Genomic DNA, 55,993 nt, shown 5'->3' with positions numbered 1-55,993 from the left:
AACTCATTTATTCGCAATGCAGATGCTAATAGCGTGTTACAAATGACCTTAAAACGTCTATTTGCTCTGGTATTGGGCAAGGTATCAAGGTAAGATAACCAATGTTTCAGGTCATCATCATGGAGTACCATAATACGCTCTTTGTTTGCTTTTGGTTTAGGTGGAATCTTGATTGATTTGGCTGGATTAGTGGTCAGCCCACAGTTTGTAATGCCAAAATCGAAAATATCACTAACCTTGTGAGCCATTGCACCAAAATCTTTTGCACTGCCTTTCGGGGCACGTTTTGTTCCAGATTCAATTGTTTTTTTGGCTTTTTTTGCTAATTGATTTAGCCACAATTGGATATCTGATGCTTCGATCCGCTCAGGTCTATAATCGCCAAATTGAGGAATGATGTATGTATCCAAGTACCCTCGAACTCGGTTTATTGTATTTTGCGAAGATACCCAAGTTTTGAAGTTGCTAAACCATACCTCAGCTAGACTTTCAAAGTTATCAATTTGGATAGTTTCTTTAATAGTAGAGCCAGCCTTTTCAAACTCAATTTTAGCTTCAACAATTTTTCTATCCAAAGATTTTAATGTTTTAGCAGTGATAGTTTTTGTGATTCGTTTACCTGTTTTTATGTCAGTTCCAATATAAACACCTTTGATGGAATAGCTGACATCACCATTTTGTTTGGTAACTTTTGTTATCTTTTTATTATTGTGTTGAATGATTTCTTTATTCATAGAGCCTCTTTCTTCGGACGATAAAAAAGGCTAGAATAGAACCCTCACATTCTTTGTTTGATAATTCCATTCTAGCACTTTTTGGAGTTAAATAGTTAAAAATTCAATGACATCTTCCATCTTGTAATAAACAGTACGTGTTCCCTCTATTGGAGGTTCAAGACGTTTTAAACCTTTATTTTCCCAAGATTTCAAAGTGTTCGGAGAAATTTGTAACAGTTTTAGAAGTTCTTTTTGCGTGATGATTCCATAAGAATTCTTTGTTTGTAATTCTTTCTGGATGATAGTAATAATTGTATTCAGCAATTCTTCAATTCGGTTTAATTTAATTGTCTCCATCAAAATTTGCTCCTTGTTCTTTGATTGCTTTTTGTAGTCGCTTAGGATTATGCCGACGTGAGTCCAGATAGCGAGAGAAAAAGTAGGTTCGTTCAATGATTAGTCCCAATAGAGCGGTGTCATTATCTCGCGCATACCATACAAGTTCCTCAAATTCTGTAATGTCATTTTGTTCAATGGTATCAATCACTTCTGTGATGAAGTCATCAGAGTTTTGCTGAACTAAAAATTGGGCAAGGTTAAACCCGCAGCCACATTCAATGTCTTTAATATCGTAAGGGCTTTTCTCAGGATTCTCTGCATGAGTAAAATAGTCATACATTCCTTTCGGTGATATGACAGGTTCAACGTGAGCCGGACCGTTGAGTTTGTCTTTGATAAGTTCGGATACTTGCGCGTAACTTTTGAGAGAATCAAAATAGAATGCTCCATGCTTATGTGCTTTCTTAAACTCTCCTGTTTTTTTGTTTACGTCCTTATCATGCCATGGTGACAGAACAAATGGAACATGAATTTCTTCGAGAATTTCTAAATAGTTTTCGGGCGCACTTTCCTGATAGAATAGAAAAGCCCATTTATTTGAACGTTGTTCTTTTGCCATAGGTAAAATTCCTCGCTTTCAATTTTTTATTATTTCTATCTATTAGGAGATTGGAAGGGCATAAATCGGAGTTTTTGAGAAAATTTAATTTTTTTCTGATTATTGATTATTGGATTAAGTGGGGGTCGTAGTCACCCCACTTAATCCTAAACTTTGCAATTAAAAAACGGCGCTGTTTGGCTTCCACTACGTGGGCCACAGCGCCATTAAGCTATTCTCTCTTATTACCAATAAGATAAGTCCATTTTTTTGCTGGTTTCTGAGGTGAAAAGAAATAGTCAGGGTTATATCTTGCCATTTCTTCTATAATCATCGTATCCATATCATTTAGGATCTTCTTGGCTTGTTGTGTCTTTGGGAGTCTAATCATCAAAATAACGTTATCTTCTCTAACATCTACAATAGATTGTCGTACTGCTCTATTGAAGTGTTTGTTAACGGGATTATATTGTTTCATTTTTGTTTGCTCAGTTGTAGCTAAGACTTCTGAGTGTTCACTTTGATGCAAAAAAATGCGGATAGCCAAAGTTTGCTTGATAGATTCCCATAGATTTGATAGATTATCTTCTTTTTGTCGCTTCTTAATTTCATAGCTAACGAGCAAGATGAAAATAATTGAACTGATAATTGAAATTGTTAAGCTAAGCCAGAAAATCATGCTAATAAAGCTAGTAACCACGGATAGATAGGTAAATTTTTGTAAGAAATCCACCATAAATCCTAAGAATACCGTACATAATGTACAGAGGATTACTGTAAGAAATACTGAAAAGCAGAAGTCGAAAAACTTCTGGAAATATGTTGTTTTCATAAGTTACAAGATTCCTTTCTTGGTATAGTATGTTGGACACAGCAAGGGTAAGACCTGATAAGGATGCTCGTTATCAATGATTTGAATAAGCCCTGTTCCTTTTCCGATCGGAATAACAATACCTTCTGGATCGAGGTCTGGAAATAAGAACTGTACTGTTTTCTGATTGATGTTACCAACCTGAATCAATACATTAAATTGTTCACGGACTGATACAGGAATTGTACTATGATCAAAACGCTGACTTACAAGAAGCAAGTGAACCTTGGTTGATCGCCCTAATAAAGCAATTTGAGATAACAGAGAAAAGAAGGAATCTTTGATATTTTTGTTGATTCCTTCTGATAAAGCAAGCACCTCATCGATAACGATAGTTAGATGTTGAAATTCATGATGTGGATCATCAAATAAAATCCTTTGTCGTTTATGAATTATTGTCAAACACTGACTCAAACTTTCGTTAATTTCTGATACGAAGTCGGATTTGGAACGATTCTCTTGAGGGTGAATGACACTAATTTGATTCTGCTTTGCCCACCGTGATGGAGTATCATATTTAGGATCAACGATAATCAGGTCGGAAATGTTTTTCAGTATACTTAACAGATAAGTTAATGCATAGCTTTTACCACTACCTGAGTTCCCAGCAATAGCCATAGAAGTTACTTTATCATAGTTAATCATTAGATTTGCCATAATAGGGATATCATTACCTTTTAGCGATAATGTGAATTTTTCTAGGTCTGGAATGATTAGCCGCTCAGAAATACCTTTCTGCCAAGGAAAAAACAGCCCACGTTGAATATGAATATCGTTTGTTTTCAGTGCAATAAAGTAGGCAGAATTTTGTTTTAGTAGCGTGTATTGTGGGTAGAGAGACGCATTAGCGATTAAGAAAATCTTTCGATACAGTTCGTCATCAATGACAAATCCTGATGGAAGACGAGGAATGAAGATAAATCCGTTTTCTTTGACAGAAATGTCAAAAGAGTTGGTATAAGAAGTTTCCCCTTGTAATACAGAGCCCAAAGCCATGTTCAGACTCTGTAATAGGTATTGTTCCAACTCTTTTTGTGTGATAGCTGGAACCATTATTTCACCTCTTTAAATCCATTAGCTCTAAAGTAAACGTTATAGTTGACCTCACATGCTTGCAAGTTGTCAAAGGTGATAAGGGAAAGATATTCAGGGAGTTCAGGTTCTTCAAGGAATTTTACTTGAAATGGTGGTAATCCCTTTTGCCCAAACCAAGCCTTATATGCGACAATTTCACCCGTCGGTTTTCCATCTTCATACTTTTGTTGTGCTTCAAGCTCATCACAAAGCAAGTAGATTGGATCTTGAAGGCTAACGTATTGTTCTGCTATTTGACTTGAATAACCGCCTTTACGGTATTGTGGTTTCATTTTCATAGATTAGATACCTCGTATATTCTATTTTGTGATAAAAAGTATTGGTGACATGCTCGGTTTGAGGTCATGAGCTGGACTTGTTGATTTTTTCCTTTCTATCTTATAGGAGATTCAGGAGGTGAATTTCGGAGAATTTTTTAAAAAAATTGAATTTTTTATTATTTTGACTCATACATAATGTCTAATGGAATTTAGAACATACAATTTAGGGAGCTTTTTTTAAAAAAACTGGCAATCATTGATTGCCAGTTTCGGAGACTACCTGTAGTCTTTTAACATATCTTGTAACACTTCTTGGTGTTTTTTGAAGCGACTTGTCACAGTTTTGTCACTACATTCTACAATTTTAGATAGTGCAGACGATGAGATTGGCCTATCTCTTAATTTTCCAACCATAATAATTTGGTCATTCGTAGAGAGGGCAGATATGTAATCATGCACAGTTCCTAATAGTTCGTTATAGATATAAGCTTGTTCAGCATCTAACGAATCACTAGCAATTAAATCATATCTATCTGTTTGACGGCCTTCGTTTGAGATATTTTCATCTAAACTTCCAAGTTTATGGTATCTATCTCTTCGTTTAGCATTTGCGAAAGACTTATCTTCATCTTTCAGTATCTTGTCCCATTTTTGGATATCTGTATAATCCTCTGGAGTGAGACGGTCTTCAAATGTTCTTCTTGGCATAAGAGCTTCTTTCTAAGTCCTGATTTTGGACAGAAAGAAACTGGTATGAGCCGTACTGAATAACCGAAGAGGTGCAAAAAAAGCACATCAAATAAACGGATAGACAGATATGTGCAGAACTCGACTGTTATTGTCTGAGTTGTCATATTTGTTTCAATCCGTCCATTTGATGGCCATCAATTAGGACTGTAATTTTATTTTTTATAAGGTTTCCCTTACAATATGATTTTATCTCGAAATAGAAGTGATTTTTTATTATGCTCTTTGTAAGAAAATGTTAGAATATAGATAGTAAATAGGAGGAGCTATGGTATTATCGGAACAAGAAAAACTTGAGATAAAAAAAATTATTAAATCAAATAAATGGTATACATTTGAAGAGGCTGAATCTGAATTGAGAAAGCACTGGCAGCCTGAGAATGACAAAAATGGTGATTATCTAACCATGAAACGTAGCCAAATTCAGAAAGTTTTACGTTCAGATATTATTGGTACTTATTTAGAAATTCATAAACGAAAAAAAGACCAATCAGATGATGAATGGTTTATGAAAACTCTTTATGGTTGGTCTCAAAAAGAGAAATTCTTTTTGGATTATAGCGATGATACAGAAAAAGAATATAATGAAGAACTTCATGTATTTCCAAAATATGATAGATTATTTACGGACTCTGAACTAGAGCAAAGTATCATTCTATCTTCTTTTGATGAATTATTAGGTGACATGGATAAGGTAGAGATGAGGGAAATTTATGAAGAATTGTATGGTGGGAGTGGTAAAGGGAAAACTCTTTATTTAATGACCGAACCCTATCTTTTTGCGTTAAAACATGAGATAGAAAGGCGACAATATCCGACAAGGACGCTTTACCTTTCTCCACACTCTCCTAAAGAAATACTTTCAAGAATGTCAGAGAAAAATTTATCCGACCATCTTCAAATGATTGTGTTTACTTTAATTGATGAATTTGTTCAGTCAATCAATGATAAGGTATTAACACACCAAGAGGCAAGAAATGAAGAAAAACAACGTTTTCAAGAAATTGCTAATTTCTTAGAAAAATGGAAATTTATCTATTCTACAGAAATCCAGATGTTAGAAACAGCTCTGTCAAACGAGGAACTTCTTGAAAAATTTTATACCATATTGCATAAATTTAATCAGCCCTTTGAATATATTATTGATGAGAAACTTATTCAAAATAAATTTAACGAGAAATATTTGCAAGAAAATAGACAAATTACTAACGATGAGTTAAAAAATAAAGTGAAACGAACTATTTATTCAGTAGAAAAATATAATTTGGATAAACTTGAGAGTGCTTTGTCAGAAGATACAGACTTTATAAGTAAATCAGCTATATTTAGGCATCAAATATCTAGTCGTATACATGAAATATTGCGAAATTTAAACGCAGATTCTCTTTTGTTTTCTTCACTTAGAAATGCAGGCATTGAATAAAGAAAAAATGCAGGCTTGTTAAGTCTGCATTTTAGATTCTGAAAATTTTAGAAAAGTAAGATAAAGAATAAACATTAGTTTTTGAACAGGCCTAATGTTTAATACATAGTCATGAAATCTCCAAGATTTTTGATTTGTTGTTTAATAATATGGTATTGTTCGGTTGAACTTTTGGGGAGAACATATCTTGTAGAGCGTCCCTTACCTTCTATCTCAATATACTTTTTATTTTGTAGAGATTTCAGGTTTTCTCTAAATTTATATTCGGTCATTAGAGAATTTTCGAGGACATCATTTTTAGTAATGCTACCATTTTTAATGATATATTCAAGTATTATCTTTTCATTATCTGATATGTCTGAATAAGAAGATAATAAATCTACTTTCCAAATTGTAACAACAGTACTATCAAAGGTAGTATTTACTTCAGGAATTTTTAGCTTATATTTTTCGGAAATATCAAAAATTTTCGGTCCGCCTGACCCAGCTTTTTCTGACATCCCAATTCTACGGAATAAAGAAGAGATTGTACTGTTTCGCGTTTTGGAAGTTCCGCCATGTATAAATTCAGGAATAGAAATTTTCATCTTACCTGGATTTTTAAATTCATAGAAGTCTTGATAAGCCGTAATAACTATAGGAGAATCAAAATCATAGTAAGCATGCATTAAGCAATTTACCAAAGCTTCACGTATAGATTCAGATAGGTCTTTCTTGAATGGCAAACGATGAGCAGATTCGTTATTAAACTCAAATCTATCATTTGTTGTAGTAGTTAATTTTTTATATGCTAAATTGAAAAAGTCGAACATGTTTAAATCAGGGTACATCATATCACCTGTTGAAATTCTATCGTTCCACCTAGTTGAAAGAGAGGTATCTTTTTCAAAATAGTCTAGTTGAAATTTTGGATAACGAGAAATGATAGAGTTATACTTTCCAAAGAATATCAGTCCTCCTGCGGTTAATTTATATGTATTATCTGTCCTATCTTTTTTAAATACACCAATTTCGATTAGAAAATCTCTCAAAGAAATGCTACTATATTTTGTGTTACCAGTGAGTTCAATTAATAACTTTTTGTAATATTCTATTGTATCTAAATTTAAGTCATTTTCGTCAAAATTATTAAGCAACTCACTATCAATATCATCATGAGAACTAGTCATCAGATACTTGAACTCTTCTTTATCAAGTCGAACATCGCCCTCACCTAATCTTTTATATGATTCACGATAGTCATTTTTTAGATGAACAGGTTTTTGGTCAGGATTAGCTTCTCTTATAGTGACTACTATGAGTTGTTTATCTTTGTTTGGAATGTCAATGTATTCAATGTCATTATCAGTAAGTAGGTTACAACTAACTTTTTGTTTGTTTGCAACCAAAGCAAATAAATTGTCTCGTATTTTTTGAGGATTATTGACTCCTTGGTAGGGGTCGATATTTTTTTCGTCTATCCCGAGAATTATTTTTCCGCCATTGGTATTTGCAAATGCTGAGTAGGTTTCCCAGAAAGATTTTGGTAGACTATTTTCAGCTTTTTTGTATTCTAAATCAACCCCTTCAAAATTTAAGTTCATTTTTTTCCTTTCCTAAAATATAATGTAGCTTAAAGTTTTTTACGATTATCACGCGAAAAAATAAATTTGATAGACAACTACAATCCTTGATTTCATCGTCTTTCTAAGATGTCATCTTAAACAGTCATGCGAAAATCACGCGAAAACCACGCGAATATTTTCCATCAAAATTCGATTTAAAAGCTTGTAGGACTTTTAATTGTGAAAGATAAAACAAGTAGATTTAATTGGAACTTTTTGATGGAATTTTTAAAGCACTATTGCGTGAATATATAATTCACTCTATTATAACACAATGATAAGAATAAATAGATGTCGGAGTAAGTATAGAAAAAAGAGAAACCTCATCGTGAAGTTTCTCTTGCTTTTGATTGTCCGAATCAGTATCGTATTTCAAAAAAGTAGTGATTCAGCTGATTTTTATTGCAATACATTAAAATTTTAAAATTCAAGAATCGCGTTAGATCAAGTTTTTTTCGTTTCTATTGAAACGTAATTATCCTCTATTTCACCTCAGTAATAATCAATTTGTGAATCGTTTTGATAAGGGTTAATTAGAAGAATAGATAACCATCTTATTTTATTAGCTATATTTAATTGGCGATAGATGTTGAATCTCTTTACTTTGTTTCTTGAAATAAAGAGATTCAACAGAAAAATGATCTATCGAGACATGTATGTTTTGTAAAGGACGTAGATGGGAAAGAGAACATTGTGTTCCTTGTAATAAATCTCTTTCAAGTAATGTTTCACAACTCTACTATAACGTGTTTATTCCTTTTTGTGTTTACACAACTTATTTTACACTACCGTCATGTTTGATTGGACTTAAATGATTATTTAACGGAGTACTTATCAATTCAATAAACTGTTTTGAAAAGACTTCTGGCGGAGTGGGAAAAGGTTCTGTGATCCAAGTTTCTATAATACTTAATACACAATTTACAATATAATTTGATAAAGTATCATTTTGTAGGAACGAATGGTTTAAGTTAATAGGTGCGTTTAGTAGCCAGTTTGAATATTTTTCTCGTAAATAATTTCGCCAATTAGGGATAGCCGACGTAGAGTAGACACAGCGAAGCCAATCTCTATATTTATATAATTCTGGAATAATAATTTCTGAGAAAAAAACTTCAATTGAGAGATTGTGTTTTTCAAATAGTAAAAATTGTTCATTTATAGTAGTATCAATAGAATCCATGATGAAATCTACTATTTCTTCATAACTTTTAAAATGCTTTTGGTATATTGCTTGCCTCGAAATTTTTGCCTCGTTAGCTATTTCAGTTATACTGAAAGTTGAGCGTTCTGGATATCGTTCTGCTAGTTTAAAAAACGAATTAATAATCTTTTCTTGAGTTCCTTTTACCATATTAAATCCTAAAAAAATTTACAAACTGTCAAAATATTTATATATACGATATATTCTAAAGAGAATTTGTTTAATTTTCAAGTTTAAAAAGTTGATAATGTGTAAATTTTTTTGATATGAAGATATAAAACAACGATGGGTATTATCATGTATAATAGGATATACAGCATATTAATCAAAACTGGTTACCATTTTAAAAATTATCCAGTAGTGATTCAGAAAGGAAAATATGAATACAGTTGCAGTAGGAGTAAAAAATTTATCAAAGAAATTTCATATTGATAAAAATAAAGAGATTACGGTACTTAGAGATATCTCTTTCAGTGCTGGTTATGGTGAGTTTGTCTCTATACTAGGAGTAAGTGGATCTGGTAAATCAACCTTGTTAAATTGCATATCGAGTTTATCAGGGCCAACCGAGGGAGTTGTCACAGTTAATGGTTGCAATCCATATCAATTAAAGAATAATAGATTGTCACAATTTAGAAGAGAAGATATTAGTTTTATTTTTCAATCTTATAACCTACTTCCAGCTCTCCCAGCTTTAGAGAATGTTGCTTTGCCTCTGAGATTGTCCCACAAAAAAATAAGTAAAAACGACATTCAGGCCCTGTTAGATAAAATGAACTTTAAAGCTGAATTGATGTCCCCCGTTTCTTCATTATCTGGCGGAGAAAAACAAAAATTAGCTATCGCAAGAGCAATTCTTTCAAATACTCGTATTATATTTGCAGATGAGCCGACAGGTGCTTTGGATAGTACATCAAGGAAGATTATTTTTAAAATGTTAGCTGATTTAGCACATGAGGGAAGATGTGTCATTATGGTAACCCATGATATTGAATTAGCAAGTCAAACGGACAGAGCCCTAATCTTAAAAGATGGCAAAATCTATCAGGAATTGTTTACCCCCACTGTTGAAGCTCTTTATAAGGCGTTAGAAATGAAAGATAGTGGGGATTAACTTAAAATGTTTAAATTAATTTATTATCAATTTAAGTATTCAAAAAAACAGTGGCTAGGGATGTTTCCTCTATTTTTTGCTTCGAGTTTATTAGTTGGAATGTGTCTCTCTGTTGCGTTTAGTACTATAAAGTATCAGCAAGTATTTCGAGATGTTGGGAGTCCTACCTTATTATTTGTAGGGCCAGTTCTTTTTGGTGGATTTACTTTATTATTTCTAGTTTCTGGTCTAATTCGACTATTTTTGAATTTAGCAAAAGAGGACTATCGACAATGGTCAATAAATGGCGGAAGTAGAGTTCAATTGTCATTATTGATTAGTGGACAGCTCACTATTTTTGCATTTTTAGTAAGTATAATAGGAAGTTTTTGCTCAATCTTTTGTGCAAGATTTTATTATAGTTATGCGCAATACTTGGGGGGAGAAAAATTATTACCAACTATACCGGTTGATTTCAGTATGTCAGCATTTCTCTTGACCATCCTGATTATTTGCTTACTTGCCTTCATAGGTAGCTTTCTCTATTTATATAAGATCCTAGGTAATACAGTCTTGCTTGGAGATAGATTTGATTCCAAAAACTACTTTTTTATTAAGTTAATTAAAGTTTTAGGCTTTGCTCTAAGTTTAGTCTTCTGGCTAAAATTGATTATTCCATTCTTCACTGTGTCTGTGAGCAAACCTAATGAAAAATTATTATTCAGATTGGATGACTCAATCTTACTAATTTTAGTTATGCATTTGTTCTTGTTAGCCTTCATTTCGCCACATATTCAAACTTTTCTAACTAAAATTTTATTAGGTTGGCGTTCGTCTTATGATTTTGTTATGGCAAAATGGATTATTCTGAAGGATCGAGAGTATTTGAAGTCATTAACGGTTTCTATTTCCATAATAGCAATCTTAATTTCAGAATTAATGATTTATTCTGATGTTGCCTACTCAAATTTAGCAAAAAAAACAGCATCAGTTGAAATAAATGCTGTTCTACTGTTTTTTGTAGTAGGGCCACTAATAGTTGTGATAGCTAATCTTATTTCTATCACAGTTCTTTCTTCAGTTAAAGAAAAAGAAGAGAAATCGCAATGGGAGAGAATTGGAATATCACATAAGCAGGCCGTGACCATAAGATCTGTACAAGCATTAACATATGCTGTTATAATGCTTACTTGCACAGTCTTTTTCAATATTATTTTCTTCGTATTAATGCATAAAGAAGCTCTGTTGTTAGGGATTAAACAGATGAATTATGGAACTATTATTTATTATCCAATAGCTATTTCTATAGTTATGTATTTGTTTATTTTTATTACCAAAATTTGGTTTGATATTAGAAATAAAACAAATTTATAGATTATAGAGGTGTCAAATTATTTCGTATGTATTGCACATAAAAAATTGTTCTATTAATCTTCATATTCATTCTTACACATTTTAATTTTATTTGACTAATAATGATTTAATTGCCTATTTATGAGATCTTTATTGCACTATATTTTACAATTTATCTATTTATAAATTACTTGAAACCAAACCGTTTCAACCCAGGTCTTACGATTTGTAAATAAAAGAACAATAACAAAAAGAGGAGCTTCATACTAAAGTTCCTCTGCTTTTTATCGTCCGAATCAATATTCTTATTTCAAAAAAGGTAGTGAAAAAGGTAGTGATTCGGTTGATTTTTATTGCAATGTAATGAAATTTTAAATTTCAAGAATCGCTTTAAATCAAGGCTTCTACCGTCTATTGACGTGTAGTGAATCCCTATTTCACCTCTGTAAACACTACGTGTTTGCGGAGTTTTGGTGAGTATTTCTTCAATTGAAGACGGTCTGGAGTGTTACGTTTGTTTTTAGAAGTAAGGTACAAGCGTTCACCAGATTCTTTATGTTCAAGTGTAATATTTACGCGCATGGTATCTCCCTTCTATTATTCAGCTGATGCAGCTTTAGCGATCTTACGTCCTTTGTAGTATCCTTTAAGTGATACACGGTGTGAACGTGAGTAATCTCCAGTTGCTTCGTCAAAGTTTACAGATGGTGCTGTTACTTTGTAGTGCGTACGACGTTTGTTTTTCTTCGCTTTTGATGTGCGACGTGCAGGTACTGCCATTTCGTTTTTCTCCTTTTAAGATATAAATTCAATTAGGTTTGATTTTCATCAACTGTAACAGTATAACAAAACTTTTTTGTAAAGTAAAGTTACTTGACAAAAAAATTGAAATTTTTGGGAAAACTTGCTTCTTCACAGTTAATCTCAAAGTTTGGATCTGCCTTTGGGCCTTCTTTTATGCTATAATGGTAAAAAATGGAACGAGAGGAATGACATGACAGAATTAGACAAACGCCATCGTAGTAGTGTCTACGATAGCATGGTAAAATCTCCCAACCGTGCCATGCTTCGCGCGACGGGAATGACCGATGAAAGTTTTGAGAAACCGATTGTTGGAGTGATTTCGACATGGGCGGAAAATACCCCTTGTAACATCCACCTTCACGATTTTGGAAAATTGGCCAAAGAAGGTGTGAAAGATGCAGGTGCTTGGCCGGTTCAATTTGGGACCATTACGGTTGCGGACGGGATTGCTATGGGGACTCCTGGTATGCGCTTCTCCCTAACATCTCGCGATATCATTGCGGATTCTATCGAAGCAGCTATGGGTGGTCACAACGTTGATGCTTTTGTAGCCATCGGGGGCTGTGATAAGAACATGCCTGGTTCGATGATTGCCATTGCCAATATGGATATCCCAGCGATCTTTGCTTATGGTGGGACTATTGCCCCAGGGAATCTTGATGGAAAAGATATCGACCTGGTTTCGGTTTTCGAAGGAATTGGGAAATGGAATCACGGTGATATGACGGCTGAAGAAGTGAAGCAACTGGAATGTAACGCCTGCCCTGGCCCTGGTGGCTGTGGTGGGATGTATACGGCCAACACCATGGCGACAGCGATCGAGGTCCTTGGGATGAGCTTGCCAGGTTCCTCTTCTCACCCTGCTGAATCAGCGGATAAGAAGGCCGATATCGAAGAAGCAGGTCGTGCTGTTGTCAAGATGCTGGAAATGGGACTCAAGCCATCTGACATCTTGACCCGTGAAGCCTTTGAAGATGCTATTACCGTGACCATGGCGCTAGGTGGTTCCACCAATGCCACTCTTCACTTGCTCGCGATTGCTCACGCAGCCAATGTGGACTTGACCCTTGAAGACTTCAATGATTTCCAAGAGCGCGTGCCTCACTTGGCAGACTTGAAACCTTCTGGTCAATACGTCTTCCAAGACCTTTACAATGTCGGTGGTGTGCCTGCCGTCATGAAATATCTTCTTAAGAATGGGTTCCTTCATGGAGATCGCATCACATGTACTGGTAAAACAGTAGCTGAGAACTTGGAAGCCTTCGCTGATTTGACACCGGGTCAAAAAGTCATCATGCCACTTGAAAATCCGAAACGTGCGGATGGTCCATTGATCATCTTGAAAGGGAACTTGGCTCCTGAAGGAGCAGTTGCCAAAGTATCAGGTGTGAAGGTCCGCAACATCACGGGCCCTGCTAAGGTCTTTGACTCCGAAGAAGCTGCCATTGAAGCCGTTCTTTCGGATGAAATTGTGGATGGCGACGTTGTCGTTGTTCGTTTCGTAGGTCCTAAGGGTGGTCCTGGTATGCCGGAAATGCTATCCTTGTCATCCATGATTGTTGGGAAAGGCCAAGGAGACAAGGTAGCCCTCTTGACAGACGGACGCTTCTCTGGTGGTACGTATGGTCTCGTTGTTGGTCACATTGCGCCTGAAGCTCAGGTTGGTGGCCCGATCGCCTACCTCCACACAGGGGATTTGGTAACGGTTGACCAAGATACCAAAGAAATCACCATGCACGTTTCAGACGAAGAGTTAGCGAAACGCAAGGCAGAAACAACCTTGCCGCCACTGTATAGCCGTGGGGTTCTGGGTAAATACGCCCACATCGTTTCTTCAGCATCACGTGGTGCCGTAACCGACTTCTGGAATATGGAACAGTCTGGTAAACAGTAATTACAAGGACGACTTTGTCCAAAGAGAGAGTGGGACAGAAATCGGTCATTCGTTAGAATTCGATTTCGTCGTCCCACCTCCGCACAGTTGAGTAGGGCTGTAAAAGCTGATGAAATCAGTGTAGTAGAGCCCACTCAACCACTGCGTCTTGCTCGACAATCCAAAAATAATTGAGAGGCTAGGACTTTTGTCCCAGCCTCTTTTTTGGCTCAAAGTCGCTATTTTTAACCCTGTCGCTGAAGCGTATGAATATTACTTTTTGGGAGATTTGAGTGTATTATCTGTCATTTTTCTTGTAAATCCGTCTATAATTTGCTATAATTGTGACTAATCGAATCAATCCTTTAATACTGTCCAGAGAGGCAGGCAAGGAGCTATGGAAATGAAAGGCCTGGGAAGACCAGCCTATATTTTGTGTATCTCCTTGTTGTGGGGGATTTTTTTGTATAGTTGAAAAGTGGTTTGATGAAAAAGAGAAATCGTCGATGATGGAGCATGAAGTACTCCTTTACGATTTGGTCATCGAAGGTAGACGTTTTTGTTCAGCCATAGCTTGTCGCATCTTAATTTTAGGAGGTTTTTACGATCGTGAATGACGTTAAATATGATGTGAATGATATGCCAAAACCTGGTTTATTGGTTGGTTTATCTTTCCAGCATTTGTTTGCCATGTTTGGGGCGACAGTGCTGGTGCCGATTTTGGTTGGGATTGATCCTGCCATTGCTTTGTTCTCATCTGGTTTGGGGACCTTGGCTCACTTAACCGTGACCAAGTATAAGATTCCTGCTTATATGGGGTCTAGTTTTGCTTATATTGCTGCTATGCAGATGCTGATGAAGTCAGATGGAATCGCAGCAGTTGCGCAAGGTGCTATGGCGGGTGGCTTGGTCTACTTGTTTGTAGCTCTGATTGTTAAGCATGCGGGTAAAGATTGGATTAATAAGGTCCTTCCACCAATCGTGGTTGGTCCCATTATCATGGTAATTGGTTTGAGTCTTGCGGCGAATGCAGTCACTGATGCGACAACCTTAAATAAAAGCTATAGTGGTTATGCTCTATTGATTTCGATGGTGACCCTCTTTGCGGTTATCCTCTTTAACATGTATGGCAAGAAGATTGTCGGTGTCGTCCCAATTTTACTTGGATTAATTGTGGGCTATATTTTCTCATTGGCTCTTGGTTTGATGACAGGACATAGTTTTGTTAATTTCTCAGAGGTAAGTGCGGCGCATTGGATTCAAGTTCCAAACTTTGACATTCCATTTGTAGATTATAGCTTTAAACTCTATCCAAGTGCGATTTTGACCATGGCTCCGATTGCCTTTGTGACCATGACGGAACATTTTGGTCACCTCATGGTTTTAAATAGTTTGACTGAGCGTGATTACTTCAAGGATCCAGGGCTTGATCATACGCTTACTGGTGATGGCTTGGCACAGATTATTGCTGGATTCTTTGGAGCTCCTCCAGTAACTTCTTATGGGGAAAACATTGGGGTTATGGCCCTTAGTAAGGTCTACTCAGTTTACGTTATTTCAGGCGCAGCAGTGATTGCGGTTGTCATGAGCTTTATTGGGAAGCTATCAGCACTCTTGCACTCTATTCCAACTCCTGTATTGGGAGGTTTGTCTATTGCCCTCTTTGGGGTTATCGCTGCTAGCGGTTTGAAAATTTTAGTTGAACATAAGATTGATTTTGATAATAAAAAGAATCTCTTGATTGCTAGTGTGATCTTGGTATCAGGGATCGGTGGTTTGATGATTGACCTTGGTGGTCTTCAAATTACAGGTGTGGCAACTTCAACGATTCTAGGAATCGTGTTGTACCAAATCCTTCCAGAACCAAAAGCTGACGAGGCTTAGTCCATTCTGGTAGTGAAAAAGTTTGAATGGATTTAAACATTATAAAAAACGAGGAACAAACTCTGATGGCAGAGCTGGTGTTCCTCGTTTTTTATTGTGGATCGGATTTCCAAAGAGGCATTCCTTCATTAGTTGACTACATTTTTAAAAAGGCAATGCTTATTATCGTGGCGGAAGGCCAAGGGCGATGCGCCCGTATCGGCTGATTCGTGTAATTTTCCAAGCGGGTAACCAAGTTACTTCAACCTTGACATCTTCGATCCCCTCAATTTCTTTTAGGCGAGCGACGATTTCGATCGGAAGGCTCTCAGCACAGTTACAAGCCGTATCGGTGAAGGTCATGACCACCTTGCAAGTACCGGCTTCATCTAGATGGATCTCGTAGATCAGTCCTAGGTTATAGACATCTAACTCAACATCGGTATCAAATACAAGCTCCAATTTTTCGATTAACGACTTCTCTAGTGCGAGGGCGCGGTCATTGATTTTGATATCCTCTCTCATCGCAAGATCCTTTCAGTGTAGTATGGCTTCCATTTTCTCATAATTCGGCTGATAAGGCAAGAAGAGAAAGAGGTTTTGAACGTGTCGAACGAAGGAAATTCTGTCCAGTCTCCATTTCTCTTCGAATTTGTGGTAAAATAGAGGCAAAAGTAAGACAAAGGATGAAGGCTATGAAATTACAAAAACCAAAAGGGACCCAGGATATCCTTCCTGGTGATTCAGCGAAATGGCAATATGTAGAAGGCTTTGCACGCAAGGTCTTTGCGCGATACAATTATGATGAAATCCGCACACCGATCTTCGAACATTATGAAGTCATCAGCCGTTCAGTAGGGGATACGACGGATATCGTTACCAAAGAAATGTATGACTTCTATGACAAGGGAGACCGTCATATCACGCTTCGTCCAGAAGGAACAGCTCCTGTTGTCCGCTCCTATGTAGAAAATAAACTCTTTGCGCCTGAGGTACAAAAACCAAGTAAGTTCTATTACATAGGCCCAATGTTCCGCTATGAACGTCCTCAAGCAGGTCGTTTGCGTCAATTCCACCAAATTGGGGTAGAATGCTTTGGATCGAGCAATCCTGCAACGGATGTCGAAACCATTGCCATGGCAGCGCAATTCCTGAAAGAACTAGGAATTGACAATGTAACCTTGCACTTGAACACCTTGGGAAGCCCTGCTAGTCGTCAGGCTTATCGTCAAGCCTTGATTGATTACCTCTTGCCAATGAAGGATCAATTGTCTAAGGACAGCCAACGTCGCTTAGAAGAAAATCCGCTTCGTGTCTTGGATTCAAAAGAAAAAGAAGACAAGGCGGCGGTTGAACAGGCTCCTTCCATCCTAGACTATCTTGATGAAGAAAGCCAAGCGCATTTTGATGCGGTTCGTCGGATGTTAGAAGACTTGGGGGTAGCCTATGTCATCGATACCAATATGGTGCGTGGCTTGGATTACTACAACCACACGATTTTTGAGTTCATTACAGAAATTGAAGGCAATGAATTGACAGTCTGTGCAGGTGGTCGCTATGATGGGTTGGTTGAATACTTCGGTGGCCCTGCGACAGCTGGTTTTGGATTTGGTATCGGTGTGGAACGGATCCTTCTCGTTCTTGAAAAGAAAGGCATTGAATTACCGATCGAAAAAGGATTAGATGCTTATATTGCCGTTCTAGGAGATGAGGCCAATGAAGCAGCACTTAGCTTGGTTCAAGCCCTTCGAATCCAAGGTTTCAAGGCAGAACGTGACTATCTTGGACGTAAGCTCAAGGCACAATTTAAGTCAGCAGATGTCTTTGCGGCCAAAACCTTGATTACCTTAGGAAGCAGTGAGGTTGAAAGTGGTCAAGTCACTGTGAAAAACAACCAAACTCGTCAAGAAGTAACGGTAGCTCTTGAAAGCTTGAAGAAAGACTTCCCATCTGTTTTAGCAGAGTTGGGATTGGCTTGATCGAACGGAAAAGACAAGGGTAGACAAGATTTATCTGGGAGTAGGGGCAAAATGGTTGCTCCTGCTCTCTTTTATCTTGATTCTGTTTGCCGACCTTTGCCAAGATTTGGCGAAAACCGTTAAATTTTCTGACATTTATGATATAATGAGAAGACTACTAGTAAAGGAATGAAACTGTCATGACATTAGTTTACCAATCAACACGAGACGAAAAAAATACTGTAACAGCTAGTCAAGCCATCCTTCAAGGTTTGGCAACAGATGGCGGCTTGTTTACTCCGGTATCTTATCCTCAAGTGGAGCTAGATTTTAACACCCTCAAAGACGCTTCTTACCAAGAAGTGGCTAAGCTTGTATTGTCAGCCTTTTTGGATGACTTCACAGCAGAAGAGTTGGACTACTGTATCACCAATGCCTATGACAGCAAGTTTGATACGCCAGCCATTGCTCCGCTTGTCAAACTCGATGGCCAATACAACTTGGAACTTTTCCACGGTTCAACCATAGCCTTTAAAGATATGGCTTTGTCGATCTTGCCTTACTTCATGACAACAGCAGCTAAAAAGCACGGTCTGGAAAATAAAATCGTCATCTTGACAGCGACATCCGGGGACACTGGTAAAGCTGCCATGGCAGGTTTTGCCGATGTTCCAGGTACTGAAATTATTGTCTTTTATCCAAAAGACGGTGTCAGCAAGGTACAAGAGTTGCAAATGACCACTCAAACTGGGGACAATACTCATGTAATCGCGATCGATGGAAACTTTGACGATGCTCAAACGAATGTCAAACATATGTTCAACGATGTTGAACTACGTGAAAAATTGGCAGCCAACAAGATGCAATTCTCATCAGCCAACTCCATGAACATTGGCCGTTTGGTGCCTCAGGTTGTCTATTACGTATACGCCTATGCTCAATTGGTCAAGACAGGCCAAATCACAGCGGGAGAAAAAGTCAACTTTACCGTCCCAACAGGGAACTTTGGAAATATCTTGGCAGCTTTCTATGCCAAACAAATCGGTCTTCCAGTTGGAAAATTGATCTGTGCATCAAACGAGAACAATGTCTTGACAGACTTCTTCAAAACACGTGTCTATGATAAGAAACGTGAGTTCAAGGTGACCACCAGTCCATCGATGGATATCTTAGTGTCTTCCAACTTGGAACGCTTGATCTTCCACTTGGTAGGCAATGATGCCACAAAGACCAAAGAGTTGATGGAAAGCCTCCTTGCAACAGGTCAATACCAATTGTCCGACTTTGATGCAGATATCTTAGATTTGTTTGCGGCTGCATACGCAGATGAAGCAGAAACTGCTGCAGAGATCAAGCGGGTCTATGAAGCGTCTGATTACATCGAAGATCCTCATACAGCTGTAGCATCAGCCGTTTATCAAAAATACCGGGCCCAAACAGGGGATGCTGCTAAAACAGTCATTGCCTCTACAGCAAGTCCTTATAAATTCCCAGTTGTGGCAGTAGAAGCGGTGACGGGCGAGACAGGTCTAGGCGATTTCGAAGCCTTGGCCAAATTGCACACCCTCTCAGGTGTTCCTGTGCCACCGGCTGTAGACGGTCTTGAAACTGCGCCGGTTCGCCATCGTACAAGCGTAGCTGCTAAAGACATGCAAGCAGCCGTAGAAGAGTACTTGGGACTGTAATTCTCCCTATTAGAAAGATCAAAAGAGCCGTTTGGCTCTTTTATATACTCATGAATTCATACAAAAAAATCTTAAACATTGCCCTTCCTGCCATGGGTGAAAATTTCTTACAAATGCTGATGGGCATGGTGGACTCTTATTTAGTGGCTCACCTGGGCTTGGTTGCCATTTCAGGTGTTTCCGTCGCAGGAAACATCATCACCATCTATCAAGCCATCTTTTTGGCACTGGGTGCAGCAGTTGCCAGTGTCATGTCTAAAAGCTTGGGTGAAAAAAATCAAGACCACATTGCCTACCATGCGACAGAGTCCCTAAAGGTGACCTTGTTGGTGAGTGCTCTCTTAGGAGGGGCTTCGCTGTTGTTTGGACGCCAGATGATTTCGCTGTTGGGAACGGAAGCTGCAGTCGCCGAAAGTGGGGGGATTTACCTTTCCTTGGTCGGCGGGACCATTGTTCTCTTAGGATTGATGACGACCTTGGGCTCCTTGGTTCGGGTAGCCAACAATCCACGGCTTCCCATGTATGTCAGCTTGTTGACCAATGTTTTAAATGCTCTATTCTCCTCTGTGGCTATTTTCCTTTTTGGTTGGGGAATTGTCGGAGCAGCTTTGGGGACTGTGCTAGCCCGTCTGGTTGGTGTTATCCTCTTGTGGCAAAAGGTCCAGCTGCCCTTTGCTTCCCTTCGTTGGGGATTGGATCGTAAGCTCTTGAACTTAGCACTGCCAGCTGCTGGAGAACGGCTGATGATGCGAGCTGGAGATGTGGTGATCATTGCGATCGTGGTTGCTTTTGGGACTGAGGCAGTCGCCGGAAATGCCATCGGAGAGACCTTGACCCAGTTTAACTACATGCCGGTGTTTGGAGTGGCCACAGCGACGGTCATGCTCGTAGCACGAAGCCTCGGTGAAGGGGATTTTGAGCAGATTGACCGCCTTCGAAAGCAGTCTTACTGGCTGTCCTTTGTATTGATGTTGCCCATTGCTCTGGGTATCTTTTTCGGGGGCACCCTTCTGACCCATCTCTACACACAAGATGCGAAAGCGGTAGAAGCTAGCCTATCAGTTGTCCTCTTTTCTTTGTTAGGAACACCCTTTACAGCAGGAACAGTCATCTATACTGCTGTTTGGCAAGGCTTGGGAAATGGGAAACTTCCATTTTATGCCACAACCATTGGCATGTGGGTCATTCGAATTGGAGCCGGTTATCTGCTTGGAGTAACCCTTGGCTTGGGTCTTCCAGGTGTCTGGACGGGGACGCTGCTGGACAATGGTTTCCGTTGGCTGTTTTTGAGTCAACTTTATAGACGAAAAATAGGAGAGAGAAAATGACAAAACGAGCTTTTATTTGGGATTTGGATGGGACCTTGCTGGATTCCTATGATGCTATTCTGGCGGGTCTTGAGGAGACCTATGCATCTTATCAGCTTCCGTTTGACCGAGCGAGTATTAAAGACTATATCTTGAAGCATTCGGTTCAAGATCTTTTAGTAGCGGTGGCAGCAGAGTATCAACTGGATGTGACGGACTTAAATCATCGCCGAGCAGAAAGTCTAGCAGAGAAAAATGCCCAGGTCCTTCTGATGGAGGGGGCGCGTGATGTCCTGTCCTGGGCGAAGGATGCTGGGATAGAACAATTTGTCTATACCCATAAGGGAGAGAATGCCTTGGTCATCCTACGGGACTTGGGCTTAGAATCCTTTTTTTCAGAGATTTTGACCAGTCAAAGTGGTTTTGCCCGCAAGCCTAACCCAGAAGCAGCCAAGCATCTGATAGAGAAGTACGGGTTGCATCCGGGAAAGACCTACTATATTGGGGATCGGAGCCTGGATATTGACTTTGCAAGGAATAGCCAGATTCAGAGTATCAATTTCTTGACGTCTGACTATGAAGGTAATTATCAGGTGGAAAGTTTACTAGATATTCCAGCTATTTTAAACGCTGAAAAGAATCTGTAAAGAGATTGTTTTCATTTTGAAATAAAGTCGTAAGCTTTCTTTAAGAAATGTCCGCTATAATAGAACCATAAACAAAGACCTCCTAACTTTGTTTAGAAAAATCCTAAAACTTTTCTTTTTCATAATAATCTCCCTAAGAGTCGCCCAATCAGGCGGCTTTTTTTGTGCGAAAAAACAGTGCCAGCTTTTTTTCTTGCCAGGATAGAAGAAAAAGTTTATGATTGACTAATCAATTATTGATTTATCAAAAACGATTCGGAGAAGGAATATGGCAGAAATAAATGATTTACTCTACCAACTACGTTTGGCAGATCAATCGACCACACAACTCTTTGAAAAGCGACTAGGGATTAGCTTAACGCGTTACCAAATCTTGCAGTATCTATTAGAACAAGCACCTTGCAATCAGATCGCGGTTCAGGAACGCTTACAGATTGATCCAGCGGCTTTAACCCGGCATTTCAAAATTTTAGAAAAGGAAGGATTTGTCCATCGGAGTCGAAATCCAAAAAACCAGCGAGAAATCTTAATTCATTTGACGGATATGGCCTATAATCGTTTGGTCAAACATCCCCCTCGCTATCATGTGGCTGTGAAAGATCAGATGAGTCGCATTTTGACCACTCAAGAACAAGAGCAATTTTCATACTTGCTGGATAAATTAGTATCTGGTATTGAACAAATAACGATTGAATAAAAAGGAGAATCTACGATGTCATTACTGACGATTATTTTAGCGAGTCTTGCTGCACTGGAGCATTTATGTATTTTTTATTTGGAGAGCATCAGAACCACATCTGATACCACAAGTCGGGTTTTCAACATGGATAAAGAAGAACTCGCTCGCCCATCTGTGACCTCTTTATTTAAGAATCAAGGGATATACAATGCCTTGATTGGTGTCTTCCTCTTGTATGGATTGTTTGTCTCTAAAAATAGTGAAGTTGTTACAATTTTTGTGCTCTTTATTATTGGAGCTGCGGCCTACGGTGCGATGACAGCCAATAAAAAGATTATCTTGACCCAAGGTGGTCCTGCAATTTTGGCTTTGTTGAGTATCCTATTTTTAGGATAAAAAGGACGGGCCGCTAGGGCTCTTTGAGCTGATTTTATTAAATTAGTGTAGAAAAAAGTATAAAAAAAGACTAAAAATTTTATTGACTTTCTAAGAAAAAGGGTTATAATGGTAGCAACAGAAAAGTAATGAGTCAGCTATTTTCAGGGAGCTTGTGGGAATTGTGAACAAGCAATAGCGACTGATGAAAATTGGACTGTTATGATTAATGAATTCTAACCCATGTGAATTCGGTTGGCACCCCTTACCGTGCAACTCCTTGATAGAGGAGATAGAGATGTAGGGAAAGACCAGCTATTTTTCCCTATAAAAGAGGTGGCACCGCGGACACTACGCCCTCACACAGTTTTTGTGTGAGGGCTTTTCTATGTGCCTTAGCAAGCGAAGCGAGCTTAGGCACATTGATCCCAAAGCGAGAATTGAGCGATGGGATACCCTTGATCGCCTTAGCAAGCGAAGTAGGGTGCGGTTGAATTCCTTAGAATAAAAGAGTTCTAGAAGAGAGGTTTCTGATATGAAAAAAGTTTTATCTGCTGATGTGTTGAGTCCAATTTTGGCTTATATGCGTTTGGATGCGCCCCATAAAATGATCTTGGAGTCAATTCCTCGTGAAAAAGAGAATGCGCGTTTTTCAATTGTAGCCTATCGGCCGGTCAGTGAAGTCAAGTTTGAAAATGGCGTCCTCTATAACAATGATCAAATTGTTAAAGAAGATCCTTTGGACTTTTTGAATCGCATCACGGTCAAAACGAAAACTTCCGAAGAGCTTCCTTTTAACGGTGGGGCGATTGGATTTGTCGGCTATGACTTGATTGGTCTCTATGAGAACATTGGTTCCATTCCTGAAGATACGATCGGCACACCAGATCTTCACTTTTTCTTATATGAAAGCTATGTGATTTTTGATCACAAAAAGGAAAAGGTCTATGTGGTGGAAGAGAACCTCTATAGTGGACGAAGTGAAGCAGAGCAAGCGTCGAGCTTGGAGCAAGTATTAGCACAATTGGCAAGACCTGCAAAAGAAGAGTTTCAGGACAAGGATCTGCATGCACTTCATTTCCACAATCATTTGGAGCAAAAAGAGTTTGAGGAAATGGTGGCCCTAGCCCGGGACTATATTCGAAAAGGGGATATGTTCCAATGCGTGCTCAGTCAACGTTTTTCAGCTGATTTTTCAGGAAAACCGCTAGATTATTACCGCAATTTGCGCGTGACCAATCCTTCGAATTATCTCTACTTTTATGATTTTGGGGAGTACCAAATTATCGGTGCTAGTCCAGAAAGTCTGGTGTCGGTCAAGGATCGAGTGGTGACAACCAATCCCATTGCTGGCACACGTCCCAGAGGGATCGATGAAGAGACTGATCGGCAATTGTCAGCTGATTTGGCAGGGGATCCAAAAGAAGTCGCAGAACACCGGATGTTGGTGGATCTAGGGCGAAACGATATTGGGCGTATCGCTCAAAATGGGTCAGTTGAAGTGACCAAATATATGGAAGTGGAATTCTTTCGTTATGTCATGCACCTGACGAGTGTGGTCAAGGGGCAATTACTTCCTGGACTAGCCTCTATTGAGGCTCTGAAGGCAACTCTTCCAGCTGGGACCGTTTCGGGTGCTCCCAAGATTCGAGCCATGAAGCGAATCTATGAGGCAGAAAAAGAGAAACGCGGGGTCTATGCGGGGGCTATTGGCTATCTCTCTGTGACGGGGGATCTTGATTTTGCTATTGCGATTCGAACCATGATCCTCAAAAATAAGAAGGCTTATGTGCAGGCCGGAGCAGGAATCGTTTATGATTCGATCGCTGAAAATGAATACCAAGAAACCGTCAATAAGGCAAAATCGATGACAAGGATTGGAGAAGAAGGATGATTTTATTAGTCGATAATTACGATTCATTTACCTACAATTTAGCACAGTATATCGGAAAATTTGATGAGGTCCAGGTGCTTCGAAATGATGATCCGGATTTGTACCAGGTTGCCCAAGAAGCAGATGCCTTGGTATTTTCTCCAGGTCCAGGTTGGCCAAAGGATGCGGGTAAGATGGAGGAGATGATCCGAGATTTCGCGGGGGTCAAACCAATCTTGGGGATTTGCTTGGGGCATCAAGCGATTGCAGAAGTTTTTGGAGGGCGCTTGGGATTGGCACCACAGGTCATGCATGGCAAACAAAGCCAGATCCAGCTAGAAGCTCCCTCTCCTCTATACGCGGGTGTCGCAAAAGAAGTCCCAGTCATGCGTTACCATTCGCTGACGATTGAAGACATGCCAGAGGATTTTGTCATTACCTCTCGAACGACGGATGATCAAGCGATTATGGGAATTCAACACCGTAGCTTACCGATTTATGGTTTTCAATACCATCCAGAAAGTATCGGGACGCCAGATGGGCTCAAGACCATCGAAAATTTTGTCAAACTAGTCAAGGAGCGGAAGATGAAACAAGTGCTTGCAAAAGTGGCGGAAGGAATGGATCTAACCAGTGCAGAGTTAGAAGCTGCTATGGAGGAAGTCGTTGCTGGTCGTGCTTCAGAAGCCCAGGTGACGGCCCTTCTTCTAGGTCTCAAAATGAAGGGAGAAACGGTTGAAGAGCGGACGGCTATTGCAAAAGTGATGCAGGCTTATGCAGTCGCTATTCCTACAGAAGTTCAAGGAGCGATGGACAATTGTGGAACTGGGGGCGATCGTTCTTATAGTTTCAACATTTCAACAACAGCTGCCTTCGTCCTTGCTGGTGGTGGCATCAAGATGGCGAAACACGGAAATCGTTCGATCTCTTCTAAATCCGGTTCTGCGGATGTACTAGAAGCTCTAGGAATTAACCTTGATTTGGGTCCAGAAGACTTGGGACGAGTGTTTGAAAAGGCGGGAATTGTCTTCCTATTTGCCAAAAATCTGCATCCTGGCATGCGCTATATTATGCCCGCTCGCTTGGCGCTAGGGGTTCCAACGGTGATGAACTTAACCGGTCCTCTTATCAATCCGATTCCTCTAGAAACCCAGCTATTGGGAACCAGTCGTCCAGATATGCTGGAAAGTACGGCGGAGATTCTAAAGAATTTGGGAAGGAAACGCGCAGTGGTGGTGAGTGGTCCACAAGGTTTGGACGAGGCAGGCCTTGATGGAGAAACCCAGCTCGCTATTCTGGAAGATGGACAGGTTACTTTATCCAGTTTTCAACCAGAAGACATCGGAATGGAGCGCATTGAAATTGATCAAGTACGAGGTGGTGACGCCAAACGCAATGCGGAAATTTTGCTCAGCGTCTTGAAGAATGAAGCGAGTCCCTTCTTAGAGGTGACGGTCTTGAATGCTGGCCTTGGTTTTTATGCCAACGGCAAAGTAGATTCTATCAAGAAGGGGATTGCCTTGGCACGTGAAGTGATTGCCAGTGGGGCTGCCCTTGAGAAATTGAGATTATTACAGGAGTATCAAAAATGAGTCAAGAATTCTTGCCAAAGATTCTAAAGGAAAAGGCGCGGGAAGTGGCTGCGATGAAAGAAGAGAAACTCCAACCTTTGCGCGAGACCTACCGCCTGTATGATTACCTAAAGAGTCATCCAGAAAAGCTTCAGATCATCGCAGAGGTGAAAAAGGCCAGCCCGAGTCTGGGAGATATTCATGTCGATGTGGATATCGTCGCGCAGGCTAAGACTTACGAAGAAAATGGGGCCGTGATGATTTCTGTCTTGACCGATGAAGTGTTTTTCAAGGGTAATATCGAGTATCTCCGGGAAATATCTAGTCGAGTGCGTATTCCCACCCTCAACAAAGATTTCATTGTGGATAAAAAGCAACTGATTCGGGCGCGAAACGCAGGGGCAACCGTGATCTTGTTGATAGTTGCAGCCTTACCAGAGGCTCGTCTGAAGGAGCTCTATGAGTTTGCGACCCATCTTGGCCTGGAGGTCTTGGTGGAGACCCATAATCTGACAGAACTAGAGATCGCTCACCGGATTGGGGCTCAGATCATAGGGGTCAATAATCGCAACTTGGTGACCTTTGAGACAGATCTTCATACTAGCCTTGAATTGGCGACAAGCTTTGAACAAGAACCGGTTTACATCTCGGAGTCTGCTATTTTCACAGCAGCAGATGCGCGCATGCTAGCTCCTTATTTTAGTGGCATTCTCGTTGGGACAGCCCTCATGAAGGCAGACAATGTGGCTGAAAAAGTAAAGGAGTTGCAGATTGACAAAGGTTAAAATTTGCGGACTGTCCACTCCAGAAGCTGTCCAGACCGCTGTTGAAGCTGGTGCGGACTACATTGGTTTTGTCTTTGCACCAAGCAAACGGCAAGTCACGCTGGAGCAAGCCCGGCAGTTGGCTACAGGGATTCCAGAGGGAGTTCAAAAAGTCGGTGTTTTTGTATCACCACAAAGAGAAGAAGTGGAGAAGACTTGCCAAGTTGTGGGCTTGGACCTGATACAAGTGCATGGATCGATAGATGATACCATCTTACAAGACCTTCCCCAACAAACGATTCGCGCTGTTCAAGTGGGGAAAGATACAGCTCTTCCTGAGACCAGTGCCGATTATCTGCTCTTTGATGCTCCTGTAGCAGGAAGTGGAGAGACTTTTAACTGGCAAGAACTCGAAACCCAAAACTTCACAAAGCCCTTCTTTATTGCAGGAGGCTTGACGGTAGACAATGTAGCAGATGCCATTCGCTTCTTTCATCCTTATGCGGTGGATGTATCCAGTGGGGTCGAGACAAATGGAATAAAAGATCAAGAAAAGATAAAACGATTTATAGAAAGGGCCAAGCATGGCATATAAACAACCAGATCAAAACGGATTTTACGGGCGGTTCGGGGGACGATTTGTCCCTGAAACCTTGATGACAGCAGTTTTAGAATTAGAAGAAGCCTACAGAGAAAGTCAAGCAGATCCTTCTTTTCAAGCAGAATTGGATCAGCTTCTGAAACAATATGTCGGTCGGGAAACACCGCTCTATTACGCTAAAAATCTTACCAAGTACATCGGTGGAGCCAAGATCTTTCTTAAAAGAGAAGATCTCAACCACACAGGGGCTCATAAAATTAATAATGCCCTAGGACAAGTTTTATTGGCACATCGGATGGGCAAAAAAAAGATCATCGCAGAAACAGGGGCCGGACAGCACGGTGTTGCAACGGCAACGGCTGCTGCTTTATTTGATATGGAATGCACCATCTACATGGGGGAAGAAGATGTCAAACGCCAAGCCCTCAATGTCTTTCGGATGGAGTTGTTGGGTGCCAAGGTTCAATCAGTAACAGATGGGTCACGTGTTCTCAAGGATGCGGTCAATGCTGCCCTTAGAGCCTGGGTAGCAAATGTGGAGGATACCCACTATATCATGGGTTCTGCTCTAGGACCTCACCCATTCCCAGAGATTGTCCGTAATTTTCAAAGTGTCATCGGTCGAGAAGCTAAACGCCAATTTGCAGAGCAAAATGACGGTGCGCTACCAGATGCAGTCTTAGCCTGTGTAGGAGGCGGATCGAACGCCATTGGGCTCTTTTATCCTTTTGTTGAAGATACATCTGTTGCCATGTATGGGGCAGAAGCTGCTGGCCTTGGAGTGGATACAGACCAGCATGCAGCAACCTTGACCAAGGGGCGTCCGGGAGTCCTTCACGGCGCCTTGATGGATGTGTTACAGGATGCTCATGGACAGATTTTAGAAGCCTTCTCGATTTCAGCAGGTCTCGATTACCCAGGAATTGGGCCAGAGCATTCTTATTTCCATGAGATCAAGCGGGCAACCTATGTGCCTGTGACAGACCAAGAAGCCCTAGAAGCCTTTCAATTGCTTTCGAAAGTAGAAGGAATCATTCCAGCTCTGGAATCGAGCCATGCTATCGCCTATGCGGTGAAATTGGCCAAGGAAATGGGGCCTGAAAAATCTATGATCGTTTGCTTATCAGGTCGTGGGGATAAAGATGTGGTACAAGTCAAAGACCGCCTAGAACAAGAGAGGGGAGAGTAAGATGGGAAAGACCTTAACAGAGCATTTACAAAAGCTGAAAGACCAGCAGCAAGGGATCTTTGTTCCTTATATCATGGCAGGAGATCATGAAAAAGGCTTGGCAGGTTTGCAGGAAACCATCCAATTTTTGGAGGAGCTTGGTGTCTCAGCTATTGAGGTTGGCATTCCTTTTTCGGATCCGGTGGCAGATGGCCCTGTGATTGAAGAGGCGGGACTACGAAGTTTAGCCCATGGGACGACGACAGAGAAACTGGTGCAAACGATCCAGCGTCTGGAGACAAGTGTTCCTTTGGTCATCATGACCTATTTCAACCCCTTGTTCCAATATGGGCTCGAAAATTTCTTTAGAGCTGTAGAAGGAACAGCGGTCAAGGGAGTGATTATTCCGGATCTCCCTCATGAGCATGCGGATCTGGTAGAACCTCTATTAGTGGATAAAGACATCGCTTTGGTGCCACTAGTGAGCTTAACCACAGGAATCGAGCGCCAGAAGAAATTGATCCAAGATGCAGAAGGGTTTATCTATGCCGTTGCTGTCAATGGAGTGACGGGGAAAGCTGGTAGCTATCGAGAGGATTTGGACCACCACTTGGCCCAATTACACGAAATAGCGTCCATTCCTGTTTTAACAGGTTTTGGAGTTTCCAGCATGGAGGATGTTCACCGTTTCAACAAGGTCTCAGATGGGGTTATTGTGGGGTCCAAGATCGTTAAGGCTCTCCACCAAGGGGAGACAGACGCCATCGCTCGTTTCATTTCTCAAGCAGTGAAGGGCTAGAAGCTTCATTTCATTCATCATCAGCTTGATTCTCCTAGATCAAGCTCTTTGTCTACTATTTTAAACATTCCCCTCGTTTGTCTTTACAAACGAGGGTTTCTCGTTACAATAGAGGTAGTAACAAGAAAAGAGGAGAAGAGCATGATAAGCCTTGAAGAGATTGATCAAGTCATCCAGTCAGGTCCTTTTGAACCAAGCTGGGACTCTCTTAGCCATCAAGTCTGTCCAGATTGGTATCGGGATGCCAAATTTGGAATGTTTATCCACTGGGGCGTCTACAGTGTACCTGCCTTTGGTTCGGAATGGTATTCGCGAAATATGTATATCCAAGGGAATCCTTGCTATGACTATCATCGAGAGCATTTTGGAGACCAGGCTATCTTTGGCTACAAGGATCTCATTCCTCTTTTTACAGCCGATCAATTTGATCCGGCATCTTGGCTAGATCTCTTTCAAAAAGCGGGAGCTCAGTATCTTTTCCCAGTTGCGGAGCACCACGATGGTTTTCAGATGTATGCCTCTACTCTCTCGCCTTATAATAGCTTAGAAATGGGGCCGAGACGAGATGTCTTAGGGGAGCTGAGGGAGGAAGCAGAAAAACGTGGCCTGCACTTCTGTACGTCCTCTCACCGGGCAGAACACCAGTTTTTCTTTTCACATGGCAAGGAATTCACTAGTGACATTCCGCAAGAAGTCCCAAGAGACAGCCTTTATTGGCCAGCCGAGCCAGAGCCCAAGGATCATTTTGATCTGACTTCCAAGCCTTATCCAAGCAAAGAATACTTGGAAGATTGGCTGTTGCGAACCTGTGAACTGGTGCGGGACTACCAACCAGAGCTCCTATATTTTGACTGGTGGATCCAGCATGAGAGTTTCCGTCCCTACTTGATGCGCTTTTTGGCTTATTATTACAATCTAGCAGCACAAGAAGATCGCAAGGTGGCTGTTTGTTACAAACAGGACGCCCTCCCTTTCGGTTCAGGAATCGTCGAGATGGAGCGGGGAGGATACGGAGAGACGCAAGCCTTTCCGTGGCAAATGGATACCGCGATCGCCCGTAATTCTTGGTGCTATACCCAGGATCTAGCCTACAAGACCAGTAAGGAATTGCTACAAAATTTAGTCGATGTTGTGGCCAAAAATGGCAATCTTCTGCTCAATATTGGACCCAAGGCAGATGGCACTATTCCTGAGCAAGACCAAGACATCCTCACAGAGATCGGGAACTGGCTGGCGGTAAATGGAGAAGCCATTTATCAGAGTCGGCCTTGGCGGGTGTCATCAGACGGACCGACCGAGGCCCAGGAAGGTTCCTTCTCAGATGGAGAAGCGCCACTCTATACCAGCCAAGATTTCCGCTATACCATGCGTGATGGTTTTCTTTATGCTATCCAGCTGGAACCAAGTGGAAGGACGGAAGAGTTGACCTTGCCGTCTCTCGCCTATGATCTCAAGCAACCGAGAATTCTTCATGCGCGCATTCAAAAGGTAGAGCTCCTTGGAGAAAGTCAGCTTCTTTCTTGGAGCCAAGATGAGACAGGGCTTCATCTTCAGTTACCAGCTTGCAGCAAAAAACAACCGCGTGTTTTGCGCCTCAGCTTTTAGTTTTCTTGAAGCTTTCTATAAGGAATCGTTTAGGTTTCTCTTGTATACTGTACTCATCCAATAAGAAATGAGGTACAGAAAATGAAAATCTCAGTTAATTATCCAAAACGCTTTAAGAAATTGCCACAACAAGGTTCTTGTTACGGCGAATAAACACTTCTCTTCATTTTTCATAAGAAACTCCTAAAGAAGGCTCTACCCGAAAGGGTAGAGTTTTTATGTACCAGAGACCTTGTGATTCGTGGTATAATAGGCCTATGGAAAAAAAGAATAAATTACTACTCATCGACGGGTCTTCCGTCGCTTTTCGTGCCTTTTTTGCACTCTATAATCAAATTGACCGTTTCAAAAATGCTAATGGTCTGCATACCAATGCGGTTTATGGCTTTAACCTCATGTTGAGCCATCTCTTAGAGCGCATCCAACCGACCCATGTCCTCGTTGCTTTTGATGCAGGAAAGACGACTTTTCGGACGGAGATGTATGCCGACTACAAAGGGGGCCGTGCAAAAACTCCAGATGAGTTCCGCGAGCAGTTTCCTTTCATTCGTGAGCAACTGGATCATTTGGGAATCCGCCATTATGAGCTGGCCCAGTATGAAGCGGATGATATTATTGGAACACTAGATAAGATGGCAGAAACTACTTCGGTGCCATTTGAAGTCACCATTGTCTCTGGGGATAAGGATTTGATCCAGCTGACAGATGACAATACGGTGGTTGAGATTTCCAAAAAAGGGGTAGCGGAGTTTGAGGAATTCACTCCGGCCTATCTCAAAGAAAAGATGGGGCTGACACCAGAGCAATTTATCGACCTCAAGGCCTTGATGGGAGATAAATCGGATAATATCCCAGGTGTGACTAAGATCGGAGAAAAGACAGGGATCAAACTACTCCTAGAGTACGGCTCTCTTGATGGCATTTACGAGCATATCGACGAGATGAAGGCTTCTAAGATGAAGGAAAACCTCATCAACGACAAGGAGCAGGCCTACCTATCCAAAACTCTCGCGACCATCGATACCAATGCGCCCATTGAGATTGGCCTGGATGATATCACCTATACGGGCCCCCATCTAGAAAATCTCGCCAAGTTTTATGAGGAGATGGGCTTCAAGCAACTCCGTCAGGCCTTGGATTTCAGTGGAGAAGAAGTAGCTCCTGTAGCTATTGACTATACAGAAGTCGAGCAAGTTACTTCAGATATGCTCACGGAAGATAGTTTCTTCCATTTTGAGATTTTTGGGGACAATTACCATACGGAACCCATCATCGGTTTCGCATGGGGGACAAAAGGTCAGCTCTACGCGAGTACAGATACTGGTCTTTTACAAACACCGATTTTCAAAGAATTTCTCGAAAAAACGCCCCTCAAGGTCTATGACTTCAAGCGGGCCAAGGTCTTGCTCAGCCACTTGGGCATTACCCTTCAAAATCCCGCGTTTGACAGTCGATTGGCCAAGTATCTCTTGTCGACCGTAGAGGACAATGAGATTTCAACCATTGCGAGTCTCTATAGTCAGATTGCGCTGCCGCTGGATGAAGTCGTTTATGGCAAGGGAGCCAAAAAAGCTATCCCAGAAAAGGCGGTCCTATTAGAGCATTTGGCACGGAAAGTCGCTGTTTTACTAGACACGGAAGAACCCATGGTAGAGCAGTTGCAGGCCCATGATCAACTAGATTTGCTCTATGATATGGAGCAACCGCTAGCAGCTGTTTTGGCCAAGATGGAAATCGCGGGGATCAAGGTAGAGCGCCAGACCCTAGAAGACATGCAGGTGGAAAACGAAGTGGTCTTGGAGCGCTTGACCCAAGAAATCTACGAGCTTGCAGGAGAAGAGTTCAACATCAATTCTCCAAAACAATTGGGCGTCATCCTCTTTGAAAAATTGGAACTCCCTCTTGAATACACCAAGAAGACCAAAACCGGCTATTCAACAGCTGTTGATGTCTTGGAACGCCTGGCTCCAATTGCACCGATCGTGTCTAAGATTCTTGAATACCGCCAAATTGCTAAGATCCAGTCAACCTATGTCATCGGTCTTCAAGATTGGATTTTGGAAGATGGGAAGATCCATACCCGTTATGTACAGGATTTGACGCAGACAGGCCGCTTGTCCAGCGTGGATCCCAACCTGCAAAACATTCCTGTCCGTTTGGAGCAAGGTCGTCTTATTCGTAAGGCCTTTGTCCCAGAAGAGGAAAACAGTGTCTTGTTGAGTTCGGACTATTCACAGATCGAACTGCGCGTCTTGGCCCATATTTCAGGAGATGAGCATTTGATTGATGCCTTTAAGCATGGGGCAGATATCCATACATCGACTGCTATGCGCGTCTTCAACATTGAAAAACCAGAAGATGTGACGCCAAATGACCGCCGCAATGCAAAAGCAGTAAACTTCGGTGTGGTTTATGGAATTTCCGACTTTGGCCTGTCTAACAACCTGGGGATCAGTCGAAAAGAAGCCAAGGCCTACATTGAGACCTATTTCGAACGCTACCCTGGCATCAAGGACTATATGGAGAGAGTGGTACGGGAAGCGCGTGATAAAGGCTATGTGGAGACTCTCTTCAAGCGCCGTCGGGAGATTCCAGATATCAATTCTCGCAACTTCAATGTTCGAGGGTTTGCGGAACGGACAGCTATTAACTCACCCATCCAAGGATCTGCAGCAGACATCTTGAAAATTGCCATGATCCACTTGGACCAAGCGCTAGAAAGAGGAGCATACAAGACCAAGATGCTCCTTCAGGTCCACGATGAAATCGTTCTGCAAGTGCCAAGTGATGAACTGGCAGCGATCAAAGAACTCGTCAAAGAGACCATGGAATCCGCTATCGAACTTGCAGTACCACTGGAAGCCGATGAAAATGCAGGCAAAACATGGTATGAAGCCAAATAAAATTGAGTTTGTTCAAAACAGAAAGCGGTAGGAAACTTTTCAGTTTCCTACCGCTTTTAACGACAAACACTTGCAATGCCTTCCGTATTGTTATACTATTTAAAGAAAGGAAACGCATACAAAAGGAGATTCTTATGGTTTATTCATTTCGCAATCCTAGTGATGGCATTATCAAACATTACCTAGAAACGAGCAAGATTATCGCTGTAGTTGGATTATCTGATCGCGAAGATACAACCAGTCATCGTGTCAGCAAGGAAATGCAAGAGCGGGGTTATCGGATTATTCCCGTCAACCCCCGTGCAGCTGGAGGTCAGATCCTTGGGGAGACGGTGTACGCTAGCTTACAGGATATCCCATTCCCAGTAGATATCGTTGATGTATACCGTCGCAGTGAGTTTTTACCAGATGTGGCACGTGATTTTATTGATACGGATGCGAACATTTTCTGGGCACAATTGGGACTGGAAAATCAAGAAGCAGAAGAAATTCTTCGAGGAGCAGGTCGAGAAGATATCGTCATGAACCGCTGTATCAAACGGGAACATACCCGATTAATCTTGGGTGCATCCCTGTACGGAGTATAACGGACAAGAAATTGGCAGTAAAATTATAGAAGAGAACCCCAGCAGGAAACTGGGGTTCTCTTCTTCATCTTATTTAACTTCATGGCTTGGATGACCTGTAAAATGGCGCGGCCCTTGTTTGATCTGCTTGATTTGATCGTAAAAGGCAATTTGGCAGTTGATAAAGTAAGGCATGGTATAAAAGCCGATGACATCGCGCGTGAAGTAATTCAGGAAGTACCAACCAATCAAGGTTAGATCGAGCACCAAGCGATTGCTGCGGAACCCTTTCATGGTTTCACGACTTTTGCGAAGGACTCCAAAGGCTCCCTTGTAGTCGCCGTCTCGTAATTGCTCGTAGAGGATCAATTCGACCAAGCTGAGACTGTAGTATTGTGGCAGGTAAAAGAGGAGGCCGATCAGGCCAAGTACGACGCCAGCAGTCATCAGGGGCATTTGTTGCATGAGAGATTGGAATTCAGGACTGGAAGCACTCAAAGTGCTAGGGTTGCTCACCTTGTCGTAAATCGCTAAAAATCGAATGCTGGCGTAGGTGCTGATGAGACTTCCCGCATAGAGGATGACTCCCCATAAAAAGAGGACGGCTTGCTTCAAGATCAAGGTGGCAAATACAGAGGTAAAGCGATCTTGTTTAAAGATATCTAAGACGCGTGTTCGGTGTTCGATCTTGGGATTAATCGTATCTAAATAGCTAAAAGTCGCACCGACCACTAATATGGAGATGACAAAGGAGACGACAGAAGGAAAGACCTGACGCTGGATCATGTAGATACTTGCTTGCTGCAAGGTCATGTCCGGTAGTAGATCGACCAGATCTTGCCCGCTTAAGAGAAAGTTAGCAAGAATGGTCAACAGGACCGGAAGAGCAAAAAGGATAGCTAAGCCCGGTTGTTGGACTTGCATAGTACGTGCCCGGAGGCGAATCAATTTAAGGTTCATAGATGATACTCTCTTCATAGTAGTACTTTTTATTATAACATAAGTCCGTGACAGAGCCGGTAAAATTTGGTACAATCGTACAGGTGCTCACAGGAAAACTGTGACAGGAATAAGAAGGCTGGGACTGTTTTTCCCAGTACGGAGGTAACCATGACAGATTCACCGATTCAATATCGATTAATCAAAAAAGAAAAGCATACAGGTGCTCGTCTGGGAGAAATTATCACCCCTCACGGGACCTTCCCGACCCCAATGTTTATGCCTGTAGGGACTCAGGCAACCGTTAAGACCCAATCGCCAGAAGAACTCAAGGAAATGGGTTCCGGAATTATCTTGGCCAACACCTACCATCTCTGGCTTCGTCCAGGGGATGATCTGGTCGCAAAAGCAGGAGGACTGCACCAGTTCATGAACTGGGATCAGCCGATTTTGACAGATAGTGGAGGCTTCCAGGTCTATTCATTAGCGGATACCCGCAACATCACTGAAGAAGGGGTAACCTTTAAAAACCACCTCAACGGCTCGAAGATGTTCCTTTCTCCAGAAAAAGCCATCTCCATCCAAAACAATCTAGGGAGCGACATCATGATGTCCTTTGATGAATGCCCGCAGTTCTATCAGCCCTATGATTATGTGAAAAAATCAATCGAACGGACCAGTCGTTGGGCAGAACGTGGCCTGAAGGCTCACCGTCGTCCTCATGATCAAGGTCTTTTCGGGATTGTTCAAGGGGCTGGATTTGAAGACTTGCGCCGTCAGTCTGCTCAAGATTTGGTCAGCATGGACTTTCCAGGCTATTCCATCGGTGGCTTAGCTGTTGGGGAAAGCCATGAAGAGATGAATGCGGTGCTGGATTTCACAACTCCGCTCTTACCAGAGAACAAGCCACGCTATCTCATGGGAGTAGGAGCTCCAGACAGCCTGATCGATGGGGTTATTCGTGGAGTGGATATGTTTGACTGTGTCTTGCCAACGCGGATTGCTCGAAACGGTACCTGCATGACCAGTCAAGGACGCCTGGTAGTAAAAAATGCGCAATTTGCAGAAGATTTTACACCGCTGGATCCTGAATGTGATTGCTACACTTGTAAAAACTATACCCGAGCTTATCTTCGCCACCTCCTCAAGGCAGATGAAACCTTCGGTATTCGCTTGACTAGCTACCACAACTTGTATTTCTTGATCAACCTCATGAAGCAGGTCCGTAAAGCCATCATGGATGACAATCTCTTAGAATTCCGTGAGCATTTCGTAGAAAAATATGGCTATAACAAATCAGGACGGAATTTCTAGGATGGATCGTGAAAGACTACTAAACTCCATAGTAAAAAAGATACAATCGGGAGAATTACGAACACTTGGAATCTATGGTCATGGAGGGTCAGGGAAAACAACCTTTGCAAAAGCACTCTGTGAGCGATTGGACCTCATGAAAGTTAATCTTTTAGAGACGGATCCCTATGTTATTGGAAGTCCAAGAGGATTGGTTGTACCAAAAGACTCCCCAGGTCAAAAAGTGACCGCATGTCTGTCGAGTGCTCACGAATTGGCTAGTCTAGAACGAGATATTCAAGCCCTTCAAGCGGGAATGGATATACGAACGATTGATCAGCCATGGTCTCCAAGCCACATATTATCTGGGAACAAGTCTATTCTCATCGTAGAAGGGATGTCAGTGGCTTTTTTACCCAAGTCTTTGTTTGATCAAACCATTTGTTTTTACACAGATGATCATACGGAGCTAGAAAGACGATTAAGCAGAGACGTCGCCCAACGAAATCGAGAAATGGACTTCATCTATCGAACTCACCAGATCAGGCGAGAACAATACCATCAGCACTACCAACCGATGGAAGGTGAAGCGGATATCCTGGTCAATACATCACAAGATCAGTTTCATATTGAAAAAGAATAAAAAGTTCTACGGAAAAGTAGAACTTTTTTGATTAAATTTCATAGAGCATCGATATTGTTGTAAGCAAATTTGTTATTGGGTATAATGTATTCAGGAAGGATGATAACTATGGTAGAAGATCTTCGAAAATTTGCAACTCTTGTGAAAAAATATAGAAAACAAAAAGGAATGACCAAAGAAGAGTTGTGTCAGGATGAGAGTGAGTTGACTGTGCGTCAATTAACTCGAATAGAGTCAGGCTTGTCGAGACCAACATTAACTAAGATAAATTTTTTAGCTGAACGACTAGACATGAATTTATTTTCATTGATGCCAGACTATACAGAATTACCAAAAGAATATTTAGACTTAAAATACCAATTATTAAGAAATACGACGTATTCGGATAAAAGAAAGATTTATGAAGAGGAAAAACGTTTCGAAATCATATATGAGAATTATTATGAAGATTTGCCTGAAGAGGAGCAATTGATTGTTGATATCTTAACCACTATATCTGATGTTAATGAAAGTGAATTAATTGAACTTGGAAATCATTTATTGGAGGATTATCTTGATCAACTAAAAAAGAAGAATACATATACCTTAAATGATCTTTTGTTGATTAAATTGCTTTTAATAATAATGATACACGATGATGACATATACTGTAATCCAGGATGGCAATTGTTACCGCAAATTGTACAAAGGTTATTGGTAGATGATGGTGAATTATTAATCTATCAGCAATTTGTATTGAGAGATACACTTTTTCTAGCCTTAGGGTTGTTTTTTAGATTAGGTGATTATAAAAAGGTTAGAGAAATATTGGACAGGTTAATTCAAATTATGGAACTAACTCAAGACTATCAGAAAAAATCTTTGATAGATATGTTTGAATGGAAATATTATCTCAGTTATAAGAATGATAAAAAAGAGGCTAAAGAGTATTACGAATCAGCTATACACTTTGCAGAAATGATTAAAGAAGATATGCTATTAAAAAAACTAAAACAGGAATGGCAACAGGATATTAAATAAATAGCAGGACATTTTTGTCCTGTTAAACTATGTTTAAAGATTCTATAATAACCACAAAAGAAGAAAATGGAGGGTGATATGGTTAATTTGATACTATTATTTGTTGAAACTTGTTGGTGGTGTAAATAGCAAATGAATTAGAAATAATTCCGTAGAAATCGTTTAGAGGAGAAAAATGATGATAAAATTCAAGCAAATAATAATTGTTATAGCGTTTATAAGCTTATTCTTAATAGCTGGAAAAAATAGTGTCAAGGCAGATGAATATATGACAGGAGAACAAATTGAGCAGGTTACTCAAGGTTTGAAAGATGATCAATATGTTTTAACAACTGCGGGTGGAGGAATTATAGTAAATAAAGACGGGAGCAAAAATTTTCCATTAGAACAGGTCGCAAGCGAGGGTCAAATCATGACAGTAGCTGAATATAAACAACTATTAGCTACACAGTTGTTTCCTGGGAAAATGGAAGTTGCTTCATCAGGAACGGTATTTTTTGGAGCATGGATTCCAACACGTGTTCATGTCTTATACCCAAACCAAGAATATCTATCAAATGCCTTCTATGCAAAGGGGTGGCGTTATGGGGAAGAACGATTTAAACCTTCCTGGGGAAGCGGAGACTACCTTTATTGGCAAGCTCAAGGTGATAGTGGTTTGGTAGAAGATGGATATGGAATCTCAGTGGTAGTTAATGATGGCGGTTATGTTGCGGTCGATAGTCGAAAAGGAACATTTTTCAAGACATATAATCCTAGATCAGGTTCAAGATATAAAGTAAGTAATCCTGTTTAAGAAAGTAGGTGAAAAAATGGCTAATCAAACTAAAAAAATCATACCTCTAATAGCAACAGTTCTATCTATTGGGATTGTATCGTATTCATTACAAAAAAACGCCATTGCTGAATCAACAGGAATCGATCAAAAGGAAAACCAAACAATACAAATTTATAAAAAACTCTTAAGAGGTAAATCAGAAAAAGAAATAAATGATTATTTTGGTAATTTACCTGATAGTAAAGTAATTATTGCTGATGAATCCGGTGGATTTACAACGAGTTCCACGGATGATTATAGTAATCCAGTTGAAACTATTGATGAGAGAGGAAACAAAGAGTTAAAATCATTCCAAGATACAAGCACTGCATCAACAATTGGTGAAATAAAAGCGGCCATGAAAATCAATAAATAAAAAGTGAAAAGATGTAAGGATGTAATCAGCGTATCTCTTTACGTTAAAAAGTTCTACTTAGCTAAAAAAGTAGAACTTTTTTCTATATAAGAGCAACTTTTTTAGCACTCTAAATTTTTCGAAAACACTTTCATTAAAAAAACGAAAAAAATCTTCTCAAATCCCTTGCATTGGGCCTTTGTTTGTGTTAAACTACTATGGTGCTGTGAAAAACAGCTATTAGCTTTGATGCAAGAGGTTGCGACACGCTCGGTTGCATTGCCACGCAACGCGCGTCGGTTTTCTTGTGGAGCTAGCCTATTATCTTAAATAGACGAAAAGGAGAAAAAGATGGCAAACAAAAAAATCCGCATCCGTTTGAAAGCGTACGAACACCGTACACTCGACACAGCGGCTGCAAAAATCGTAGAATCAGCTACTCGTACAGGTGCACAAGTTGCGGGTCCAATCCCACTTCCAACTGAGCGTAGCCTCTACACAATCATTCGTGCGACTCACAAATACAAAGATTCTCGCGAACAATTCGAAATGCGTACACACAAACGTTTGATCGACATCATCAACCCAACTCAAAAAACAGTTGACGCTTTGATGAAATTGGATCTTCCAAGTGGTGTAAACGTAGAAATCAAACTTTAATCTAAAGCTTGATCTAGAGCATAAAAAACGCTCGTTAAAAACTTTTTGAATAAAAAACTATAGAAAAGGAACTATTTTCTCATGACAAAAGGAATCTTAGGGAAAAAAGTGGGAATGACTCAAATCTTCACTGAAGCTGGCGAATTGATCCCTGTAACAGTTATCGAAGCAACTCCAAACGTTGTTCTTCAAGTTAAAACTGTTGAAACAGATGGTTACAACGCTATCCAAGTTGGTTTCGATGACAAACGCGAAGTATTGAGCAACAAACCTGCTAAAGGACATGTAGCAAAAGCTAACACGGCTCCTAAGCGCTTCATTCGTGAATTCAAAAACGTTGAAGGCTTGGAAGTTGGTGCTGAAATCACAGTTGACACTTTCGAAGCTGGAGACATTGTTGATGTAACTGGTACTTCTAAAGGTAAAGGTTTCCAAGGTGTTATCAAACGCCACGGACAATCACGTGGACCTATGGCTCACGGTTCTCGTTACCACCGTCGTCCAGGTTCTATGGGACCTGTTGCACCTAACCGCGTATTCAAAGGTAAAAACCTTGCAGGACGCATGGGTGGCGATCGTGTAACAATTCAAAACCTTGAAGTTGTACAAGTTGTTCCAGAAAAGAACGTTATCCTTATCAAAGGTAACGTACCAGGTGCTAAGAAATCTCTTATCACTATCAAGTCAGCAGTTAAAGCTGGTAAATAATAAGGAAAGGGGAATACAGTCAAAATGGCAAATGTAACATTATTCGACCAAACTGGTAAACAAGCGGGCGAAGTTGTTCTTAACGATGCGATCTTTGGTATCGAACCAAACCAAGCAGTTGTATTTGATGTGATCATCAGCCAACGTGCTAGCCTTCGTCAAGGAACTCACGCAGTTAAAAACCGTTCAGCCGTTTCAGGTGGCGGACGCAAACCATGGCGTCAAAAAGGAACTGGACGTGCTCGTCAAGGTTCTATCCGCTCTCCACAATGGCGTGGTGGTGGAATTGTCTTCGGACCAACTCCACGTAGCTATGCGTACAAACTTCCTCAAAAAGTTCGTCGCCTTGCACTTAAATCTGTTTACTCAGAAAAAGTTGCTGAAAACAAATTTGTAGCCGTTGATTCTCTTGAATTTACAGCTCCAAAAACTGCTGAATTTGCAAAAGTTCTTGCAGCTTTGAGCATCGATTCTAAAGTCCTTGTTATTCTTGAAGAAGGAAACGAATTCGCAGCTCTTTCAGCTCGTAACCTTCCAAACGTGAAAGTTGCGACTGCTACAACTGCAAGTGTTCTTGACATCGCAAATAGTGACAAACTTCTTGTTACTCAAGCAGCTATCTCTAAAATCGAGGAGGTTCTTGCATAATGAATTTGTATGATGTTATCAAAAAACCTGTTATCACTGAAAAGTCAATGGCTCAACTTGAAGCAGGCAAATATGTATTCGAAGTTGACACTCGCGCTCACAAACTTTTGATCAAACAAGCTGTTGAAGCTGCGTTTGAAGGTGTAAAAGTTGCGAATGTGAACACTGTAAACGTAAAACCTAAAGCAAAACGCGTTGGACGTTACACTGGTTTTACTTCAAAAACTAAAAAAGCTATCATCACGCTTGCAGCTGATTCTAAAGCAATCGAGTTGTTTGCTACTGAAGCTGAATAATCTAAGGAGGAAATATCGTGGGAATTCGTGTTTATAAACCAACAACAAACGGTCGCCGTAATATGACTTCTTTGGATTTCGCTGAAATCACAACAAACACACCTGAGAAAACTTTGCTTGTTTCTCTTAAAAACAAAGCAGGTCGTAACAACAACGGTCGTATCACTGTTCGTCACCAAGGTGGTGGACACAAACGTCATTACCGTTTGATCGATTTCAAACGTAACAAAGATGAAGTTGAAGCAGTCGTTAAAACGATCGAATACGATCCAAACCGCTCAGCTAACATCGCGCTTGTACACTACACTGACGGTGTGAAAGCTTACATCATCGCCCCTAAAGGTCTTGAAGTAGGTCAACGCATCGTATCAGGACCAGAAGCAGATATCAAAGTCGGAAACGCTCTTCCACTTGCTAACATCCCAGTTGGTACTTTGATCCACAACATCGAATTGAAACCTGGTAAAGGTGGAGAATTGGTACGTGCTGCCGGAGCTTCTGCTCAAGTATTGGGTTCTGAAGGTAAATATGTACTTGTTCGTCTTCAATCAGGCGAAGTTCGTATGATTCTTGGAACTTGCCGTGCTACAGTTGGTGTTGTCGGAAACGAACAACATGGACTTGTTAACCTTGGTAAAGCGGGACGTAATCGCTGGAAAGGTATTCGCCCTACAGTTCGTGGTTCTGTAATGAACCCGAATGATCACCCACACGGTGGTGGTGAAGGTAAAGCACCAGTTGGACGTAAAGCGCCATCTACTCCATGGGGTAAACCTGCGCTTGGTCTTAAAACTCGTAACAAGAAAGCGAAATCTGACAAACTTATCGTTCGTCGTCGCAACCAAAAATAATCATAAGCAACTAGCTTACACTTTCCGCCAGCTCGGTAGCGCTGCATAGCAGCGCAAGCCGCTGTGGTACTAAATTTTAAAGGAGAAAATTACAAAATGGGACGTAGTCTTAAAAAAGGACCTTTCGTCGATGAGCATTTGATGAAAAAAGTTGAAGCTCAAGCAAACGACGAAAAGAAAAAAGTAATTAAAACTTGGTCACGTCGTTCAACGATCTTCCCAAGTTTCATCGGATACACTATCGCAGTTTATGATGGACGTAAACATGTACCTGTTTACATCCAAGAAGACATGGTAGGTCACAAGCTTGGTGAATTTGCACCAACTCGTACTTACAAAGGTCACGCGGCAGACGACAAGAAGACACGTAGAAAATAAGGAGAACATAAATGGCAGAAATTACTTCAGCTAAAGCAATGGCTCGTACAGTGCGTGTTTCACCTCGTAAATCACGTCTTGTTCTTGACAACATCCGTGGTAAAAGCGTAGCCGATGCCATCGCTATTTTGACATTCACACCAAACAAAGCTGCAGGGATCATCCTTAAAGTGTTGAACTCAGCAGTAGCAAACGCTGAAAACAACTTTGGTTTGGAAAAAGCTAACTTGGTAGTATCTGAAGCATTCGCAAACGAAGGACCAACAATGAAACGTTTCCGTCCACGTGCGAAAGGTTCAGCTTCACCAATCAACAAACGTACAGCTCACATCACAGTAGCTGTTGCAGAAAAATAAGGAGGTAAACTCGTGGGTCAAAAAGTACATCCAATTGGTATGCGTGTTGGTATCATCCGTGATTGGGATGCCAAATGGTATGCTGAAAAAGAATACGCGGATTACCTTCATGAAGATCTTGCAATCCGTAAATTCATTCAAAAAGAATTGGCTGACGCAGCCGTTTCAACTATTGAAATCGAACGCGCAGTAAACAAAGTTAACGTTTCTCTTCACACTGCTAAACCAGGTATGGTTATCGGTAAAGGTGGAGCAAACGTTGATGCACTTCGTGCAGCTCTTAACAAATTGACTGGTAAACAAGTACACATCAACATCATTGAGATCAAACGTCCTGACTTGGATGCTCACCTTGTTGGTGAAGGAATCGCTCGTCAATTGGAACAACGTGTTGCTTTCCGTCGTGCACAAAAACAAGCGATCCAACGTGCTATGCGTGCTGGAGCTAAAGGAATCAAAACTCAAGTATCAGGTCGTTTGAACGGTGCAGATATTGCCCGTGCAGAAGGATACTCTGAAGGAACTGTTCCACTTCACACACTTCGCGCTGATATCGATTACGCTTGGGAAGAAGCAGACACTACTTACGGTAAACTTGGTGTTAAAGTATGGATCTACCGTGGTGAAGTTCTTCCAGCTCGTAAAGACGCTAAAGGAGGTAAATAACCAATGTTAGTACCTAAACGTGTAAAACACCGTCGCGAATTCCGTGGTAAAATGCGCGGTGAAGCAAAAGGTGGAAAAGAAGTAGCATTCGGTGAATACGGTCTTCAAGCTACAACTAGCCACTGGATCACAAACCGTCAAATCGAAGCTGCTCGTATCGCCATGACTCGTTACATGAAACGTGGTGGTAAAGTTTGGATTAAGATTTTCCCACACAAATCATACACCGCTAAAGCTATCGGGGTACGTATGGGATCTGGTAAAGGGGCTCCTGAAGGTTGGGTAGCACCAGTTAAACGTGGTAAAGTGATGTTCGAAATCGCTGGTGTATCTGAAGAGATCGCACGCGAAGCACTTCGTCTTGCTAGCCACAAATTGCCAGTTAAAACTAAATTTGTGAAACGTGAAGCAGAATAAGGAGAGGTCATGAAACTTACAGAAGTAAAAGAATTTGTTAAAGAACTTCGTGGTCTTTCTCAAGAAGAACTCGCGAAGCGTGAAAATGAATTGAAGAAAGAATTGTTTGAACTTCGTTTCCAAGCAGCTGCTGGTCAATTGGAACAAACTGGACGTTTGAAAGAAGTGAAAAAACAAATCGCTCGTATCAAAACTGTTCAATCAGAAGCTAAATAATAGACTAGGGAAGGAGAATTTCAATGGAACGCAATAATCGTAAAGTTCTTGTTGGACGCGTTGTGTCTGACAAAATGGACAAAACAATCACAGTTGTAGTTGAAACTAAACGTAACCACCCAGTCTATGGTAAACGTATCAACTATTCTAAAAAATACAAAGCTCATGATGAAAACAATGTTGCTAAAGAAGGCGATATCGTTCGTATCATGGAAACTCGTCCGCTTTCAGCTACAAAACGCTTCCGTCTTGTAGAAGTCGTTGAAGAAGCGGTCATCATCTAATCATACCTGAAAGGAGAAAACGTAAATGATTCAAACAGAAACTCGTTTGAAAGTCGCTGATAACAGTGGCGCACGCGAAATCTTGACAATCAAAGTTCTTGGTGGTTCAAAACGTAAATTCGCGAGCATCGGTGATGTAATCGTTGCATCAGTAAAACAAGCTACTCCTGGTGGTGCGGTTAAGAAAGGTGACGTTGTAAAAGCTGTTATCGTTCGTACTAAATCAGGTGCTCGTCGTAAAGATGGTTCATACATCAAATTCGACGAAAATGCAGCAGTAATCATCCGTGACGACAAAACTCCTCGCGGAACTCGGATCTTTGGCCCAGTTGCACGTGAATTGCGTGACGGTGGTTTCATGAAGATCGTGTCACTTGCTCCAGAAGTACTTTAATCAATAAAAAAACAAACACAGTCCCCTGGCATAGCCAGGGTGCCCATCGGGCGTAAGAATAAAAGGAGAATAAAATGTTTGTAAAAAAAGGCGACAAAGTTCGCGTTATCGCTGGTAAAGACAAAGGCGTAGAAGCTGTTGTTCTTACTGCTCTTCCAAAAGTAAATAAAGTTGTTGTAGAAGGTGTAAACATCATCAAGAAACACCAACGTCCAAATAACGAAAACCCTCAAGGTGCGATCGTTGAAAAAGAAGCTCCAATCCATGCTTCTAACGTTCAAGTTTTGGACAAAAACGGTGTTGCTGGACGTGTTGGCTACAAATTTGTAGACGGCAAAAAAGTTCGCTACAACAAAAAATCAGGCGAAGTGCTTGACTAATCACGAAGGAAAGGAGAAGTATAATGGCTAATCGTTTAAAAGAAAAATACCTTAATGAAGTAGTACCATCATTGACTGAACAGTTCAACTATTCATCAGTTATGGCTGTGCCAAAAGTTGATAAAATCGTTTTGAACATGGGTGTTGGTGATGCAGTGTCAAATGCTAAAAACCTTGAAAAAGCTGCTGAAGAGCTTGCTTTGATCTCAGGTCAAAAACCATTGATCACTAAGGCTAAAAAATCAATCGCCGGCTTCCGTCTTCGTGAAGGTGTTGCGATCGGTGCAAAAGTTACCCTTCGTGGTGAACGTATGTACGAATTCTTGGATAAATTGGTAACAGTTTCACTTCCACGTGTGCGTGACTTCCATGGTGTTCCAACTAAATCATTTGATGGACGCGGAAACTACACACTTGGTGTGAAAGAACAATTGATCTTCCCAGAAATCAACTTTGATGATGTTGATAAAACTCGTGGTTTGGATATCGTAATCGTAACTACAGCGAACACAGACGAAGAATCACGTGCATTGCTTACTGGCCTCGGAATGCCGTTTGCAAAATAATATAGGAGGTAAAACTAATGGCTAAAAAATCTATGATTGCTAAGAACAAACGCCCAGCGAAGTTCTCTACTCAAGCATACACTCGCTGTGAACGTTGTGGACGTCCACACTCAGTTTACCGCAAGTTTAAACTTTGCCGTGTTTGCTTCCGTGAATTGGCATACAAAGGTCAAATCCCAGGTGTCACAAAAGCATCTTGGTAATTCTATGATACAAAGAGCGTAACAACCCCAGCAAAAATAGGAGATTTGGTGCAGGAGCGATGCTCCAAGACAAATCTATCTTTTTTGCCCAGGTTGTAGCTCGTGTTCAAATGAGATTATCTTGTTTGAATGTATCAAAACTTTCTGAGCCTAGCTCAATCATTAACTAGCAAGTGCAACTTGCAAACTACTAGTAAGAGGAGAAATTATAATGGTTATGACTGACCCAATCGCAGACTTCCTTACACGTATTCGTAACGCTAACCAAGCAAAACACGAAGTACTTGAAGTACCTGCATCAAACATCAAAAAAGGGATTGCTGAAATCCTTAAACGCGAAGGTTTTGTAAAAAACGTTGAATTCATCGAAGATGACAAACAAGGCATCATCCGTGTATTCTTGAAATACGGACAAAACGGTGAAAAAGTTATCACAAACTTGAAACGTGTATCTAAACCAGGTTTGCGTGTTTACAAAAAACGTGAAGATCTTCCAAAAGTTCTTAACGGACTTGGAATTGCTATCCTTTCAACTTCTGAAGGTTTGCTTACTGATAAAGAAGCACGCCAAAAGAATGTTGGTGGGGAAGTTATCGCTTACGTTTGGTAATTGATGATGTGAGAGCGTTAAAAGAATGCAGTGAAAATAGGAAGTTTGTAGCAGGAGCGATGCTCCAAGACAAACTTATCTTTTTCACCAGATTCTTAGCTCGAACTCAAATCAAGATACAAAGTTCTTAGAGCGTGTTCAGTTCAGCTCTTGAACTAAATAAGTATCTTAAACCCCGTGAAAACTGGCCCGCAAAGGCCTGACAATTTAACAGGAGAATAGAAAACATGTCACGTATTGGTAATAAAGTTATCGTGTTGCCTGCTGGTGTTGAACTCACTAACAATGACAACGTTGTAACTGTAAAAGGACCTAAAGGAGAACTTACTCGTACGTTCTCAAAAGATATTGAAATCCGTGTGGAAGGTACTGAAGTAACGCTTCACCGTCCAAACGATTCAAAAGAAATGAAAACAATCCACGGAACAACTCGTGCCCTTTTGAACAACATGGTTACTGGTGTATCAGAAGGATTCAAGAAAGAACTTGAAATGCGCGGGGTTGGATACCGTGCACAACTTCAAGGATCAAAACTTGTTTTGGCTGTTGGTAAATCACACCCAGACGAAGTTGAAGCTCCAGAAGGAATTACTTTTGAACTTCCAAACCCAACAACAATCGTTGTTAGCGGAATTTCAAAAGAAGTAGTTGGTCAAACAGCTGCTTACGTACGTAGCCTTCGTTCACCTGAACCATACAAAGGTAAAGGGATCCGTTATGTTGGTGAATACGTTCGCCGCAAAGAAGGTAAAACAGGTAAATAATGTAGTTTGGTTGTTTTTCAACCAACCCTCATCTTACCAACTCAGTGCTTAGCACATGATTTTAAAATTAAGAGGTGAAAATTGTGATTTCGAAACCAGATAAAAACAAAATCCGTCAAAAACGCCACCGTCGCGTTCGCGGAAAACTCTCTGGAACTGCTGATCGCCCACGTTTGAACGTATTCCGTTCTAATACAGGCATCTACGCTCAAGTAATTGATGACGTAGCGGGTGTAACGCTCGCAAGCGCTTCAACTCTTGACAAAGAAGTTTCAAAAGGAACTAAAACTGAACAAGCCGTTGTTGTCGGCAAACTTGTTGCTGAACGTGCAGTTGCTAAAGGTATTTCTGAAGTGGTGTTCGACCGCGGTGGATATCTATATCACGGACGTGTTAAAGCTTTGGCTGATGCAGCTCGTGAAAACGGATTGAAATTCTAATAGGAGGACACTAGAAAATGGCATTTAAAGATAATGCAGTTGAACTTGAAGAACGCGTAGTTGCCATCAACCGTGTTACAAAAGTTGTTAAAGGTGGACGTCGTCTTCGTTTTGCAGCTCTTGTAGTTGTTGGTGACCGTAATGGCCGTGTTGGATTTGGTACTGGTAAAGCTCAAGAAGTTCCAGAAGCAATCCGTAAGGCTGTTGAAGATGCTAAGAAAAACTTGATCGAAGTTCCTATGGTTGGAACAACAATTCCACACGAAGTAACATCCGTATTTGGTGGAGCTCGTGTATTGTTGAAACCAGCTATCGAAGGGGCTGGGGTTGCTGCAGGTGGTGCAGTTCGTGCCGTTGTCGAATTGGCAGGTATTGCAGATGTTACATCTAAATCACTTGGATCAAACACTCCAATCAACATCGTTCGTGCAACTGTTAACGGTTTGGCACAATTGAAACGCGCTGATGAAGTTGCTGCCCTTCGTGGTATTTCAGTTTCTGACTTAGCTTAAGAAAGGAGATTCAAATGGCTCAAATTAAAATTACTTTGACTAAGTCTCCAATCGGACGCATCCCGTCACAACGTAAAACTGTTGTAGCACTTGGACTTGGCAAATTGAACAGCTCTGTTATCAAAGAAGATAACCCAGCAGTACGTGGTATGATCACTGCTGTATCTCACTTGGTAACAGTTGAAGAAGTAAAATAATCTATTTAAAATAGAAACAAAGTTTTCAGGGGTATGAGAAGTTCTCATCCCCTAAAACTAAATATAAGTATAGGCGAGTTTGTAGTTAGGACACCTTTTCCTGATTACATGCGTTAGCAATTTACAAAAGAGGAGAAAATAAATAATGAAACTTCATGAATTACAACCTGCTACAGGTTCACGTAAAGTCCGCAACCGTGTTGGTCGTGGTACTTCATCTGGTAATGGTAAAACTTCTGGCCGTGGTCAAAAAGGTCAAAAAGCTCGTAGCGGTGGCGGTGTACGTCTTGGTTTTGAAGGTGGACAAACTCCATTGTTCCGTCGTCTTCCAAAACGTGGATTTACAAACATCAACGCTAAAGAATATGCTATTGTGAACCTTGATCAATTGAACGCCTTTGAAGATGGTGCTGAAGTAACTCCAGTAGTACTTGTAGAATCAGGAATTGTAAAAGCTGAAAAATCAGGTATCAAAATTCTTGGTAACGGAGAATTGACTAAGAAGTTGACTGTTAAAGCAGCTAAATTCTCTAAATCAGCTGAAGAAGCTATCACTGCTAAAGGTGGTTCAGTTGAAGTCATCTAAGTGAGGTGACCTATGTTTTTTAAATTATTAAAAGATGCATTTAAGGTGAAACAAGTACGGTCGAAGATTTTATTTACGATCTTCATCATTCTTGTTTTCCGCATTGGGACCACGATTACAGTGCCTGGTGTAAATGCGAAAATTCTGAACAACCTTCAAGATGTGTCCTTCTTGAACATGCTCAGTTTGGTTTCTGGGAATGCCATGAGGAACTTCTCAGTTTTCGCATTAGGGGTTAGCCCATACATCACAGCTTCGATCGTCGTGCAACTTTTGCAAATGGATCTGTTACCTAAGTTTGTTGAATGGGGCAAACAAGGGGAAGTTGGTCGAAGAAAGCTCAACCAAGCAACACGCTATATTTCTTTGGTTCTAGCCTTTGTTCAATCCATCGGGATTACAGCTACCTTCCACACCTTGTCTCAGGCGAAATTAGTCGCAACTCCAAATACCAAGACCTATCTATTAATCGGTGCGATTCTGACGACCGGTTCCATGATTGTGACTTGGCTTGGAGAACAAATCACAGATAAAGGGTACGGTAATGGTGTTTCAATGATTATCTTTGCAGGGATTGTGTCATCAATTCCTGAGATGATTAAAGAAATCTATGAAAATGCATTTGTGAACGTTCGTTCTGGTCAAATGACCAATTCCCTCATTTTTGTTGGGGTATTAATCCTTGCCGTCTTGGCTATTGTTTACTTTACAACCTTTGTAGAGCAAGCACAATACAAGATTCCAATCCAATATACAAAGATTGCACAAGGAGCTCCATCAAGTTCTTACCTTCCTTTGAAAGTAAACCCAGCAGGGGTTATTCCTGTCATCTTCGCTAGTTCGATTACAGCAGCGCCTGCTGCGATTTTCCAAGTGATTAGCGCTATGGGTTACAATGCAGGATGGGTGAAAACAGCTCAAGCCATGTTGGCTACAAACACACCAACTGGTGTGGCAATGTATGCCTTATTGATCATTCTCTTCACCTTCTTCTACACGTTTGTTCAGATCAATCCTGAAAAAACGGCAGAAAACCTTCAAAAGAGTGGTGCCTATATCCCAGGCGTTCGCCCTGGTAAAGGGACAGAAGAGTTTATGTCTCGTTTGCTACGTCGTTTAGCAAGCGTCGGATCAGTATTCCTTGGCTTTATTACCATCATTCCAATCCTAGCTCGAGATTTATTTGGTTTGACAGATGCAGTTGCTCTTGGAGGAACTAGTTTGTTAATCATTATTTCAACAGGTATTGAGGGAATGAAACAATTAGAAGGCTACTTATTAAAACGTAAGTATGTCGGATTTATGGACACAACAACAGAATAGAATAAGGTTGACTTTGTCAGCCTTCTATTTTGTTTTTAAATGGAAATAGGAATTCGCTCCTGCTTCCATTTAAAAACAAAATAAGGAGAATTCATCATGAATCTTTTAATTATGGGGTTGCCTGGAGCAGGTAAGGGGACCCAAGCAGCGAAAATCGTGGAAGAGTTTCACGTAGCGCATATCTCTACCGGCGATATGTTCCGCGCAGCGATGGCTAACCAAACTGAAATGGGTGTATTGGCAAAATCATTCATTGACAAAGGTGAATTGGTGCCCGATGATGTGACAAACGGAATTGTAAAAGAACGTTTGGCTCAAGACGACATTAAGGAAAAAGGATTCCTTTTGGACGGTTTTCCTCGCACGATTGAACAAGCTCATGCCTTGGATCAAATCTTGGTAGACCTTGGTTTGGAGCTTGAAGGAGTGATCAATATTGAAGTGGATCCATCCTGCCTCCTAGAGCGCTTAAGTGGTCGTATCATCCATCGTGAAACAGGTGAAACCTTCCATAAAGTATTTAACCCACCAGCTGACTACAAGGAAGAAGACTATTACCAACGTGAAGATGACAAACCAGAAACAGTGAAACGCCGTTTGGATGTAAATATTGCTCAAGGTGAGCCAATTCTTGCTCATTACCGTGCAAAAGGATTGGTCCATGATATTGAAGGAAATCAAGACATCAACGACGTCTTCAAAGATATCCAAAAAGTCTTGGAGAATTTGAAATAAAAACGTTTTAGTCACTTGCAATATTTGACAACAAGTGATACAATTAATTAGTCTGACTTATAATTGTTACCTCTGTGCTCAGAGGAATGAATCGAAATTTATGGAGGTACTTTTGCGTGGCAAAAGACGATGTGATTGAAGTAGAAGGCAAAGTAGTCGATACAATGCCGAATGCTATGTTTACGGTTGAACTTGAAAATGGACATCAGATTTTAGCAACAGTTTCTGGTAAAATTCGTAAAAACTATATTCGTATTTTAGCGGGAGATCGTGTTACAGTGGAGATGAGTCCGTACGATTTGACACGTGGACGTATCACATACCGCTTTAAATAATCGAAAAACTTGGAGGGATAAAAATGAAAGTAAGACCATCGGTCAAACCAATTTGCGAATACTGTAAAGTAATTCGTCGTAATGGTCGTGTTATGGTAATTTGCCCAGCAAATCCAAAACACAAACAACGTCAAGGATAAGATAGAAAGGAGAAAACATGGCTCGTATTGCTGGAGTTGACATTCCAAATGACAAACGTGTAGTAATTTCATTGACTTATGTGTACGGTATCGGACTTCCAACATCTAAGAAAATCCTTGCTGCTGCAGGCGTTTCTGAAGATATTCGTGTTCGCGATCTTACACCAGATCAAGAAGATGCTATCCGTCGTGAAGTTGACGCAATCAAAGTTGAAGGTGACCTTCGTCGTGAAGTAAACTTGAACATCAAACGCTTGATGGAAATCGGTTCATACCGTGGTATCCGTCACCGTCGTGGACTTCCAGTTCGTGGACAAAACACTAAAAACAATGCTCGCACTCGTAAAGGTAAAGCTGTTGCGATTGCAGGTAAGAAAAAATAAAATAAAATAAGGAGGTAAAAATCTTGGCTAAACCAACACGTAAACGTCGTGTGAAAAAGAATATCGAATCTGGTATTGCTCATATTCACGCTACATTTAACAACACAATTGTTATGATTACTGATGTGCATGGTAACGCAATCGCTTGGTCATCTGCAGGTGCACTTGGATTTAAAGGTTCTCGTAAATCTACACCATTTGCTGCTCAAATGGCATCAGAAGCTGCTGCAAAAGCTGCTCAAGAACACGGACTTAAATCTGTTGAAGTAACTGTTAAAGGTCCTGGTTCAGGTCGTGAGTCTGCTATTCGTGCACTTGCTGCTGCTGGTCTTGAAGTAACTGCAATCCGCGATGTAACTCCTGTACCACACAATGGTGCTCGTCCTCCAAAACGTCGCCGTGTATAATCATCAACAATTACACAGCTTTTCGTTTAAGAGGGAGTATAGCAAATGATTGAGTTTGAAAAACCAAATATAACAAAAATTGATGAAAACAAAGATTATGGCGTGTTTGTCGTAGAACCACTTGAACGTGGCTATGGTACAACACTTGGAAACTCACTTCGTCGTGTACTTCTGGCTTCACTTCCAGGTGCAGCTGTCACTTCAATCAACATTGAAGGTGTACTCCACGAATTTGATACCGTTCCAGGAGTCCGTGAAGACGTTATGCAAATTATTCTTAACGTTAAAGGAATCGCCGTTAAATCTTACGTCCAAGACGAAAAGATTATTGAACTTGATGTAGAAGGACCTGCAGAAGTAACTGCTGGAGATATTCTTACTGATAGTGACATCGAAATTGTAAACCCTGATCATTATCTATTTACAATCGGAGAAGGAGCATCTTTGAAAGCAACGCTTACTGTAAACAGTGGACGTGGCTATGTTCCAGCTGATCAAAACAAAAAAGATGATGCACCAGTGGGAACACTTGCTGTAGATTCAATCTATACGCCAGTGACTAAAGTCAATTACCAAGTTGAACCAGCACGCGTTGGTAGCAACGATGGCTTTGACAAGCTAACCCTTGAAATTTTGACAAATGGGACAATCATTCCAGAAGATGCCTTAGGTTTGTCTGCTCGTATTTTGACAGAACACCTAAATCTATTCACAAACTTAACTGAAATTGCTATTGCAACAGACGTTATGAAGGAAGTAGATACAACTTCTGATGATCGCATTTTAGAACGTACGATCGAAGAATTAGATCTTTCAGTTCGTTCATACAACTGTTTGAAACGTGCTGGCATTAATACTGTTTACGATTTAACTGAAAAATCAGAAGCGGAAATGATGAAAGTTCGTAACTTGGGACGTAAGAGTCTTGAAGAAGTTAAAATCAAACTTGCCGACTTAGGCCTTGGGTTAAAAAACGATAAATAGAGGAGGAATACATGGCTTACCGTAAACTAGGACGCACTAGCTCACAACGTAAAGCGATGCTTCGCGATTTGACTACAGATCTTATCATCAATGAAGCAATTGTAACAACTGAAGCACGTGCGAAAGAAATCCGTAAATCAGTTGAAAAAATGATTACTTTGGGTAAACGTGGTGATTTGCATGCACGTCGTCAAGCTGCTGCATTCGTACGTAACGAAGTTGCATCACAAAACTTTGATGAAGAAACAGGTAAATACTCAGAAACAACTGCACTTCAAAAATTGTTCTCTGAATTAGCACCTCGTTATGCTGAGCGCAATGGTGGATATACTCGTATCCTTAAAACTGAACCACGTCGTGGTGATGCTGCGCCAATGGCTATCATCGAATTGGTATAATATCATCAATTTTGTTGAGTGTTATGATGATGGAATACACTGTTATTCTTAGTCTAGCTCTGGTCTACCGCTGGGGATTTTCCCCAGCGGGAACACTCATCATATTGAATGAATGGTAGACGCTTGTTTACGAAATTGCTTTAATTTAAAACAATTTCGTAAGCAGGCGTTTTGTCTTGTTTTCGTGAGTAGTCGAGAATAGCAAAAAATGATATAATGGAACCCATATCTCCAATAGAAGAAAAAGGATTCAATGACAAAACAACAAGCAATTAAATTACTAAAAGAGAAGTACCTTAGTAATATGAAAGAGGATTCGGAACTCTTTGTCGGAGTTGAATTAGAGTTTCCGATTGTAGAAACAAATGGAAACAAAACAAATATAGAGGTGACGAAAAATCTTTTTCGAACCTTAGCAAACTTATCAGATTTTGAAGTTGAAAAAATAGATGACAATCAAAATCCCATTCAATTGGTTCACTGCTCTTCTAAAGATCGTATTCTATTCGAGTTGAGTTACAATACAATTGAATTTGCATTTGAGAGAGCTCGTTCTATAAATGATGTGGCCAAACGTTTTGAGGACTATTTGAAGATCATTCAACCGATTTTACAAGAAAATAATCACGAAATTCAAGGGCACGGAATCCATCCTTTGTGGAAAGAAAATGATAATAGCCCAGTGAAAATCGAACGATACAAGATGTTAATGGCTTTCCTTGCAATGAATGGTACAGGGATGAAGACACACTCCTATCCTTCGTACGGAGCATTTATATGCGGAAACCAGGTTCAATTGGATGTAAGGCGCGATAATTATATTCGCATCATTAATGCATTTAATAAAATTGAAGCAGCAAAAGCATATTTGTTTTCTAACTCAGAATTTTCAGCAGAGGCTTGGGATACAAAAATTGCTAGAGATATTTTCTGGGAAGAATCCTTACATGGTTATTATAAGGAAAATGTAGGGATTTATCCTAAGGATTACCAAAGCGAAGAAGAGTTTTTTAATAATCTCGCTAAAACGGCTATTTTTACAGCAACTAGAGGGGGCAAATCATATTATTTTAAACCAATTCGAGTGGAAGATTATCTAGATCAAAAAGAAATTACAGCCTATACGGCTGATGGAAATGAGAAGATCATTAAGCCTGTAAAAGAAGATCTAAAACAACATCGAAGTTACCAATTTCAAGATTTAACTGCTCGTGGGACTGTGGAATTTAGAAGTGTTTGTACGCAACCGTTAGAAACCACCTTTGCCCCGATTGCCTTTGAGTTGGGCTTGTTTGTAGAATTAGAAAAACTGGAAAACTATTTAGAAGATTCTTCATTTTTTAAAAATGAAGAACAGGACTATCGAAAACTTAGAAAGAAATATTCAAAGAAAATTCTAAGTAAAGAAGAAAAAGAAGCGATCCAATCCTTTTCAAAAGATCTTCTAGACATAGCTGAAGCAGGTTTAATGAAAAGAGGCTACAAGGAAGAAAAATTTCTTATCATTACCAAAGAACTAGACTAATAGAAAAGCCTTATTACAGGCTTTTCTTTATTACTTTCAAAAAAACTTTCAAAAAAATAAAATTTTTTGGAAAAAAGTGTTGACAGTAAGGGTAGGTCATGATATACTAATATAGTTGTCGCGCGAGAGCGACAAAGACCTTTGAAAACTGAACAAGACGAACCAATGTGCAGGGCGCTATAACGAAAGTTATAGTAACTGAACAATAAAAAACAATAAA

General features: G+C 40.6%; 68 protein-coding genes and 1 pseudogene (1 of these 69 cut by a window edge). 56 read left to right on the top strand and 13 right to left on the bottom strand.

Annotation, left to right across the window (positions count from 1 at the left end):
• The 7 genes from QM351_RS08880 to QM351_RS08850 form a co-directional block, all read right to left on the bottom strand.
• Nucleotides 1-734, bottom strand: partial view of a tyrosine-type recombinase/integrase gene (locus tag QM351_RS08880; protein ID WP_414327210.1) — the 5' portion only. Its footprint begins 532 nt before the window's first position; the window shows 734 of its 1,266 coding nt (coding positions 1-734); it begins with the start codon at nt 732-734; its stop codon lies beyond the left edge, outside the window.
• 87 nt (nt 735-821) lie between these two features.
• The gene (locus tag QM351_RS08875) at nt 822-1,073 is read right to left on the bottom strand and encodes a MerR family transcriptional regulator (protein WP_156677146.1); all 252 of its coding nucleotides are present in this window, start codon (nt 1,071-1,073) and stop codon (nt 822-824) included.
• Complete coding sequence (locus QM351_RS08870; protein ID WP_156677145.1) at nt 1,060-1,674, bottom strand: replication protein; 615 nt, start codon at nt 1,672-1,674, stop codon at nt 1,060-1,062. Before QM351_RS08870 ends, QM351_RS08875 begins: the two co-directional genes overlap by 14 nt.
• Nucleotides 1,675-1,885: 211 nt before the next feature.
• A complete protein-coding gene (locus QM351_RS08865) occupies nt 1,886-2,485 on the bottom strand; it encodes a hypothetical protein (RefSeq protein WP_156677144.1) in 600 nt (199 codons plus the stop codon).
• A gap of 3 nt (nt 2,486-2,488) precedes the next feature.
• Complete coding sequence (locus tag QM351_RS08860) at nt 2,489-3,565, bottom strand: cell division protein FtsK (RefSeq protein WP_156677154.1); 1,077 nt, start codon at nt 3,563-3,565, stop codon at nt 2,489-2,491.
• An 11-nt stretch (nt 3,566-3,576) separates the two neighbouring features.
• Entirely contained in the window at nt 3,577-3,891 is a 315-nt protein-coding gene (locus tag QM351_RS08855) for a hypothetical protein (RefSeq protein WP_350007480.1), read from the bottom strand.
• Nucleotides 3,892-4,155: 264 nt separating this feature from the next.
• Entirely contained in the window at nt 4,156-4,587 is a 432-nt protein-coding gene (locus QM351_RS08850) for a hypothetical protein (RefSeq protein WP_195401961.1), read from the bottom strand.
• 307 nt (nt 4,588-4,894) lie between these two features.
• Here QM351_RS08850 and QM351_RS08845 point away from each other — a divergent pair, with 307 nt between their 5' ends.
• On the top strand, nt 4,895-6,049 hold the full coding sequence (locus QM351_RS08845) for a hypothetical protein (RefSeq protein ID WP_195401960.1): 1,155 nt from the start codon (nt 4,895-4,897) through the stop codon (nt 6,047-6,049).
• Nucleotides 6,050-6,147: 98 nt separating this feature from the next.
• Here QM351_RS08845 and QM351_RS08840 read toward each other — a convergent pair whose 3' ends face one another.
• Together QM351_RS08840 and QM351_RS08835 are read right to left on the bottom strand one after the other, a co-directional pair.
• Complete coding sequence (locus QM351_RS08840; protein WP_414327209.1) at nt 6,148-7,632, bottom strand: RNA-binding domain-containing protein; 1,485 nt, start codon at nt 7,630-7,632, stop codon at nt 6,148-6,150.
• 796 nt (nt 7,633-8,428) lie between these two features.
• On the bottom strand, nt 8,429-9,007 hold the full coding sequence (locus QM351_RS08835) for a TetR/AcrR family transcriptional regulator (protein WP_156677140.1): 579 nt from the start codon (nt 9,005-9,007) through the stop codon (nt 8,429-8,431).
• A gap of 229 nt (nt 9,008-9,236) precedes the next feature.
• Here QM351_RS08835 and QM351_RS08830 point away from each other — a divergent pair, with 229 nt between their 5' ends.
• Entirely contained in the window at nt 9,237-9,971 is a 735-nt protein-coding gene (locus QM351_RS08830) for an ABC transporter ATP-binding protein (RefSeq protein WP_156677139.1), read from the top strand.
• A gap of 6 nt (nt 9,972-9,977) precedes the next feature.
• Nucleotides 9,978-11,324: a hypothetical protein gene (locus tag QM351_RS08825; RefSeq protein ID WP_156677138.1), complete on the top strand. Its 1,347-nt coding sequence runs from the start codon at nt 9,978-9,980 to the stop codon at nt 11,322-11,324.
• Between the two features lie 411 nt (nt 11,325-11,735).
• Here the strand turns inward: QM351_RS08825 and rpmG are convergent, their stop codons facing one another.
• Both rpmG and rpmF read right to left on the bottom strand, forming a co-directional pair.
• Nucleotides 11,736-11,885, bottom strand: a complete 150-nt coding sequence (gene rpmG, locus QM351_RS08820) for a 50S ribosomal protein L33 (RefSeq protein ID WP_001265622.1) — start codon at nt 11,883-11,885, stop codon at nt 11,736-11,738.
• A gap of 15 nt (nt 11,886-11,900) precedes the next feature.
• Nucleotides 11,901-12,083, bottom strand: a complete 183-nt coding sequence (gene rpmF, locus QM351_RS08815) for a 50S ribosomal protein L32 (RefSeq protein ID WP_003009516.1) — start codon at nt 12,081-12,083, stop codon at nt 11,901-11,903.
• A 214-nt stretch (nt 12,084-12,297) separates the two neighbouring features.
• Between rpmF and ilvD the strand changes: the two genes are divergently transcribed.
• The gene (gene ilvD, locus QM351_RS08810; RefSeq protein ID WP_004219590.1) at nt 12,298-14,001 is read left to right on the top strand and encodes a dihydroxy-acid dehydratase; all 1,704 of its coding nucleotides are present in this window, start codon (nt 12,298-12,300) and stop codon (nt 13,999-14,001) included.
• 588 nt (nt 14,002-14,589) lie between these two features.
• Nucleotides 14,590-15,864 carry a uracil-xanthine permease family protein gene (locus tag QM351_RS08805; RefSeq protein WP_049522925.1) on the top strand — a complete coding sequence of 425 codons (1,275 nt, stop codon included), beginning with the start codon at nt 14,590-14,592 and terminating at the stop codon, nt 15,862-15,864.
• 162 nt (nt 15,865-16,026) lie between these two features.
• On the opposite strand, the gene QM351_RS08800 is transcribed toward QM351_RS08805, so the two are convergent.
• Entirely contained in the window at nt 16,027-16,368 is a 342-nt protein-coding gene (locus QM351_RS08800; protein ID WP_049522924.1) for a metal-sulfur cluster assembly factor, read from the bottom strand.
• Nucleotides 16,369-16,538: 170 nt separating this feature from the next.
• On the opposite strand from QM351_RS08800, the gene hisS reads away from it, so the two are divergent.
• The 16 genes and pseudogenes from hisS to QM351_RS08720 all read left to right on the top strand — a co-directional run bounded on the left by hisS (nt 16,539) and on the right by QM351_RS08720 (nt 34,365).
• Nucleotides 16,539-17,822 carry a histidine--tRNA ligase gene (gene hisS, locus QM351_RS08795; protein ID WP_371495653.1) on the top strand — a complete coding sequence of 428 codons (1,284 nt, stop codon included), beginning with the start codon at nt 16,539-16,541 and terminating at the stop codon, nt 17,820-17,822.
• A gap of 179 nt (nt 17,823-18,001) precedes the next feature.
• A complete protein-coding gene (thrC, locus tag QM351_RS08790) occupies nt 18,002-19,486 on the top strand; it encodes a threonine synthase (protein ID WP_414327208.1) in 1,485 nt (494 codons plus the stop codon).
• Nucleotides 19,487-19,536: 50 nt separating this feature from the next.
• Entirely contained in the window at nt 19,537-20,814 is a 1,278-nt protein-coding gene (locus QM351_RS08785; protein WP_414327207.1) for an MATE family efflux transporter, read from the top strand.
• Nucleotides 20,811-21,440, top strand: a complete 630-nt coding sequence (locus QM351_RS08780; RefSeq protein ID WP_414327206.1) for an HAD-IA family hydrolase — start codon at nt 20,811-20,813, stop codon at nt 21,438-21,440. The genes QM351_RS08785 and QM351_RS08780 overlap by 4 nt, the downstream gene beginning before the upstream one ends.
• A 268-nt stretch (nt 21,441-21,708) precedes the next feature.
• Complete coding sequence (locus QM351_RS08775) at nt 21,709-22,137, top strand: MarR family winged helix-turn-helix transcriptional regulator (RefSeq protein ID WP_414327205.1); 429 nt, start codon at nt 21,709-21,711, stop codon at nt 22,135-22,137.
• 15 nt (nt 22,138-22,152) lie between these two features.
• Complete coding sequence (locus tag QM351_RS08770) at nt 22,153-22,515, top strand: DUF1304 domain-containing protein (protein ID WP_257738408.1); 363 nt, start codon at nt 22,153-22,155, stop codon at nt 22,513-22,515.
• Nucleotides 22,516-23,029: 514 nt separating this feature from the next.
• Nucleotides 23,030-24,388 (top strand): anthranilate synthase component I, encoded by a 1,359-nt coding sequence (gene trpE, locus QM351_RS08765; protein WP_257738409.1) that lies wholly within the window; start codon nt 23,030-23,032, stop codon nt 24,386-24,388.
• Nucleotides 24,385-24,945, top strand: a pseudogene (locus tag QM351_RS08760) (aminodeoxychorismate/anthranilate synthase component II); the annotation flags it as partial. The gene trpE and the pseudogene QM351_RS08760, both read left to right, overlap by 4 nt.
• A 9-nt stretch (nt 24,946-24,954) precedes the next feature.
• Nucleotides 24,955-25,959 carry an anthranilate phosphoribosyltransferase gene (gene trpD, locus QM351_RS08755; RefSeq protein ID WP_049472517.1) on the top strand — a complete coding sequence of 335 codons (1,005 nt, stop codon included), beginning with the start codon at nt 24,955-24,957 and terminating at the stop codon, nt 25,957-25,959.
• Nucleotides 25,956-26,723, top strand: a complete 768-nt coding sequence (gene trpC, locus QM351_RS08750; protein WP_414327204.1) for an indole-3-glycerol phosphate synthase TrpC — start codon at nt 25,956-25,958, stop codon at nt 26,721-26,723. The genes trpD and trpC overlap by 4 nt, the downstream gene beginning before the upstream one ends.
• A complete protein-coding gene (locus tag QM351_RS08745) occupies nt 26,710-27,297 on the top strand; it encodes a phosphoribosylanthranilate isomerase (RefSeq protein ID WP_247920006.1) in 588 nt (195 codons plus the stop codon). The genes trpC and QM351_RS08745 overlap by 14 nt, the downstream gene beginning before the upstream one ends.
• On the top strand, nt 27,287-28,492 hold the full coding sequence (gene trpB / locus QM351_RS08740) for a tryptophan synthase subunit beta (RefSeq protein WP_414327203.1): 1,206 nt from the start codon (nt 27,287-27,289) through the stop codon (nt 28,490-28,492). The genes QM351_RS08745 and trpB overlap by 11 nt, the downstream gene beginning before the upstream one ends.
• A 1-nt stretch (nt 28,493) precedes the next feature.
• A complete protein-coding gene (trpA, locus tag QM351_RS08735) occupies nt 28,494-29,270 on the top strand; it encodes a tryptophan synthase subunit alpha (protein ID WP_049472509.1) in 777 nt (258 codons plus the stop codon).
• A gap of 141 nt (nt 29,271-29,411) precedes the next feature.
• A complete protein-coding gene (locus QM351_RS08730) occupies nt 29,412-30,875 on the top strand; it encodes an alpha-L-fucosidase (protein WP_049472510.1) in 1,464 nt (487 codons plus the stop codon).
• Nucleotides 30,876-31,132: 257 nt separating this feature from the next.
• Complete coding sequence (polA, locus tag QM351_RS08725) at nt 31,133-33,778, top strand: DNA polymerase I (protein ID WP_414327202.1); 2,646 nt, start codon at nt 31,133-31,135, stop codon at nt 33,776-33,778.
• A 134-nt stretch (nt 33,779-33,912) separates the two neighbouring features.
• Entirely contained in the window at nt 33,913-34,365 is a 453-nt protein-coding gene (locus tag QM351_RS08720) for a CoA-binding protein (RefSeq protein ID WP_414327201.1), read from the top strand.
• 69 nt (nt 34,366-34,434) lie between these two features.
• Here the strand turns inward: QM351_RS08720 and QM351_RS08715 are convergent, their stop codons facing one another.
• A complete protein-coding gene (locus QM351_RS08715; protein WP_049472513.1) occupies nt 34,435-35,304 on the bottom strand; it encodes a DUF975 family protein in 870 nt (289 codons plus the stop codon).
• Between the two features lie 150 nt (nt 35,305-35,454).
• On the opposite strand from QM351_RS08715, the gene tgt reads away from it, so the two are divergent.
• From tgt to QM351_RS08540, 35 genes are all read left to right on the top strand, one after another.
• Nucleotides 35,455-36,597 carry a tRNA guanosine(34) transglycosylase Tgt gene (gene tgt, locus QM351_RS08710; protein ID WP_371495673.1) on the top strand — a complete coding sequence of 381 codons (1,143 nt, stop codon included), beginning with the start codon at nt 35,455-35,457 and terminating at the stop codon, nt 36,595-36,597.
• Between the two features lies 1 nt (nt 36,598).
• Nucleotides 36,599-37,219, top strand: coding sequence for a uridine kinase family protein (locus QM351_RS08705; protein ID WP_414327200.1), 621 nt, complete (start codon nt 36,599-36,601; stop codon nt 37,217-37,219).
• Nucleotides 37,220-37,327: 108 nt separating this feature from the next.
• On the top strand, nt 37,328-38,239 hold the full coding sequence (locus tag QM351_RS08700; protein ID WP_315376041.1) for a helix-turn-helix domain-containing protein: 912 nt from the start codon (nt 37,328-37,330) through the stop codon (nt 38,237-38,239).
• A gap of 175 nt (nt 38,240-38,414) precedes the next feature.
• Nucleotides 38,415-39,035, top strand: coding sequence for a hypothetical protein (locus QM351_RS08695; protein WP_315376038.1), 621 nt, complete (start codon nt 38,415-38,417; stop codon nt 39,033-39,035).
• Between the two features lie 16 nt (nt 39,036-39,051).
• Nucleotides 39,052-39,432 carry a hypothetical protein gene (locus QM351_RS08690; RefSeq protein ID WP_414327199.1) on the top strand — a complete coding sequence of 127 codons (381 nt, stop codon included), beginning with the start codon at nt 39,052-39,054 and terminating at the stop codon, nt 39,430-39,432.
• 330 nt (nt 39,433-39,762) lie between these two features.
• Nucleotides 39,763-40,071: a 30S ribosomal protein S10 gene (gene rpsJ / locus QM351_RS08685; RefSeq protein ID WP_003009585.1), complete on the top strand. Its 309-nt coding sequence runs from the start codon at nt 39,763-39,765 to the stop codon at nt 40,069-40,071.
• Nucleotides 40,072-40,152: 81 nt separating this feature from the next.
• Entirely contained in the window at nt 40,153-40,779 is a 627-nt protein-coding gene (gene rplC / locus QM351_RS08680) for a 50S ribosomal protein L3 (protein ID WP_003010846.1), read from the top strand.
• 24 nt (nt 40,780-40,803) lie between these two features.
• Complete coding sequence (rplD, locus tag QM351_RS08675) at nt 40,804-41,427, top strand: 50S ribosomal protein L4 (protein ID WP_003009591.1); 624 nt, start codon at nt 40,804-40,806, stop codon at nt 41,425-41,427.
• Nucleotides 41,427-41,723 carry a 50S ribosomal protein L23 gene (locus QM351_RS08670; protein WP_003009593.1) on the top strand — a complete coding sequence of 99 codons (297 nt, stop codon included), beginning with the start codon at nt 41,427-41,429 and terminating at the stop codon, nt 41,721-41,723. The genes rplD and QM351_RS08670 overlap by 1 nt, the downstream gene beginning before the upstream one ends.
• Nucleotides 41,724-41,740: 17 nt before the next feature.
• The gene (rplB, locus tag QM351_RS08665) at nt 41,741-42,574 is read left to right on the top strand and encodes a 50S ribosomal protein L2 (protein WP_414327198.1); all 834 of its coding nucleotides are present in this window, start codon (nt 41,741-41,743) and stop codon (nt 42,572-42,574) included.
• Between the two features lie 96 nt (nt 42,575-42,670).
• The gene (gene rpsS / locus QM351_RS08660) at nt 42,671-42,952 is read left to right on the top strand and encodes a 30S ribosomal protein S19 (RefSeq protein WP_000533766.1); all 282 of its coding nucleotides are present in this window, start codon (nt 42,671-42,673) and stop codon (nt 42,950-42,952) included.
• 11 nt (nt 42,953-42,963) lie between these two features.
• Entirely contained in the window at nt 42,964-43,308 is a 345-nt protein-coding gene (gene rplV, locus QM351_RS08655) for a 50S ribosomal protein L22 (RefSeq protein WP_000818139.1), read from the top strand.
• A gap of 12 nt (nt 43,309-43,320) precedes the next feature.
• Nucleotides 43,321-43,974, top strand: coding sequence for a 30S ribosomal protein S3 (gene rpsC / locus QM351_RS08650; protein ID WP_003002336.1), 654 nt, complete (start codon nt 43,321-43,323; stop codon nt 43,972-43,974).
• A 3-nt stretch (nt 43,975-43,977) separates the two neighbouring features.
• Nucleotides 43,978-44,391: a 50S ribosomal protein L16 gene (gene rplP / locus QM351_RS08645; RefSeq protein WP_000960947.1), complete on the top strand. Its 414-nt coding sequence runs from the start codon at nt 43,978-43,980 to the stop codon at nt 44,389-44,391.
• A 9-nt stretch (nt 44,392-44,400) separates the two neighbouring features.
• On the top strand, nt 44,401-44,607 hold the full coding sequence (gene rpmC / locus QM351_RS08640; protein WP_003002350.1) for a 50S ribosomal protein L29: 207 nt from the start codon (nt 44,401-44,403) through the stop codon (nt 44,605-44,607).
• A 23-nt stretch (nt 44,608-44,630) separates the two neighbouring features.
• Nucleotides 44,631-44,891: a 30S ribosomal protein S17 gene (rpsQ, locus tag QM351_RS08635; RefSeq protein WP_000440801.1), complete on the top strand. Its 261-nt coding sequence runs from the start codon at nt 44,631-44,633 to the stop codon at nt 44,889-44,891.
• Between the two features lie 25 nt (nt 44,892-44,916).
• Nucleotides 44,917-45,285, top strand: coding sequence for a 50S ribosomal protein L14 (gene rplN / locus QM351_RS08630; protein WP_003002384.1), 369 nt, complete (start codon nt 44,917-44,919; stop codon nt 45,283-45,285).
• 74 nt (nt 45,286-45,359) lie between these two features.
• Entirely contained in the window at nt 45,360-45,665 is a 306-nt protein-coding gene (gene rplX, locus QM351_RS08625) for a 50S ribosomal protein L24 (RefSeq protein ID WP_003002315.1), read from the top strand.
• Between the two features lie 23 nt (nt 45,666-45,688).
• Entirely contained in the window at nt 45,689-46,231 is a 543-nt protein-coding gene (rplE, locus tag QM351_RS08620; protein ID WP_003009606.1) for a 50S ribosomal protein L5, read from the top strand.
• Nucleotides 46,232-46,248: 17 nt separating this feature from the next.
• Complete coding sequence (locus QM351_RS08615) at nt 46,249-46,434, top strand: type Z 30S ribosomal protein S14 (RefSeq protein ID WP_001085699.1); 186 nt, start codon at nt 46,249-46,251, stop codon at nt 46,432-46,434.
• Nucleotides 46,435-46,645: 211 nt separating this feature from the next.
• Nucleotides 46,646-47,044, top strand: coding sequence for a 30S ribosomal protein S8 (rpsH, locus tag QM351_RS08610; RefSeq protein ID WP_003010897.1), 399 nt, complete (start codon nt 46,646-46,648; stop codon nt 47,042-47,044).
• A 227-nt stretch (nt 47,045-47,271) separates the two neighbouring features.
• A complete protein-coding gene (gene rplF, locus QM351_RS08605) occupies nt 47,272-47,808 on the top strand; it encodes a 50S ribosomal protein L6 (RefSeq protein WP_049492183.1) in 537 nt (178 codons plus the stop codon).
• A gap of 83 nt (nt 47,809-47,891) precedes the next feature.
• Nucleotides 47,892-48,248, top strand: a complete 357-nt coding sequence (gene rplR, locus QM351_RS08600) for a 50S ribosomal protein L18 (protein ID WP_003010871.1) — start codon at nt 47,892-47,894, stop codon at nt 48,246-48,248.
• Between the two features lie 17 nt (nt 48,249-48,265).
• Nucleotides 48,266-48,760, top strand: a complete 495-nt coding sequence (gene rpsE / locus QM351_RS08595) for a 30S ribosomal protein S5 (protein ID WP_003009617.1) — start codon at nt 48,266-48,268, stop codon at nt 48,758-48,760.
• 14 nt (nt 48,761-48,774) lie between these two features.
• Nucleotides 48,775-48,957, top strand: a complete 183-nt coding sequence (gene rpmD / locus QM351_RS08590) for a 50S ribosomal protein L30 (RefSeq protein ID WP_002894509.1) — start codon at nt 48,775-48,777, stop codon at nt 48,955-48,957.
• A gap of 145 nt (nt 48,958-49,102) precedes the next feature.
• Nucleotides 49,103-49,543, top strand: a complete 441-nt coding sequence (gene rplO / locus QM351_RS08585; RefSeq protein ID WP_003002405.1) for a 50S ribosomal protein L15 — start codon at nt 49,103-49,105, stop codon at nt 49,541-49,543.
• A 12-nt stretch (nt 49,544-49,555) separates the two neighbouring features.
• Nucleotides 49,556-50,866 carry a preprotein translocase subunit SecY gene (gene secY / locus QM351_RS08580; protein ID WP_414327197.1) on the top strand — a complete coding sequence of 437 codons (1,311 nt, stop codon included), beginning with the start codon at nt 49,556-49,558 and terminating at the stop codon, nt 50,864-50,866.
• A gap of 96 nt (nt 50,867-50,962) precedes the next feature.
• Nucleotides 50,963-51,601 carry an adenylate kinase gene (locus QM351_RS08575; protein WP_003009627.1) on the top strand — a complete coding sequence of 213 codons (639 nt, stop codon included), beginning with the start codon at nt 50,963-50,965 and terminating at the stop codon, nt 51,599-51,601.
• Nucleotides 51,602-51,717: 116 nt separating this feature from the next.
• Nucleotides 51,718-51,936 (top strand): translation initiation factor IF-1, encoded by a 219-nt coding sequence (infA, locus tag QM351_RS08570; RefSeq protein ID WP_001029883.1) that lies wholly within the window; start codon nt 51,718-51,720, stop codon nt 51,934-51,936.
• Nucleotides 51,937-51,959: 23 nt separating this feature from the next.
• On the top strand, nt 51,960-52,076 hold the full coding sequence (rpmJ, locus tag QM351_RS08565; protein WP_001808836.1) for a 50S ribosomal protein L36: 117 nt from the start codon (nt 51,960-51,962) through the stop codon (nt 52,074-52,076).
• Nucleotides 52,077-52,093: 17 nt separating this feature from the next.
• Nucleotides 52,094-52,459 (top strand): 30S ribosomal protein S13, encoded by a 366-nt coding sequence (rpsM, locus tag QM351_RS08560; protein ID WP_003009631.1) that lies wholly within the window; start codon nt 52,094-52,096, stop codon nt 52,457-52,459.
• Between the two features lie 23 nt (nt 52,460-52,482).
• Nucleotides 52,483-52,866: a 30S ribosomal protein S11 gene (gene rpsK / locus QM351_RS08555; protein ID WP_003002390.1), complete on the top strand. Its 384-nt coding sequence runs from the start codon at nt 52,483-52,485 to the stop codon at nt 52,864-52,866.
• 45 nt (nt 52,867-52,911) lie between these two features.
• A complete protein-coding gene (locus QM351_RS08550; RefSeq protein ID WP_003009635.1) occupies nt 52,912-53,850 on the top strand; it encodes a DNA-directed RNA polymerase subunit alpha in 939 nt (312 codons plus the stop codon).
• 11 nt (nt 53,851-53,861) lie between these two features.
• On the top strand, nt 53,862-54,248 hold the full coding sequence (gene rplQ, locus QM351_RS08545) for a 50S ribosomal protein L17 (RefSeq protein ID WP_003002399.1): 387 nt from the start codon (nt 53,862-53,864) through the stop codon (nt 54,246-54,248).
• Between the two features lie 253 nt (nt 54,249-54,501).
• Nucleotides 54,502-55,773, top strand: a complete 1,272-nt coding sequence (locus QM351_RS08540) for a gamma-glutamylcysteine synthetase (protein WP_414327196.1) — start codon at nt 54,502-54,504, stop codon at nt 55,771-55,773.
• The last annotated feature ends 220 nt before the right edge of the window (nt 55,774-55,993 follow it).

The organism is Streptococcus parasanguinis (genome assembly GCF_047465465.1).
Classification (GTDB): domain Bacteria; phylum Bacillota; class Bacilli; order Lactobacillales; family Streptococcaceae; genus Streptococcus; species Streptococcus parasanguinis_AI.
This window is presented reverse-complemented; position numbering and strand designations above follow the sequence as displayed.

Bases quoted from the DNA above. Each gene is read 5' to 3' on its own strand.
- trpC (WP_414327204.1), top strand. From the start codon at position 25,956: ATGAGTCAAGAATTCTTGCCAAAGATTCTAAAGGAAAAGGCGCGGGAA.
- rplE (WP_003009606.1), top strand. From the start codon at position 45,689: ATGGCTAATCGTTTAAAAGAAAAATACCTTAATGAAGTAGTACCATCA.
- QM351_RS08855 (WP_350007480.1), bottom strand. From the start codon at position 3,891: ATGAAACCACAATACCGTAAAGGCGGTTATTCAAGTCAAATAGCAGAA.
- QM351_RS08850 (WP_195401961.1), bottom strand. From the start codon at position 4,587: ATGCCAAGAAGAACATTTGAAGACCGTCTCACTCCAGAGGATTATACA.
- rplF (WP_049492183.1), top strand. From the start codon at position 47,272: ATGTCACGTATTGGTAATAAAGTTATCGTGTTGCCTGCTGGTGTTGAA.
- QM351_RS08770 (WP_257738408.1), top strand. From the start codon at position 22,153: ATGTCATTACTGACGATTATTTTAGCGAGTCTTGCTGCACTGGAGCAT.
- rpmD (WP_002894509.1), top strand. From the start codon at position 48,775: ATGGCTCAAATTAAAATTACTTTGACTAAGTCTCCAATCGGACGCATC.
- rpsE (WP_003009617.1), top strand. From the start codon at position 48,266: ATGGCATTTAAAGATAATGCAGTTGAACTTGAAGAACGCGTAGTTGCC.
- QM351_RS08615 (WP_001085699.1), top strand. From the start codon at position 46,249: ATGGCTAAAAAATCTATGATTGCTAAGAACAAACGCCCAGCGAAGTTC.
- rpsJ (WP_003009585.1), top strand. From the start codon at position 39,763: ATGGCAAACAAAAAAATCCGCATCCGTTTGAAAGCGTACGAACACCGT.
- QM351_RS08575 (WP_003009627.1), top strand. From the start codon at position 50,963: ATGAATCTTTTAATTATGGGGTTGCCTGGAGCAGGTAAGGGGACCCAA.
- trpD (WP_049472517.1), top strand. From the start codon at position 24,955: ATGAAACAAGTGCTTGCAAAAGTGGCGGAAGGAATGGATCTAACCAGT.
- QM351_RS08690 (WP_414327199.1), top strand. From the start codon at position 39,052: ATGGCTAATCAAACTAAAAAAATCATACCTCTAATAGCAACAGTTCTA.
- QM351_RS08715 (WP_049472513.1), bottom strand. From the start codon at position 35,304: ATGAACCTTAAATTGATTCGCCTCCGGGCACGTACTATGCAAGTCCAA.
- rplV (WP_000818139.1), top strand. From the start codon at position 42,964: ATGGCAGAAATTACTTCAGCTAAAGCAATGGCTCGTACAGTGCGTGTT.
- polA (WP_414327202.1), top strand. From the start codon at position 31,133: ATGGAAAAAAAGAATAAATTACTACTCATCGACGGGTCTTCCGTCGCT.
- QM351_RS08845 (WP_195401960.1), top strand. From the start codon at position 4,895: ATGGTATTATCGGAACAAGAAAAACTTGAGATAAAAAAAATTATTAAA.
- rpmG (WP_001265622.1), bottom strand. From the start codon at position 11,885: ATGCGCGTAAATATTACACTTGAACATAAAGAATCTGGTGAACGCTTG.
- trpA (WP_049472509.1), top strand. From the start codon at position 28,494: ATGGGAAAGACCTTAACAGAGCATTTACAAAAGCTGAAAGACCAGCAG.
- rpmF (WP_003009516.1), bottom strand. From the start codon at position 12,083: ATGGCAGTACCTGCACGTCGCACATCAAAAGCGAAGAAAAACAAACGT.
- tgt (WP_371495673.1), top strand. From the start codon at position 35,455: ATGACAGATTCACCGATTCAATATCGATTAATCAAAAAAGAAAAGCAT.
- QM351_RS08705 (WP_414327200.1), top strand. From the start codon at position 36,599: ATGGATCGTGAAAGACTACTAAACTCCATAGTAAAAAAGATACAATCG.
- trpE (WP_257738409.1), top strand. From the start codon at position 23,030: ATGAAAAAAGTTTTATCTGCTGATGTGTTGAGTCCAATTTTGGCTTAT.
- QM351_RS08780 (WP_414327206.1), top strand. From the start codon at position 20,811: ATGACAAAACGAGCTTTTATTTGGGATTTGGATGGGACCTTGCTGGAT.
- rplN (WP_003002384.1), top strand. From the start codon at position 44,917: ATGATTCAAACAGAAACTCGTTTGAAAGTCGCTGATAACAGTGGCGCA.
- ilvD (WP_004219590.1), top strand. From the start codon at position 12,298: ATGACAGAATTAGACAAACGCCATCGTAGTAGTGTCTACGATAGCATG.
- rplC (WP_003010846.1), top strand. From the start codon at position 40,153: ATGACAAAAGGAATCTTAGGGAAAAAAGTGGGAATGACTCAAATCTTC.
- QM351_RS08700 (WP_315376041.1), top strand. From the start codon at position 37,328: ATGGTAGAAGATCTTCGAAAATTTGCAACTCTTGTGAAAAAATATAGA.
- secY (WP_414327197.1), top strand. From the start codon at position 49,556: ATGTTTTTTAAATTATTAAAAGATGCATTTAAGGTGAAACAAGTACGG.
- QM351_RS08875 (WP_156677146.1), bottom strand. From the start codon at position 1,073: ATGGAGACAATTAAATTAAACCGAATTGAAGAATTGCTGAATACAATT.
- rpsS (WP_000533766.1), top strand. From the start codon at position 42,671: ATGGGACGTAGTCTTAAAAAAGGACCTTTCGTCGATGAGCATTTGATG.
- QM351_RS08865 (WP_156677144.1), bottom strand. From the start codon at position 2,485: ATGAAAACAACATATTTCCAGAAGTTTTTCGACTTCTGCTTTTCAGTA.
- QM351_RS08830 (WP_156677139.1), top strand. From the start codon at position 9,237: ATGAATACAGTTGCAGTAGGAGTAAAAAATTTATCAAAGAAATTTCAT.
- rplD (WP_003009591.1), top strand. From the start codon at position 40,804: ATGGCAAATGTAACATTATTCGACCAAACTGGTAAACAAGCGGGCGAA.
- rplX (WP_003002315.1), top strand. From the start codon at position 45,360: ATGTTTGTAAAAAAAGGCGACAAAGTTCGCGTTATCGCTGGTAAAGAC.
- rpsH (WP_003010897.1), top strand. From the start codon at position 46,646: ATGGTTATGACTGACCCAATCGCAGACTTCCTTACACGTATTCGTAAC.
- trpB (WP_414327203.1), top strand. From the start codon at position 27,287: ATGGCATATAAACAACCAGATCAAAACGGATTTTACGGGCGGTTCGGG.
- QM351_RS08720 (WP_414327201.1), top strand. From the start codon at position 33,913: ATGGTTTATTCATTTCGCAATCCTAGTGATGGCATTATCAAACATTAC.
- QM351_RS08800 (WP_049522924.1), bottom strand. From the start codon at position 16,368: ATGAGAGAGGATATCAAAATCAATGACCGCGCCCTCGCACTAGAGAAG.
- QM351_RS08870 (WP_156677145.1), bottom strand. From the start codon at position 1,674: ATGGCAAAAGAACAACGTTCAAATAAATGGGCTTTTCTATTCTATCAG.
- rplP (WP_000960947.1), top strand. From the start codon at position 43,978: ATGTTAGTACCTAAACGTGTAAAACACCGTCGCGAATTCCGTGGTAAA.
- QM351_RS08785 (WP_414327207.1), top strand. From the start codon at position 19,537: ATGAATTCATACAAAAAAATCTTAAACATTGCCCTTCCTGCCATGGGT.
- rpsM (WP_003009631.1), top strand. From the start codon at position 52,094: ATGGCTCGTATTGCTGGAGTTGACATTCCAAATGACAAACGTGTAGTA.
- rpmJ (WP_001808836.1), top strand. From the start codon at position 51,960: ATGAAAGTAAGACCATCGGTCAAACCAATTTGCGAATACTGTAAAGTA.
- QM351_RS08840 (WP_414327209.1), bottom strand. From the start codon at position 7,632: ATGAACTTAAATTTTGAAGGGGTTGATTTAGAATACAAAAAAGCTGAA.
- QM351_RS08825 (WP_156677138.1), top strand. From the start codon at position 9,978: ATGTTTAAATTAATTTATTATCAATTTAAGTATTCAAAAAAACAGTGG.
- QM351_RS08695 (WP_315376038.1), top strand. From the start codon at position 38,415: ATGATGATAAAATTCAAGCAAATAATAATTGTTATAGCGTTTATAAGC.
- QM351_RS08540 (WP_414327196.1), top strand. From the start codon at position 54,502: ATGACAAAACAACAAGCAATTAAATTACTAAAAGAGAAGTACCTTAGT.
- rplO (WP_003002405.1), top strand. From the start codon at position 49,103: ATGAAACTTCATGAATTACAACCTGCTACAGGTTCACGTAAAGTCCGC.
- rpmC (WP_003002350.1), top strand. From the start codon at position 44,401: ATGAAACTTACAGAAGTAAAAGAATTTGTTAAAGAACTTCGTGGTCTT.
- thrC (WP_414327208.1), top strand. From the start codon at position 18,002: ATGACATTAGTTTACCAATCAACACGAGACGAAAAAAATACTGTAACA.
- QM351_RS08775 (WP_414327205.1), top strand. From the start codon at position 21,709: ATGGCAGAAATAAATGATTTACTCTACCAACTACGTTTGGCAGATCAA.
- QM351_RS08835 (WP_156677140.1), bottom strand. From the start codon at position 9,007: ATGGTAAAAGGAACTCAAGAAAAGATTATTAATTCGTTTTTTAAACTA.
- rplQ (WP_003002399.1), top strand. From the start codon at position 53,862: ATGGCTTACCGTAAACTAGGACGCACTAGCTCACAACGTAAAGCGATG.
- hisS (WP_371495653.1), top strand. From the start codon at position 16,539: ATGAAATTACAAAAACCAAAAGGGACCCAGGATATCCTTCCTGGTGAT.
- rpsQ (WP_000440801.1), top strand. From the start codon at position 44,631: ATGGAACGCAATAATCGTAAAGTTCTTGTTGGACGCGTTGTGTCTGAC.
- QM351_RS08550 (WP_003009635.1), top strand. From the start codon at position 52,912: ATGATTGAGTTTGAAAAACCAAATATAACAAAAATTGATGAAAACAAA.
- QM351_RS08670 (WP_003009593.1), top strand. From the start codon at position 41,427: ATGAATTTGTATGATGTTATCAAAAAACCTGTTATCACTGAAAAGTCA.
- QM351_RS08730 (WP_049472510.1), top strand. From the start codon at position 29,412: ATGATAAGCCTTGAAGAGATTGATCAAGTCATCCAGTCAGGTCCTTTT.